The sequence below is a fragment of the Bradyrhizobium sp. CSA112 genome, assembly GCF_029051645.1.
Taxonomy (GTDB): Bacteria; Pseudomonadota; Alphaproteobacteria; order Rhizobiales; family Xanthobacteraceae; genus Bradyrhizobium.
Map to the genome: position 1 here is coordinate 228,644 of NZ_JAACFS010000003.1, position 57,671 is coordinate 286,314.

A 57,671-nucleotide genomic window follows, 5' to 3' on the forward strand; every position below is an offset into this window, starting at 1 on the left:
CGCGTGAATACCCTTTCGCCTTCACCAATGGTATTCAGGCCTCGTGGCTGGAGGTCGATATCGATACGGGTTTTGTGAAGCTGCTGAAGCATTGGGTGGTCGAGGACTGCGGCACCATCATCAATCCCCAACTGGTCGATGAGCAGATCAGGGGTGGCGTGGTGCAGGGCCTTGGTGCGGCGCTGTTTGAGAAATGCGTGTATGACGAACGCGGCCAGCTCACGAACGCCAATATGGCCGATTATCTGGTTCCGATGTCCGGTGAGATGCCGGATATCGATGTCGGGCATGTGGTCTCACCGACAATGGAATCCGAGCTGGGTGCGAAGGGCGCGGGCGAGGCCGGGACGGCAGGTGCGGCGGCGGCCGTAACCAATGCGGTCAATGACGCACTCAGGCCGTTCGGAACAATTATCACAGAGATTCCTCTGACGCCTCAGGTTGTCCTGACCGCCTTGGGACGAATCTAGCACGAAGTTCGAAGGGCGTTGACCGTCGCCGTTCGCGCTATTCGGCCGCCGCATTTTCGATCGCGCCCGCCTTCCGGTTAGTGACGACCACCTTGATCGCATCGTCGATGCGCTCGCGGGCATATCGTAGCGCAGTCGGCAGGTCGGCCAGCGGAAATGTGTGGGTATGGATTTTCGTGGCGTCGAAACGCTTTTCCGCCATCAGCGCCATGGCGCGGCGGGTGGCGCTGCGGCCTTCGCCACGAATGCCGTAGGCATAGATGTTGTTCTTCACGAGATGCGCGAGATCCATCGTGACTGGATCGTGCGGGAACGCGGCGAGGCATATCTTCCCGCCGCGATTGGTCATGTGAATGGCCTGGTTGATCGTCGCCTCGTTGCCGGCGCACTCGACTACATAGTCTGCACCGATGCCACCGGTGAGTTGTTTGACCACCTCAACCGCGTCCTCGTCGTTGATATTGATGACACGGTCGGCGCCGAGCTCCTGGCCGATCGCCAGCCTCTTGTTGCGCGTTCCCGTCAGGATGACCGGGCTTGCGCCGAGCGCCTTGGCGACAGCGACCGCGAGGAGTCCGATCGGCCCCGGACCAATCACCACGACGCTCTCGCTGGCCACCAGGCCTCCCAACTCCGTCAGCCCATACATCGACGTACCCGCGGTAACGACGAGCGTTGCCTCTGCGTCGCTCATGGTGTCGGGCACGCGCGCCAGCGTATTGATATGATTGACCGCGTATTCGGCAAAGCCGCCGTCCGTCGTGAAGCCGTTTGCGCGATGGCCCTTTTCCGGTTTCCCATAATTCAAGCATGACGTGTACATGCCCTGGCGGCAGCGTTTGCACTGGCCGCATCCGGCGTGGATCTCCACGCTGACGCGCTCACCGATCTCGAACTCGTCGACGTCAGGCCCGAGCGCGGCGACTGTGCCCATATATTCGTGGCCGGGCGTGAAATTCTTGTTGAAGGGCAGGCCGCCTCCAATGCTGGCCGGTGAGCCCCGATGAATGATTTCGATATCGGTGGCGCAGATCGCAACCGCATCGATCCGGATCAGAACTTCGGCGCGCGAAGGAACGGGTACCGGCTTTTCCCGCAGCAGGAGCTGATCCGGATCGCCGAGTACCCAGGCCCTCATCCGGTCAGGAATCGGAGAATCGGACGACGTCTTAACGCCTGGAGGTTGGTACATGGGCCTCTCCTCTCGCGCTGGATGCTAGCGGAAATCGCCGGCCTGCGAAATTGCCGGATGCCGCCGGCGTTGCAGCTTGCTGCATAGCAACACGGCTTGTCGCAAAACGTTCATACGCGGTCTATACTTGCACACCAGCTGATACTGAAATCGCAAACTGCGATGCTAATCTGGAGTGACTCATGAAGACCGCCCGCTTTGTTCTTGCTCTGTTGGCGCTGTTGCTGATCGCGCCCTGGCAATCCGCCAAAGCGGCCGACGTCATCTGCTACAATTGCCCGCCAGAATGGGCGGACTGGGCTTCCATGCTCAAGGCCATTAAAGCCGATCTCAACTACGATATCCCGCACGACAACAAGAATTCCGGCCAGGCGTTGGCTCAGATCCTGGCCGAGAAGAGCAACCCGGTCGGCGATATCGGCTATTTCGGTGTCACCTTCGGCATGAAGGCCAAGGCGCAGGATGCGCTCGAGCCTTACAAGCCAGCGAAATGGGATCAGGTTCCTGCCGGCCTGAAGGATGCCGACGGCCACTGGACCACGATTCATTCCGGCACGCTCGGCTTATTCGTGAACAAGGACGCTCTCGGCGGCAAGCCGGTGCCGGCCTGCTGGAAGGATCTCCTGAAGCCCGATTATAAGGGCATGGTCGGCTATCTCGATCCGTCCTCGGCCGCCGTCGGTTACGTCGGCGCGGTCGCCATCAATCTGGCGCTCGGTGGCTCCGAAGCAAACTTCGATCCTGCTATTAACTTCTTCAAGGACTTGCGGAAGAACGATCCGATCGTTCCCAAGCAGACTTCCTACGCCCGCGTTGTTTCCGGCGAGATGCCGATCCTGTTCGACTATGATTTCAACGCCTATCGCGCGAAATATTCAGAGAAGGGAAATTTTGAATTCGTAATCCCCTGCGAGGGATCGGTGGTGTTTCCCTACGTCGTCGGCCTCGTCAAGAACGCGCCTGACAAGGACAAGGCCAGGAAGGTGCTGGATTATCTCTTGTCCGACAAGGGGCAGGCGATCTGGACGAACGCCTACCTTCGCCCGGCGCGGCCGATCGATCTGCCCGAAGCGGTCAAGAAGAAATTCCTGCCCGACAGCGAATATGCGCGCGCGAAGAACGTCGACTGGGGCCAGATGGAAAACATGCAAAAAGGCTTTGTCGACCGCTATCTCGCCGAGGTCCGCTGAGGCAATATGGTGCCTCTCGCCGGGGCGCCAGCTTCCGATGTCACATAGGTCTTTTGTCTGGTTATGCCTGCTGCCGCTTGCGGTAGTGACAGCGGCATTTTTCCTGTTGCCGATGGCGCGGCTCGTTGTAACCGGGGCAGGGGGACCGCAGGGGCTCGCGGGATATCTCGCCATCCTGACCGAGCCGCGTTACCGCGCGACCCTAATCAACACGGTGCTGCTCGCTGCCGCGACCACCATCGTGACCCTGATCGTGGCGACGATCGCCGGGATGTTCCTGCAACGGCATCGTTTCCCCGGCCGCGCCGTTCTGATTGCGATGCTGACCTTTCCGCTGGCTTTTCCCGGCGTGGTGGTCGGCTTCATGATCATTCTTCTCGCCGGGCGACAGGGCCTGATCGGCGATTTCTCCAACCGCCTGTTTGGCGAAAAGCTGGTCTTCGCCTATTCGATCTACGGGCTGTTTCTCGGATATCTCTATTTTTCCATTCCGCGTGTCATTCTCACTATCATGGCCGCGGTGCAGAAGCTTGATGCCGGTCTGGAAGAAGCCGCGCGTTCGCTTGGCGCGGGGCCGTGGGCGGTGCAGCGCGATGTCGTTCTGCCGGCGCTGGCGCCGGCCTTCGTCGCTTCCGGCGCAATTGCCTTTGCGACTGCGATGGGAGCATTCGGGACAGCGTTTACGCTGGCGACGAACATCGATGTACTGCCGATGCTGATCTATACCGAGTTCACGCTGGCCGCGAATTTGTCGACCTCGGCCGCGCTGTCGGTCGGTCTTGGCATCATCACCTGGTTCATTCTTGCGCTTGCTCGTTCCTTCAGCGGAAGCGCCGTTGCGGCCGCCGGATGAGACCATGCGCGATCGCCTGATCTTCACCTCCCAACTCATTTTTACCCTGCTGGTCGCCTCCTTCCTGGTAGTGCCCGCGATCCTGTCGATTTCCGCCGGCGTGACCGTGAATTATTTCCGCGGCATCCAGTCCGGCGTGACCCTGCAATGGGTCGGGCAGGTGTGGGAGCTCTATGCCGGCACTATCCTGCTCTCATTCGTGATCTCATTCGCAACTCTTGCATTGACGCTCGCCGTGGGCGTTCCAGCCGCCTATGCGTTGCACATCAGGGGAGGGCGCATGTCGCGTGTCGTCGAGGAGATCATCACATTGCCGTTGGCGATCCCTGGCCTCGCCATCGCACTGGCGCTGCTCTTGACCTACGGCGGCTTCGGCGACTTCCGCCGTTCCTGGCTGTTCGTTCTCGTGGGCCACGTCATCTTCACCATGCCGTTCATGGTGCGGTCGGTGATGGCCGTATTCGCGACCATCGACATCAAGACATTGGACGAAGGCGCAGCGTCGCTCGGCGCATCGCCGTGGCGACGATTCCGCGACGTGATCGTGCCCAACGCTTTGCCGGGTATATTGGCCGGCAGCCTGATGGTGGTGACACTGTCGCTCGGCGAATTCAACCTGACCTGGATGCTGCATACGCCGCTGACCAAGACGTTGCCGATCGGACTTGCCGACAGCTACGCCTCGATGCGGCTGGAGGTGGCTTCTGCCTACACGCTGATCTTCTTCGTGATGATCATTCCGCTGCTGGTCGCCATGCAATTGTTTGCCGAGAAGGAACCGAAGAGATGAGTGCGCAGGCCGGACACGGCGCCGCGGTGCGTATCGATGCCTGCGGCAAGACCTTTGCCGACGGAACGCGCGCGCTCGAACCCGCAACGCTCGACATCGCCCGCGGCGAAACGCTGGTGCTGCTCGGCCCCTCCGGTTGCGGCAAGACCACCATGCTGCGCATTATCGCTGGCCTCGAGCTGCCCGATGCCGGTGGCAGGGTGCTGTTCGACGGCAAGGACATGACGCCGGTGCCGATCGAGCGGCGCAATGTCGGCATGGTGTTCCAATCCTACGCGCTTTTCCCCAACATGACGGTATCGGATAATATCGGCTATGGCCTGAAGATCCGCGGGGTGCCCAGCAAGGAGCGCGCCGAACGCGTCGCTGAACTGGTGGCGCTCACCAATATTTCCGGGCTTGAGAACCGTCGCATCAACCAGCTTTCCGGCGGGCAACGTCAGCGCGTCGCGCTGGCGCGCGCGGTTGCGATCCGGCCGGGCATCCTGTTGCTCGACGAGCCGCTGACGGCGCTCGATGCTGCATTGCGCGACCGGTTGCGTGGCGAATTGAACCGCCTGCTGCGCGCGCTGGGTATCACCACGATTTACGTGACGCACGATCAGTCCGAGGCCATGGAGCTCGGCGATCGTGTCGTCGTCATGCAAAAGGGAGCGATTGCCCAGATCGGCACGCCGCGCGAGATCTACTTCACGCCGCGAAGTCGCTTTGTCGCCGAATTCATTGGCGCCGCGAATATTGTCGAAGCGACCATCGAGGACCGTCATCTCGTGTTGCCGGGCGGACGGCAGCCGATTCACTGCGATGTGGACATGCCGGCGGTGGTCGCGATGATCCGCCCCGAAACCATTCGCGTGACGTCAACCGGAAGTGCGTCGCTTTCGGGCACGATCGACAGCATCAGCTTCATCGGGGACAGGCAACGCCTGGTCGTCAGTGGGGCATCCAACAGGTTGCTCACTGTCGACGCGCCGAATACGCTTCGAACAAGGCCAGGCGAACGGATCGGATTATCGATTTCGCCGGACGCTGTCCGCCTGCTGCCTCCCGAGAGCTGAGAGGGTCGATGTCGCCAAAACCGGTTCATATTGCCCAGATTTCCGATCTGCATATCAAGCCGCCGGGATCGCTTGCCTATGGCAGGGTCGATACCGCAAAGGCGCTCGAACGTTGCATTGCGGCACTGAACGAATTCAACCCTGCACCCGATTTTGTGGTGATCTCCGGCGATCTCGCGGACACGCCGACGGCCGAGGAATATCAATACCTCACGCGGCTGTTGGCGCCGCTCAAGCTTCCGTTCGCCGGTATTCCCGGCAATCACGACTCGCGCGAGCTGATGCGTGCCGCGTTTCCTACCGCTGCGTACGCCTTCGTATCCGGGGCGCTCAATCAGAAGATCGAGGTCGCCGGGCTCGATCTGCTGTTGCTGGATTCAAGCGTGCACCGAAGGCCGCACGGCGAGCTCGAGGGAGCTACGTTGCAATGGTTGGATGAGATGCTGGCTTCGTCGCCCGACCGGCCGGCGCTGCTGTTTCTGCACCATCCCCCGTTCCAGGCGGGCATTTGGCACATGGACCGCCAGAATCTCCTCAACGCAAGCGAACTCGCGCCTATCGTGCGCCGTCACTCGCGCGTGCAGTTGATCGCAACGGGGCATGTCCATCGCGCGACACTGGCCATGTTTGCGGGCGTTCCGACCACGATCTGTCCCGCTCCCAACCATGCTGTCGATCTCGATCTGGCCGAGCTGCGCGAACCCTCCTTCAAGGTCGAGCCACCAGCCTTCCACCTCCATACATGGTTTCCGGGAGAGGGGTTCGGTGCTATCGTTACTCATCAAGTCCCTATAGGCACCTTCGATGGCCCGCATCCGTTTTTTGGACCGGACGGAAAGCTGCTGTAATCACCACGCGTCCTCCTGGCCGGCCAAGCGAATTGTTCGTTACCGGGACAGTCCTTCCTGACCGATTGCAAAGCTGAGAGTTCGAGCGCAATCTTTCCCACAAGGAATGACGGCTGCTGTCATGCAGTCCGCCGCACATAAATTGGGGGAAGTAGATGCGCCTGATCCATTTGCTGCTTCCAGCGTTTGCAGTGTTCTCAAGCCACCAGGCGATCGCCCAAGCGAGCTATCCGGACCGGCCCATCAAGATGATCGTGCCTCTTGCCGCGGCAAGTGCGGTCGATGTTGCAGCGCGGATCGTGACCCAGAAGATGGCCGACAACATGGGCCAGCAATTCGTGATCCTGAATCAACCAGGTGCGTCGGGACTGATCGGGGCTGAGGCCGTCGCCCGAGCCGAACCGGACGGCTACACGATTGGTGGGTTCAACGACAGCATCATGACGATGGTGCCGAACCTGCAGTCCAAGATGCGCTGGGACATCCTGAAGGACTTCGAGCCGGTGTCGCTGGTTGCGACGGTGGAGTGGGGATTGGTTACCAACAACAAGGCCAGCTTCAGGAGCGCAGCAGACTTGATCGCAGCCGCGAAGGCGGCGCCCGGCAAGATCGATTATGGTTCAGGCGGGCCGGGAAGCCCGCAGCATTTGGCGATGGCGATGTTCGCGTCGGCTGCCGGCATATCGCTGACGCACGTGCCCTATAAGGGGGCCACCCAAGCCGCAACCGACATTGCCGCCGGGCAAATCCCGGTCGGCTTCCAGGGCCTGGGCACCGTGGCAACGCTGGTTCGTGGTGGCCAACTCAAGCTGATCGGGTTGACCACCGAGAAAAGACTGTCGCAATTCCCTGATGTCCCGACCGTCTCGGAGTCCGGTTTGCCAGGTTTCTACTTCAACTCATGGTTCGCCATTCTTGCTCCCACCGGCACGCCGAAGGACATCATTGCCCGTCTGAATGTCGAGGTGCTGAAGGCGGTCGGCGATCCTGATGTGCGCCGTAAACTCGAAGAACTGGGTTTTGCTGTACGCGGCAGTTCAGCCGAGGAGTTGCGCGCCATGACACGCGATCAACTCGCCAAGTACGAGCGCGTGATCAAGGAAATGGGAATCGCGAGGGAATAGCCACCGGCATGGCGCCACGGGCGCCAGCGGCCGGTCAGCTTGTCTCGCATCAATAGCGGGCGTGACGGCGGCCACCGCGGCCTGCGTAGTAGTTGGCGCCCATCGCACAGGGACCCGTATCGGTCGTGCTGCTTCTGCCCATCAAGGATGGGGCCGGGCCACCGCGCCGTTGCTGGTGAGCCTGTTGAGGGCTGCTATCGTGTTGATTGGAGGGTGGTTGTTGCTGCAACAGCCTGCCGCGCAGCTTGATTGGCTGTACTATCTGGTTGCCGGTTCCACGGTTATCGGTGCGTTGACGCTGGGCGCCTGCTTCATTTTTCGGCCGCTAAATCGACCCAGTGGCGCGCTTTCCGGTTGAAAAGCCAGCCCGCGTTGATTACGGAAGGGGTGCATCCCTGCAGTTTGGTCTGGAGTTTGACTGGCGTGCCTCAACAAAGGACGGGTGAAGCTCACGGATTTCCGAGTAGCAAACTGTCGATTTTGCGAAAGCATCCGTATTTTGCCGATCTCGAGGCCGAGGCGTTCGAGCAGCTTTGCCGTTACGCCAAACATTCCACGCTGAAGAGGGGAGCTACGATCTTCTCTAAGGGCGATCCGGGTGTCAGCCTGTTCGCGGTGATTTCAGGCACAGTGAAGATCAGCATTTCCTCGCCGGACGGTCGCAGTGCAATCCTGAACTTGATCGGGGCCGGTGAGATCTTCGGCGAGATCGCGTTGCTTGATGGTTCGGTGCGTTCGGCAGACGCTACGGCAAACAGCAATTGCGAGCTCTTCACCATCGACCGGCGCGAATTCATACCCTTTGTGCGCAGCCAGCCGGGGCTGGCGATGAAGTTTATCGAACTGTTGTGCGCGCGGATTCGTTGGACCAGCGATCAGGTCGAGCAGATCATCCTGCAGAATCTGCCCGGACGGCTGGCCAGTGCGCTGCTTCGCCTCTCCGAAAAACACAAATCTGCACCGCAAGGCCGAACCATCGCGATCACGCAGCAGGAGATCAGCGAGATGGTCGGCATGACCCGGGAAAGCATCAACAAGCAGTTGCGCGCCTGGGCGGCCCGCGATTGGGTACGCCTGGAGCACGGCGCTATCGTTGTGCTGAATGCCGAGATGCTTCGTGAGATGGCAGAAGCGGGTTCGGGAAATGAAGGTGAATAGGCCGGGGACTTGCGGCGACCGCAGGCTGTAACCTTACGCTTGCACCTTGGCATCATATGCGCTGGCCCGAGAATGAAGGGTTGGGGCGGATCGGCCTGATGCCGCCGTTGGTGATGTTCACATGTCAAACACTGCAACGGCGCGGATCGGCGAAGCTGTCCCGCCGCGCCACTTCATCGGCAGGCCGATGAAGGTGAACCGGCCGCGGCCCAGCAGCGCTTCGAGATTGCACAGGCTCTCGATATGGGTGATGTCGAGGTCGAGGCAGGCCTTGTGGACGAGGGCATTCACCTTGCCCTCCGGTCCCGGCCGCATCGAATCGATACCGAAATGCACGATGCCCTGCTGCGCCAGCCATTCGGTGGCGGCGACGTTCACGCCGGAATTGTCGCTCGAATATTCCTTGCGGGGGAATGTACGTTCGTGGTGACCGGTACAGAGCAGGACGGTGCCGCCCTTCGGCACCGGAACGCCGGCCTTCGCCACTGCCGCTTCGAGATCGGCCGGCGTAATCTCGGCGCGAGGTGCGATGTGGCGTAGGTCGATGCAGATGCCCGGCACGATGCATTTCTCCAGCGGGTACTCGTCGATGGGTATGCCGCTCCTGCCGAAATGTCGGGGCGCGTCGATGTGGGTGCCGGCGTGGTCCACCATGGAGATGAACATCGACGCCAGTCCGTGGACGTTTCCCGACTCGGCGAAGGATTCTTCATGGGTCTTCCACACGCCGTGCATGACCGGTGGATGGCCGGGATAGCTTGGCGTGCGATGATAGAGCTCCCGGCTGAGGTCGACGATCTTCACGCGCAGTCTCCCCGCCGCGAACTGCGGCGCCTGAATTAGAATCCGAACATCCTTGGCAGTGCCAGCGACAGCCAGGGTACGTAGGTTACGATCATCAGCACCGTAAACATCACATAGTAGAATGGCCAGATGCCGCGCATCACCTCATCGACCGAAACCTTGCCGATAGCGCACCCGACGAACAGCGTCGTTCCAACCGGCGGTGTCAGCAGTCCGATGCCAAGATTGAGTAGCATGACGATGCCGAAATGGACGGGATCGATGCCGAAGCTCTTCACGACCGGCAACAGGATCGGAGTGCAGATCAGCAGCAAGGGCGCGAGATCGAGCGCCGTTCCAAGCACCAGCAGCATGATGTTCAACCACATCAGCAGCACGTATTTGTTGGCGGATATGGCAACGAAGAATTCGGTCATTTTCGCCGGCATCTGCATCAGGGCGGCGACATAGCCGAAGCACGATGCCGTCGCCACCAGCGTCAGTACCATTGCCACGGTTTGCAATGTCTTGTAGACCAGCAGCGGCAGCTCGGACCATTTGTAGTCGCGGTAAATGAACATCGTGACCAAGAACGCCCAGACGCAGGCGACCGCACCGGCCTCGATCGGCGTGAAGACGCCGGTGAGGATGCCGCCCAAAACGATGACCAGCGTCACGATTCCCCATACGGCGTCACCAAGCATTCTGACCGCCTGTCGGATCGGCACAGGCTCGCCCTTGGGATGCTTGTCGCGATAGGCGTAGAACAGGCAGAGCACCATCAGCGAAAAGCCGAGCAGCAGGCCGGGGAGCACGCCGGCCAGGAACAGGCTGGTAATCGACACCACGCCGCCGGTCGCCAGCGAGTAGATCACCGAGTTATGGCTCGGCGGAATGATGATGGCCTGCAGCGAAGCGCTGATGGTGACATTGGTTGCGAACACCCGCGGATAGCCTTTGGCGGCCATCTGGGGGATCATCACCGAACCGATCGCGGACGTGTCGGCAACCGACGATCCCGAGATGCCACTCATGATCGTGGTCGCGAGAATGTTGACCTGTGAGAGGCCGCCTCGCATGCGCGTGAACCCGACGACCACGGCCGCAAAGTCGACCAGCCGTTTGGCCATGCCGCCCTCGGCCATGATAGCGCCCGCCAGCACGAAGAACGGGATGGTCAGCATCGAGACCTTCCCAACGCCGCTGGCAAATTGCTGCATGACGGCGCCGACCGGCAAGTCGATCCAGAGCGCGCCGACCAGCGACGACAGCGCCAGCGCATACGCGATCGGCATCCCGATCGCAAAGAAGAAGCACATGCTGAGAAGCAGAACCGCGATATCCATGGCAATTACTCGACCGGTACGTGAGCGTCGCTGCCGTCGCGCGGCGGCGGCCCGATGGTCAGGCGCTCGACGACGAACAGCAGCATCATGGCGCCGCTGACCACGATCGGCAGATAGGTGATGCCGACCGAAAGCCACGGAAATTCGTCCACCGAGTTATCCCAGGTGGTATGAACGAGCCGCAATCCCCAAACGACCATGAAGATCGCAATCACGCCCATCAATATCTCGCTGAGGAACAGCGAAGCGCGTCGCAGCAGCGGCGGCAGCAAATCGGTACCCACCGTCATGTTCATATGGATGCGCTGGCGATAGCAGTTGGCCGAGCCGATGAACGTGATGCCGACAGTGAGCAGCACGGCCATCGGCTCGGGCCATGACGAGGCGCTGTTGAGGATATAGCGGGTATAGACGGCCCATGGAATGACCGCGGAGACCAGCACGAGCGCCACGCAGGCGATCACGGATCCGGTCCAGTAAACCGCATCGTTCACACGCCGAAAAATTCCGGCCGTAGAATTGGACATTTTGACCTCGAGAATAACGGCGAGTCAAATCGCTTCGGCAGCTCGGAAGGGTGGCCGGAACGAACGTGTCCGGCCACTCGCCAACCGCCAGCCTGGCGCTAGTTCACCGCTTCGATACGCTTGACCATGGTCGCGTATTTCGCGCCATACTTGTCCCAAACCGGTTTGACGGCCTCCTGGAACGGCTTCTTGTCGATGTCGGTGATGATCTCGGTGCCGGCCGCCTTCATCTTTTCGATGGCCGCGTTCTCCGCTTCATACCAGAGCACGCGCTGCTCGGCCTGCGCTTCCTTGGAAAGTTTCTTGATCAGCGCTTGATCTTCCGGCGACAGCTTTTGCCAGGAGATGCGTGAGAACACCAAAAGCTCTGGAATGATCAGGTGCTCGGTCATCGTAAAATACTTGGCCACCTGATAGTGGTTCTGCGCAATGAAAGATGGCGGATTGTTCTCCGCGCCGTCGACCACGCCTGTCTGCATTGAACTGAAAACCTGATCGAAGCCCAGGGCGACACCGTTGCCGCCCAGCGCGTTCATGGTATCGACGAAGAGCGGATTGCCCATCATGCGCACCTTGAGGCCCTTGAGGTCGGCCATGGTCCGGATCGGCCGCTTGTTGTTGTAGACGTTGCGCGAGCCGGCGTTCATCCAGCACAGCGCGATCAGGCCGGTCTTTTCGTTCGCGGAGATCTTCGCCAGCAATTCGTCGCCGATTTCGCCGTCGATGACTTTCTCCATATGTTTGGAGTTACGGAAGACGAAGGGCATGTTGAAAACGTTGACGTCGTCCACGACGGGGCCGACGGCGCCGACCGAAATACGGGCGATCTGCAGCGCGCCGAGCTGGGCCTGCTCGATCATTTCCTTTTCGCCGCCGAGCTGCATCGAGGGGAACATCTGGATTGTCAGCCGGCCATTGGTGGCGGTTTCCAGCTTCTTACCCATTCGGACGACGGCTTCGACCGTTGGATAGCCCAGTGGATGAACGTCCGATGCTTTCAGCACCATTTTCGTTTGCGCAAATGCGGATGACAGCGGCGTCGTGGTCGCCATTGTGGCCCCGAGCCCTGCGCTTAGCTTGATGAAGTCGCGGCGTTTCATGTTGTTCCTCCTGATGTTGTTTTATCGTTTTGTGGGCTTTTTCGAACTCTAGGGTCGCTCGTCGAAGTACTCCGGATTGATATGTTGAGTAGCCGAGATGTTCTCGAGAAGGCTCTCGAGGTGGATTTCCATCGCCCGCCTTGCGCCCTCCGCGTCATGCGCCTCGATCGCGGTCAGCACGGCCTCGTGTTCGACGATCACCTTTGCGATCCGCCCGCGCTGGGGCAGGGTTAGCCGGCGATAGCGATCGACGTGAACCTTCACCTGCTGGATATATTTCCAGATTCCGGGATACCCGGCGACATCGGCGACTGTAGCATGAAACATTTCATCGGCCTGATGGAATGTGTCGCTGTCTCCGGCAGCGCTGGCCTCGCGCTGTCGTTCCAGGATCGACCGCAGCGCCAGTATCTGGCTCGACGTCGCGCGTTCCGCGGCGAGCCGCGCGGTAGTCTCCTCCAGCGCCTTGCGGATGATGATGGCTTCGGGAAGTGCTGCGACGGGAATGCGCGAAACGAAGATGCCGGACTGGGGATAGACCTCCAGCAGGCCTTCATCCGATAATTTGAGTATGGCCTCGCGAACGGGGGTGCGGCTCACCCCGTAGGAGCGCGCGATCTGCGCCTCCGAGATGGCTTCGCCGGGGCGGCGCTGCAGGGACACCAGCTCGATCCGAAGATCGGAATAGATCCTGGACGCTGCCGTCGCCGCACGCGGTCTGCCGCTGCGGCGAGTGCCGGCGGCTATTCGGCGAACCGTTGAATCCGTCTTTTTCGATGCGCGGGCGGGCATGGCTGCTTTCTCGATTAATATATTAGTATATGAATTGGCTTTGACAAACCAAAAAGTTGTGCCGCGCACTGGTTTGGGGCTGCGTGCGACCGCAGGACTCGCCCACGAGTTGGACGATGCGCTGGCGCCTAGCCTTGTCCGCTGATGAATCCGGCGCGTTGGCGCTGCTCATGTTGTCCGGCGCCGATCAACAAGTCGATCAGGTCCTGGGCTTGTTGGGGGTGGGCGGCGGCGGTCGTGATGCCCGCCGTATACATGGTTGCGAGTTCGCAACCCGGCGGCAGTGAACCGGACAAGGTCACGCCCTTGGTGCTGATGATCTCGGTCGATTGCGTGCATCCGATTGGCCGTCGCGCCTCGGACGCCGCCAACTCGCGCATCGCCGTTGCGCCATTCGGGAAAATCCTGAGGCGGGCGGCAACCTCATCGGCGATGCCGAGCTGCTGAAGCACATTTGCGACGTGAATTCCGGCCGTCGAGGCCGTGGTATCCGGCACGAAGATCGCATCGGAGGCCAGCAAGACCTCGCGCAAATCAGCGGCGCTCCTGACGGCGGCCTGGGGATCGCCGGTACGAAAGGCGAGGGCAGTTTCGACCAGGCCGACATCGGCGATCGAAGTGGCGGCAACCAGCTTCTCCTGTGCCAGTCTAGCGAGAAGCGCCGCGGTCAAGATGACGATGTCAGCCGGCGTGCCCTTGCGCAATTTGTCGGCCATGGCGCCGACCGCGCCAAACTCGCCTGCGATATCGAATCCGGTGTGGGCCTTGAAGGCCGGCGTCAGGCTTCCGACCAGGCCCTGTGCCGCGCCGCCGCTCAGGATGTTCAGGCGGCTCATGAAGTCAATTCCATCGCAGCGATGATGCTGTCGCGCGTGATCGGAAGATGACGCACCCGCACGCCGAGCGCATCGAAAACCGCGCTGGCGATGGCCGCAGTAACCGGTCCGTGGGCAGCTTCGCCGGCGCCGACCGGGTCCATATCCGGCCGCTGGATGATCTCAACCTCGACATCGGGCACTTCACTAAAGCGCAGGATCGGATATTCGGTCCAATTCGTACTGGTGACGCGTTGATGGTCGAAGCGGACGCGTTCCTTCAACACCCAGCTTGTGGCCTGGATGGCGCCGCCCTCGATCTGGTTGATGACGCCGTCCGGATTGATGGCCTCGCCAACATCGACCGCGAGCGTGAGCTTCCTGACGCTGATATCCTCGGCGCTCTCGATCTCGGCGATCGCGGCGCAATAGGCGCCGGTGTTCTTGTAGCGGGCAAAGCCGATGCCATGCCCGATGCCGGGCTGTTTCTCGAGCTTCCATCGGGCGCGCGTGGCCGCGGCACGGATGACATCCTTGGCCCGCTCATCCCGCAGGTGACGCAGCCGGAACGCGACCGGATCTTCGCCACGCTCGGCGGCAAGTTCGTCGATGAAGGATTCGATCGCAAACACGTTGCCCTGCGCACCCAGCGTCCGCAGCGCCGAGGTGCGGATAGGCATCGTCGTCAGACGATGGCTTTCAATCTGCCAGGACGGAAAATCATAGAGCGGGATTGAATTTCGGTCGCCGCCGCCGCCATTGGCCTGCGGCGGATTGGTCGAGATCATGCGCGGAAAAGGATTTGCCAGTTCGAAGCCCGCCAGCAAGGCGGGCTGTGACGCGCGCCCCGGCCGCGCCGCATGGCCGTTGCTCCAGATCTCGTGCCGCCAGCCGACGATTTCTCCCTGCGCATCCAGGTCCGCCTCAATCTCGATCGCCATCGCCGCCCCAAAGGGAGCATCCGACATCTCGCCTTGCCGCGACCACTGCGCCCGCACCGGCCGGCCGCCGGCCGCCCTGGCGAGCAAGACGGCATCGAGCGCAACATCATCGGCGGCATTATGCCCGTAGCAGCCGGCACCTTCCATATGCTCAACGGTGATGTTCTCGACCGGCAGTTTGAGAACCAGCGCCAGATCGGCGCGCAGGAGATAGACGCCCTGGCTGTGGGTCCAGACATGAACGCGGTCACCGTCCCATTGCGCCATGGCACAGGACGGTGCGATCGACGCGTGGGCAATATAGGGGCGGGTATATTGCCGTCTGATGGTTCGCGCCGCAGCGCCAGGTGAAATTGCCGTTTTCTTGTCGATGATCGTCGATTCCGCCGGCTGGGCTTTCAGGAATGAAGCCAGGTCGCCCTCGTCGGGGAGGGGATCGCCATCAGACCAGGTCGCGCCCTTACGCAAGGCTTGAACGGCCTGCTCCGCACCATGTTCGGTCTCGCTGACGACGCCCGTGAAACTGCCATCACGCACGATGGCGACGAGGTCGGCCACCTCACGGGCACCGTCCTCTCTCAATTGCAAAAGCTTCGCCCGTGCATTCTCTGGACGCAGCACGCGGCCGTGCAGCATGCCCGGTAACGCCTGATCATGGATGAATCGCGCCCGGCCAAATACCTTGTCGGGAATGTCGACCCGCTGGACCGAATGGCCGGCCACCGTCCGGCTCGTTACGATTTTTGGCGTTACACCCGGCGCGGCGTCGCGATTGAGTGAGACCTCATCGGCAAGCTCCCAATAGCTGGTCCTGACATTGCCGGGGCCGGAAATAGTGCCGTCCTCGACATCGAGTGTGTCGATGCCGACGCCTAGCCGTTCTGCCGCCTGCTGAAGAAAGATCCGGCGAACTTCGGCGCAGGCATGGCGCAGCGCGCGTCCCGACTGCTGGATGGAAAGGCTGCCCGAAGTTACGCCCTCGTTGGGGCTGGCGGTGGTCGATGCGCGGACCATCTGCACGCGCGACAGATCGATATCGAGCTCGTCGGCGGCGATCTGCGCCAGCGCCGTCACAATGCCTTGCCCGATTTCCACCTTGCCCGGCGAGACCGTCACCTGTCCGTCGCTTGAGAATTTCAGCCATGACGACAGCCTCGGGTTGGCCGCAAGACTGACGGGCAATTTGGGCGGCGAAGGATCGGGCGCCTGCTGGTTCATCCTGCCGCCATTTCTTCCGCTGCGCGCAGCACCGCCCGCACTATGCGGTTATGCGATCCGCAGCGGCAGAGGTTGCGGTCGAGCGCCTCCTTCACCTCCCGGCTTGTCGGCGACGGATTTCGCTTCAACAATGCCGCTGCGCTCATCAGGATGCCCGAGACGCAATAGCCGCATTGCAACGCCTGCTCGGTGATGAAGGCGCGCTGCAGCGGATGCGGCCGTTCGATCGTTCCGAGCCCTTCGATGGTCGTGACGTCCTTGCCCGCCACGGACCACAGCGGCGTATCGCAGGCGGGCACCGCATGATCGCCAATGATGACGTTGCAGGCGCCGCACTCGCCGGCGCCGCAGCCGAAATGCGGTCCGGTCATGCCGATCTGACCGCGCAAAATATCCAGCAATGACCGGTCGGGATCGGCGTCAATCTCGGTCTCGGCGCCGTTGAGGCGAAATCGAACGGTCGGCATCGAGGGCGAACCTTTCAAGGCTTCTTATTGTGGCGGCTTGTCGAATTTCTTAACCACTTCGGCCCATTTCACAATATCGCCGCGCAGGAATTTGTCGAATTCCTGCGGCGTCATCGACATAGGAACGGCGCCTTGCTGAGTCCAGAGCTTGACGACATCGGCCGTTTCACAACTGCGTTCACGGCCGCATTGAGTTTGTCGATAATCGGCTTTGGCGTGCCAGCGGGCGCCATCAAGCCAAGCCAGATCGTGGCCTCATAGCCGGGAATACCGGCCTCGATCGCTGTCGGCGCATTGGGCAGCACGGTTGAGCGCGTCTTGCCGGTTGTAGCCAGTGCGCGCACCTGATTTTCGGCGACGTTGGGAGCCATCGCCGGGACCGCATCGATCATCATCTGCACCTGACCGCCAATCACGCCACTGCGCGCTTCGCCGCTGTTGCGGTAGGGTACGTGGATGACGTCGATGCCGGCCATGGCTTTGAACAGCTCGCCCGCCATGTGGTACGGCGTACCCTGGCCTGACGACGCATAGTTCAATTTCCCGGGCTGCGATTTGGCCAGCGCGATGAATTCCTGCAGCGTCTTTGCCTGCACGGAGGGATGAACCACGATGACGAGGTCGGAATAGTTGACCGGCGCGATCGGCGCGAGGTCGCGCATCAGTTCGTATTTGCGCTGCGGGACCAGCGATTCATTCGCGGTCTGGGTGTTCGACATCATCAACAGCGTATAGCCGTCTGGCGGCGACTTGACGGCTTCCTGCGTGCCGATCACGCCGCCGGCACCGGTGCGGTTTTCGATCACGAAGGGCTGGCCGAAACTCTCCTGCAGGATGGTGCCGATCTGGCGGGCGGTGACGTCGGCAGGCCCTCCGGCGCCAAAGGGAACAATCACCTTTACCGGCCGCGACGGATAATCCTGCGCCAGGCCGGGCGTAGCCAGAAGAGGTGGCGCCGCAACAATTGCTGCCAGCGCGAGCGCCGTTCTCAAGCGCATCATATCGACCTCCCCAACTTGGTCTTTTTCTGCAAGGGCCCGTTTACCGGCCTCGTGCCAAGTCTAGCTATCCGCGCACCGACCGCTAGTCCCCAGAATCAGATATTCGTCAGCGTTCGGCCTATACAATTTCAGGGCGACAAGGAACGCGACATGAGAACTGCCCCCAGCCTGACCGTCGCTGCAATCATGCTTTGGGGCGGGACCGTCGCCAGTGCCCAGACCCTTCCTGCCTATATGGCGCCCATCGCCGGCAAAGCCGCCGCAACACCTTCCGACACCGCAACCAAGGATATGCTGGCGCTCAACACCGGTATGTTCGAGCTCTACGGCGATGCAGCGAAGATTTTCCAGAAGAACATTCTGAGCAAGCATCCGGTGATCCTTGGCCTGTTCTCGGGCGCCGGCGGGCGAATGATCCTCTACCGGCCGGGAATGGCGCCGCTGGACGCGCCGCAGGTACCGATCGTGTATCAATTGCTCAAGTCGGTCGGTCACAGCACGATGGCGCTGGTGCAGGTCGTTGGTCCCTATGTCGATAACCCCGATAACAAGTCCTGGCGCGGTTCAATGCTTGCCTACCGCAGCCGCATGCAATCGGCGCTCGACGGTCTTGATGCAACGCCGATGGAGCCGGGCTGGCGCGACAACAATCGCACTATCCTGCAGAACAATATCGCTTTCATGGACGAATGTATTTCCAAGGGCGTCATTGCCTTCAGCACGCTCGAAGCGTTCGGCAAGAAACAGGCGCCGTATCTGGCGAAGAACGTCGCATGGGCGGCCCAGACGCAGGTCGCGCACTGGATGACGGTACTGGCCGAGTGGAAGGCGCAGCTCGGCGCCGACTGGGACAAGACGTATGCGGCCAGCAACACGATCTACGTCGCGCGTCAGAACAACGTGCTGTTCAGCGTGCTGGCGCAGTTCTTCGGTCCCGACGCGATCAATATCCGCTTGCTGTTGATCGAGACGATTTCCTTCACGACGACGCCGGCGGACATGCTGGAATCGCTGACCCGCATCATCGCCGATCGTTCGGTCGGTGCGCTGTTCTTCGGCAACTACCACCTGATGGATTATGAGCTGATGGGTGGCGATGCGCGCGCCGCGATCGTTGCCGAGAGCGCCAAGCGTGGCATGACGCCGTTCCTGCCGCCCGCCGTTCCCTTCGGCTCGAAGCAATGGCCGACACTGGTCACGCCGGGGCAGGGGCCAGCGACCATCGCTGATTTGAAGTAGTTCCGACAAAGGGCAAAGGCATGCGGCCTTCGCGGCGCGAGTTTTTGACCTGGGTGTCGGCGAGCGGCATTGCGCTCAGCCTTTCGCGTCTAGACTCGGCGGAGGCCGCCGGCTTGCCCCCGCGTGCGTCGCTTCCGGGGCGTGCGAACTGGAATCCGGCCGCCAATGGCGCGGGCCGGGTCGATGGCGTCGCCAAGGTTATCGGCGCGAAGCTTTACGCATCCGACTTCCGTGCGGCCGACCTTCCGGGCTGGCCGGCGAGTACATCGCACGCAATGCTCATCCGCGCACCGGATGCCACGCATGTCTATGTGGGAATGGACCTCGGCCGGCTCAGCGGTGCGTTGAAGCCATCCGTGGTGGTGACCGCGGCCGATCTCGCGAAGATCGGCACGCGCGTTCCCGAATTCTACACCGGCGATCTGTTCTGCCCGCTGGGCAAGACGCCGCTCTATCTGGGGCAACCGGTCGCACTGTTGATCTTCGAGACGTTCGATGCCTTCGATCAGGCGCGTCTTGCATTGCGCGATGGAAAGTTCGTGAGGTTCGGCGAGGAGACCGGCCCCGTCGCGATGCCGGCTTACGGCGCGTATCGGTTTACGCGCGTCGCCGGTGCGACGCCGGACGCGCCCGACGTCTATTCGCCGATCCAGGCCGGCTGGGTCCGCCCCGGGCGCTCGCAGAACTCGCCGCTGCCGATATGGTCGCCGGCCGCAAAGGACACCGAAGCTTCCTATGCCAAGGCGGCGATCCATGGCGAACGGATCCGCGCTGAGCTCGCGGCCAAAAATTCGAACCTTCTGGTGCTGGATCGCGAGTTCGAGACGCAATCGGTCGATCCGATGTTCCTCGAGCCGGAATCCGGTCTCGCCTGGTACAGCAGCAACAACGAAAGCCTCGAACTGGTTCTTGGCGTGCAGTCTCCTTACGAAGCGGCGGAGTCGATCGCGCATCTGCTTGGTGAGGCCCGCGCTCCTTTCAAGCCGGCGCGGATCAATACCCAGTTCACCCATATGGGCGGCGGCTTCGGCGGACGCGATCATACACCATTCGTGCTGTACGTGGCGCTGGCGGCGATGTTCTTTGCTGGGCATCCGGTCCGGCTGGCGCACGATCGCTATCAGCAGTTTCAGGGTGGCATCAAGCGCCACGCCTTCAAGATGCGGTCGCGGATCGGGGTCGATCGGTCGACCGGAAAAATTCAGGCCTTCGCCGCGGATCATGTTCTCGATGGCGGCGGGCTGGCCAATTTCTCGGTCAATGTGGCGACCGTCGGCGCGACCGCCGCGATCGGCATCTATGATGTGCCGAAGGTCGACGTGACCACGGTTGCCGTTCATTCGCGCGGAGTGACCGCGGGATCGATGCGCGGTTACGGCACGCTGCAAACGATGACGGCGCTCGAAGTACTGATTGATGAGGTAGCGGCCGCCTTACCGCTCGACCCGATCGAGTTCCGCCGGCGCAATGCGCTCGCGTCCAAGGGCCGGACCTTGACCGGTAATCCCTACGGCGTTTCGATCCGCACCACTGAAATCCTCGACAAGCTCGAAAAGCATCCGATCTGGCAGCAGCGCGCGCAGCAGAAATCGGGCGCGGCGCAGGGCAGGCTCGTCGGTACCGGTGTTGCGTGTGTAACCAAGGACTATGGCACCGGGGCCGATTGTTCGCTTGGTCGTGTCGAACTGTCCCCCGACGGCAAGATCACGATCTATTGCGATCATACCGAGATGGGCAACGGCATCGGCACCGCGCTTGCCAATAGGGTCGCGATCCATCTCGGTGCGGTCGCTGACGAAGTCTCGGTGGCGCGTGTCGACACGTATGATGCCCTCGGATTGGTTACATCGGGTGATCCCTACACGACGGACCAGAAGACACAGGATGCTGCGGAGAAGAATCCGCGCTGGGTGCCGGCGATCAGCTCGGCGACCAGTGCCTCGATCGGCGCACATGTCGGCACCCACTCGGCCGCCGAAGCCGCGCGCGTCATCTTCCGTTTCGGCCTGTGGCCAGCCGCATTGGAATTGTGGCGCATTGCTGCGAACGATCCGCGCGTAAAGGATTGGGCGAAGGCGCAATGGATGGATGGGCAACTCGTCATGTCCGGTCTCACGCCATTGCCGCTGCCGGCGTTGGCCGCGAAGGCGCATGCGCGCAATTTCGTGACCGGGGCAGTGGCTCACAGCTTCTCCCGCTGGGAATGGTCGCGCGCCCGCTTTCCGCTTTTTGGCGAACAGTATCGCGCGGAGATCGACGCGCTGGCCTTGCGCAGGGGCAACGGCAAGTTCGAACGCATCAACCGCGTCAGCGTCAAATTCCCGCCGACCGACAACAACCGGATCGGCACCACCTATACCTCGATGTGCGGCACGCTGGTCCGCATCGAGATCGAGCGCGCCACCGGCGCGCTGCGCATTGCCAAGGCCTACAGCGTATTCGAATGCGGACGGGCGCTGGTACCCGAGGTAGTAATGGGTCAGGCGCAGGGCGGCTTCGCAATGGGAGTAGGCTATGCATTGCTTGAGACGCTGCCGCCCTTTGAAGGCGGCCCGGGCAACGGCCAGTGGAATCTCGGGCAATATCTCGTCGCGCGTGGATCGGATCTGCCGCTGCACGACCTCGAAATCGAGATGCTGCCGCCCCTGACGCCGGATGAGCCGCCGAAAGGCATGGCGGAAGTCGTCATGGTTCCGGTCGTGCCCGCCATCCTGAATGCGATCTTCGACGCTACCGGCCGCCGCTTCCAATCCCTGCCAGTGACGGCAAGTCTGCTCAAGGGAGTTCTGGCGTGACCAAATTGAGCCTCACGATCAACGGCCGGGCGTACGGCCCGGTCGATGTGCGCGACGAACTCTCGATGAACGATTTCCTGCGCGAATATCTCGGCATGACCGGCACCAAGTTCGGTTGCGGCGCGGCGCAGTGCCTGAGCTGCGCTGTCATCATCGATGATCCCGATGGCACAAGCTACACCAGCCCGACCTGCATCGCCTCGGCGGTAAGCTTTGACGGCAAGACCATTCGCACGGTCGAGGGTCATGCGAAGGAAGGTGAACTCACCGCATTGCAGAAGGCCTTTATCCGGCACTTTGCCTTCCAGTGCGGCTACTGCACTGCAGGTTTTCTCAACGAGGGGCAGGTCCTGCTGGAACGTCTGGCAAAGGCTCCGGTGAGGCGCGCCGATCTCGAAAACACCATCGCCGAAGCGCTCGACGGCCATATCTGCCGCTGCACTGGCTACATCAAATACCATGAGGCCGTGCGCGACGTGATTCTGGCCGACTCCGGGCGCTATCTCGTGGCGAACCAGTGACCGGGCAGGGGAACGCGCCATGAAATCGGAATTGCGGTTTCAGATCGTGGTCGCTCTCGTTGCGGTCGCGACCAGCATGTTTACCGGTTACGCAGCATCCCAAACTGCATCGCATTCGCTTGCCAGCCCCGACAGCTTTGGTTCGATTGCCGATACCGATGCGCGCTCGGCGGCCATGTTCACCGAACTTGGCAAGGTGTTGACGCATCCTCGCTGCACGAATTGCCATCCCGCAACCGACCGGCCGCGGCAGGGCGACGAGGGGCGGCTACACCAGCCGCCGGTCACGCGCGGCGCGGATGGCCATGGCCTTGCCGCGATGCGCTGCTCGATCTGCCACAAGCATGCGAACTTCGAACCCGGTCGCATGCCGGGCCATCCGGAATGGCACCTCGCACCGCGCGAAATGGCGTGGGAGGGCAAGACGGTTGCTGAAATCTGCACGCAGCTTAAGGACCCCGCACGCAACGGCGGGCGCAAGCTCGAGGAACTCATCCATCATATCGGCGAGGATACGCTGGTTGGTTGGGCCTGGGCTCCGGGCACCGGCCGCAGCCCCGTGCCCGGCACGCAAAAGCAGGCCGGTGCGCTGGTCGAGGCGTGGGTGAAAACCGGCGCGGCCTGTCCTGCGCAGTAGCATTTGGGCGTAGCTGGCGACGGCCAGGCGCATCAGCCATGGACAGCGCTCAATCCATAGGAATAATGCCCGGGCTCGAGGGTACTTAACTTCGCCAACAAGCGCGGGGAACGAGAACATGAAACACCCAGGGATTTCACGCCGTCACGTGCTGGCTGGCACAGGGGCTGTTCTCGCAGGCGCAGCATTTTCCACGCGCGTGATGGCCGCAGCGCCGCCACCCGAAGCGGTGACGCCGGCGCTGATCGAAGCGGCCAAGAAGGAAGGCAAGGTCATCTATTACACCTCGACCGATTTGCCGGTCGCGGAGAAGCTGGCCAAGGCGTTCGAGGCGAAATATCCAGGCATCGCGGTGCGCGTTGAACGCACCGGTGCGGAGCGCCTGTTCCAACGCATCGGCCAGGAGTATTCCAGCAACATCCATGCGGTTGATGTCGTGAACTCGTCCGATGCCGCCCATTTCATCGTCTGGAAGCGCGACGGCATCCTGGCGCCTTACGTGCCGGAGGATGTCGCAAAGTTCTATCCGGCCGAGCACAAGGATCCGGACGGCCAGTTTGCGAGCTTCCGCGTCTGGCTCAGCATCATCGCTTACAACACCAATCTGGTGAAGGCGGAGGACGCGCCGAAGAGTTTTGCCGATCTGCTCGATCCCAAATGGAAGGGCAAGATCGTCAAGGCGCATCCGGGCTACAGCGGCACCATCATGACCGCGACCTATCAGATGCAGCGCGATCTCGGCTGGAGCTTCTTCGAGAAACTCGCCAGGCAGAACATCATGCAGGTGCAGTCGTCGGCCGATCCGCCGAAGAAGCTCGATCTCGGCGAGCGCGCGGTGATGGCCGACGGCAATGAATACAACATCTTCCAGATGAAGGAGGCGGGCCGTCCGGTCGCGCCGGTTTACGCCACGGAAGGGTCGCCGCTGATCATCGGACCGAACGGCGTCTTCAAGGATGCACCCAATCCCAATGCGGCAAGGCTGTTCCAGTCGTTCAGCCTCAGCCGTGAGGCCCAGCAACTGATCGTCGATGTCGGCGGCCTCCGCTCGGTGCATTCGCAAACGGTCGAGAAGGCGGGACGCACGCTGCTCAAGGACATCAAGACCATGAAGGATGACGCGGCGGCGGTGGAGAAGGAAAGCGAGGCCATCAAGGCGCGCTACACAAAAATCTTCCGCGTTTGATCAGCATGGCCTCGGGACTGCCCAGGATTTCGGTCGCTGAAACGCTGGCCGAAAAGATCGTCGCACTCAGGCCTGGCGCATTGCCGGAAGCGACCGCGCGCAAATGTGAGGACCTGCTGATCGATGTGGTCGGCCTGTGCGTCACCGCGCGCCATCAGGACTACGTCAAAAGCGCGTTGGCTGGTTGCGACGATGACGGTCCCTGCACGACGATTGGGCACAGGCGCACGCTGAATGCAGCGGGCGCCGCCTTCGTCAACGGCACTGCCGCGCATGGCGAGGATTTCGATGACACTTTCGAGGGCGGCCCGGTGCATGCAGGCGCCGTGATCGTGCCAGCGGTGCTCGCCGCGGGCGAGCGGCATAATCCGGATGGCCGGATGGCGCTGATCGGCATCGCGGTCGGCGCCGAAGTGCTCTGCCGTTTAAGTCTCGTGGTGCCGAAGGCCGCTCACAAGGCCGGTTTCCACCCGACGGCGATCTTCGGCACGATGGGCGCCGCCGCCGGTGTCGGCGCAGCGCTCGGCCTCAACGCCAGGCAGATCGTCGATGCGCTTGGAATCGCCGGCAGCATGGCCGGCGGCATCATCGAATATCTCGCGGAAGGCGCCTGGACCAAACGGCTGCATGCCGGATGGGCGGCGCAATCGGGCATCCGCGCCGCGCTATTGGCGCGGGCAGGGTTCGTCGGACCACGCACAGTGTTCGAGGGCGTGCACGGGCTGTTCCATGGCTTTGCACACACCGCCCAGGGCGACTACGCCGCACTGACCGGTGATTTCGGCACGCGCTGGGTGACGGACACGCTGGCGTTCAAGCCTTATCCATGCGGAACGATGGCGCAGCCCTACATCGATTGCGCGCGCCGCCTGGCCGCGCGGGGCATCAAGCCGGAAGACGTCGCTGAGATCGTCTGTGAGGTAGCGGAGGGCACGGTGCACCGGCTATGGGAGCCGCTCCCCGACAAACAGCGTCCGCCCAACGGCTATGCCGCCAAGTTTGCCGTGCCATATCTGTTGGCCACCGGATTCGTTCATGGCGGCGTCGGGCTCGGGACGTTCACGCAAAGTGCGATTCGCGATGCGCGCGTGCTGGCGCTCGCCGCCAAGGTGAAATTCGTGATCGACCCGGACAATCCCTATCCCAACAATTATACCGGCCACATCCGCATCACCCTCAAGAATGGCAGGGTGGTGGAAGAGCGGCAGCCATATCTGCGGGGAGGCGGGCATGAACCGCTGACGCGGCAGGATGTGATCGACAAATTTCGGCTCAACGCCGAGCACGGCGGCTGGAGCGCCGCACAAAGCGATGCGGCGTTGAAACTGATGGCGGGGCTGTATAACGGCCGTGTCGATTTGGGCTTGCTGCGCAACTGATTATCGTGATGGCCGGGCTCGTCCCGGCCATCCACGTCTTCTGATGCAAGAAGGAAGACGTGGATGCCCGGCACAAGGCCGGGCATGACGTGGAGAGAGAGCAGATGACCAAAGAACTGATAGGCAAAGTCGCTATCGTCACCGGTGCAGGCCGCAATATCGGCCGCGCGATCGCGTTGACTCTGGCGGAGGGCGGTGCGTCGATCGTGGTCAATGCCCGCAGCAATCGTGCCGAGGCGGATGCGGTTGCGCGCGAGATCGAAGCCGCGGGCGGCAAGGCGCTGGTTCATATCGGCGACGTCGCCGACGCTACGGCGGTGCAGGCCATGGCGGATGCTGCCGTTCAGCAATTCGGCCGTATCGATATCCTCGTCAACAACGCGGCGCTGCGTCGCGAAAAGCCGTTCGCCGAGATGGACTACGCCACGTGGCGCGAAATCCTCGATGTGATCCTCGATGGAACGTTTCATTGCGTGAAGGCCTGCCTGCCGGCGCTGCGAAAGTCGGGCGGTGGCACCATTGTCAATATCGGCGGCCTCAGCGCGCATACGGGGGCCAAGAATCGCGCGCATGTGGTGACGGCGAAGGCCGGGATCATCGGCCTGACCCGGGCGCTGGCCCATGACCTTGCCGATGACGGCATCACCGTGAACTGCGTAGTTCCCGGCCTGATCGGCACGCCACGGCCCAAGGACAAACCGGAGCCGGCGCATCATTTGATTCATCAGACCATCGCCGGCAATCGGGGCCTGCCGGAGGATGTCGCTGCAACCGTGCGTTTTCTGTGCGGGCCCGCCGCGCGCTACATCAACGGGCAGGCGATCCACACCAATGGCGGCGCCTATTTGGGCGCCTGATGCATGGCTCAAGGCCGTTTTTGCAGGTGCACTGCCGGACAAACCCCCTCGGCGACCGCGGCGTTTGATGTTACCTAAGGCGCATGAACCAGCATGCCAAGGTCGATATCCGCCATTCCACCTGTCCGCACGATTGTCCGTCGGCCTGCGCGCTCGATGTCGAGGTCATCGACGGTCGCTCGATCGGCCGGGTCCGCGGCTCCAAGCTGCAGACCTATACGGCGGGCGTCGTGTGCGCGAAAGTCGCGCGCTACGCCGAGCGCATTCATCATCCCGACCGGCTACTCTATCCGATGCGCCGCACCGGACCAAAGGGTTCGGGCCAGTTCGCGCGGATTTCCTGGGATGAAGCTCTCGATGAAATCGCAGCACGGTTCGATCAGGCCGAGCGCGAATTCGGCGCTGAATCGGTCTGGCCCTATTACTACGCCGGCACCATGGGGCTGGTCATGCGCGACGGCATCAACCGCCTTTCGCATGTGAAGAAGTATTCGCGCTACTATTCGACCATCTGCGCCAACATTGCGCGCGTCGGCTTTGCCATCGGCACCGGCAAGATCGCCGGCGTCGATCCGCGCGAGATGGGCGTCTCCGATCTCGTTGTGATCTGGGGCACCAATCCGGTGAATACCCAGGTCAACGTGATGACGCATGCCTCGCGCGCCCGCAAGGAGCGCGGTGCCAAGATTGCAGCTATCGACATCTACAACAACGACACCATGAAGCAGGCGGATATCAAGATCCTGCTTCGCCCCGGCACCGACGGCGCCTTCGCCTGCGGCGTCATGCACGTGCTGTTCCGCGAGGGTTACGCGGACCGCGCCTATATGGAACGCTACACCGATTGCCCTGACGAACTGGAATCGCATCTGGCGACGCGTACGCCGGAATGGGCGTCGAAAATCTCAGGTGTGCCGGTCGAGGAGATCGAAGCATTCGCGCGCCTTGTCGGCCAGACCCAGCGGTCGTTCTTCCGCCTTGGTTACGGCTTTACCCGCAGCCGCAACGGTGCGGCGCAGATGCATGCGGCGCTGTGTATTCCGGCGGTGACAGGCGCTTGGCAATATGAAGGTGGCGGCGCTTTCTTCAACAACGCGGCGATATGGAACTTCAACGAATCCATCATCGAGGGCCATGACGCGATCGACCGTACGACGCGTTGGCTCGACCAGTCCAAAATCGGGCGCATCCTGACTGGTGACACGAACGCCCTGAAGGGCGGCGGCCCCGTCAAGGCGATGCTGATACAAAACACCAATCCTGTTACGGTCGCGCCTGAGCAGGCGCTGGTGTGTCAGGGCTTTGCGCGCGAAGATCTGTTCGTCGCGGTGCACGAGCAGTTCGTGACCGAGACGGCTGCCATGGCCGACGTCGTGCTTCCGGCCACGATGTTCATGGAACATGACGATCTCTATTATGGCGGTGGCCACCAGCATATTTCGGTCGGCGCCAAGCTGATCGATCCGCCCGGCGAGTGCCGTTCCAACCACGAGGTGCTGCAGGGCCTCGGCCGCCGCCTCAACGTCGTGCATCCCGGCTTTGACATGTCGCCGCGCGAACTGATCGATGCGACGCTGAAGCAGAGCGGTCACGGTGACATCGAGACGCTGGAAGCGGATCTGTGGCGCGACATTCAGCCGGATTTTCGCACCTCCCATTATCTCGACGGTTTTGCGCACACCGACAAGAAGTTTCACTTCAAGGCCGACTGGGCCAATCCTCCCTTCGGCAATCCGGGCCTCGGTCCCTGGACGCAGATGCCGTCGCTGCCCGATCACTGGACGGTCATCGAGGAGGCGGATGAGAAGCATCCGTTCCGTCTCGCCACCTCGCCGTCACGCAGCTATCTCAATACCAGTTTCAATGAGACGCCGGGATCGCAAGCTCGCGAAGGCGCACCGACGGTGATGATGCACCCGGAAGACGCCGCAAGCCTTTCGATTGTCGATGGCGACGCCGTGACGCTCGGCAACATGCGGGGCGAAACTACGCTGACCGTAAGGGTGTTCGACGGCCTGCGCCGCGGCGTGCTGATTGCCGAGTCCATCCATCCGAACAAGGCCCATATCGGCGGCCGCGGCATCAACATGCTGACCGGAGCCGAAGCGGTTGCGCCGGTCGGCGGTGCGGCATTCCATGACAACAAGGTCTGGGTCAGGAAGGCCGCGCCGGCAGCCTAATTCCCGCTTGCAGTCCACCGCCGTCCTGCCGCAAATGATTGTCAAGCAATTGCAAACAGGTGAGCGGGACAATGACTGACACGAGCAGCGTGATACGCGAAAAGCGCGGACAGGCGTTCTGGATTACCATCAACCGGCCAGACAAGCGCAACGCCATCAATGCCGATGTGGTCGCCGGCATCGCCAGCGGCTATCGCGAAGCGCATGACGACAAGGATGTCCGCGTCATCGTGCTGACGGGGGCGGGCGACAAGGCGTTTTGTGCCGGTGCCGACCTGCAGCACAGCGGCGCTGCCTTCGCGGCTGATTATTCCAAGCCAAATGTCGACTACGCCGACCTGCTGCGGCTGTCGCAGAACGCCACCAAACCCGCGATCGCGCGGGTAGGGGGCGTCTGCATGGCCGGCGGCATGGGCCTGTTGTGCATGACCGACATGGCGGTCGCTGCCGATCATGTGATTTTCGGTTTGCCCGAGGTGAAGGTCGGCGTGTTCCCGATGCAGGTGTTGAGCCTGCTGCAGTCGATCGCGCCAAAGCGGCTAGTCAGCGAATGGTCTTTGACTGGCGAACCGTTCGATGCGCGCGCGGCGCAGGCTGCCGGGCTCCTGAATTACGTAGTGCCGGCGGCCGAGCTCGACGCCAAAGTCGACTGGCTGGTCAGCCGCATCGTGGACAAGTCCCCGACTGCGATCCGGCGCGGCAAGTATGCGATGCGGGCGATTGCCTCTATGTCGTTCGACGAGAGCATCGCCTATACAGAAAGCCAGATCGCGCTGCTGGCGATGACGGAAGACGCCAAGGAAGGCCTCAAAGCCTTCGGCGAGAAGCGCAAGCCGTCATGGACGGGCAAATAGGTCATTCCGAGAAACGACCAGGGCTGCATTCCTCCGAACGTTCCCTTGTTCTCCACGCCTCGACGGGGCACGCCATCCCGCTTCGATCCCTCGCGCGATCATGAGTCGCTCGCCGGAGGCACTCGCTTTCGGGGCCCGCCGTCATTTCATGCCGGCGTCGCTATCACTGCCCCTCTGCGGGTGCCTTCTTAACCGGTCTCGCGACAGCAGTCGGTCCCGCGTCCCGCCGCTTTCAGCGTCGGCGCTATGCTGACGCTCCTGCGGCTGCCTCTTTCCCCGGCCTGCGCTTCGCTTCGGCGCTATTTCTCCGGTCAAACTGACAGATGGCCCATAAATAGTCCATCTAAGGTAAAATGGTCTATTTGTGAGGCATTACCAATCGAGAATTCGGAGCGCAAAGCAAGAACGTCGATCCGGGTAGTGTCGACGAGTTCACCTATCTGTTGGAATCCGGCTCAGACCGCATCGGCGCACTGGATTTTCAGGCATCCTCCGCGAACTACGTGGCACGAGAAGGAGCTGACGCCTCTCTCCACGACCTCCTGGGCGCCGCAGCGCTGGTTGAAGAGGGCGTTCCACTCCCGGCCGAACTCGATCAGGCCCTTCTCAATGGAAGCTCGATCGGGGGGCTCGCCCCAAGGTGATGATCACGTCGGGCAACAAGAAATTTGTTGCGAAGTTCTCATCGCAGAACGACCTCTACGCCGTCGTCAAAGCCGAGTACATCGCCATGCGTCTCGCCTCCGAAGTCGGCCTGACCGCTGCCCCAGTGAGCCTTGAGCGCGCAGCGGGAAAGGACGTCCTCCTCATCGAACGCTTTGATAAAGTGGAAGGAGGCTGGAGCCGGAAAGCCATGGTTTCTGCCCTCACGCTACTTGAACTAGACGAACTGATGGCCCGCTATGCCAGCTATGAGCAACTCGCGACCATCATTCGTCATCGGTTTCAAGCGCCGAGGGAGACTCTAAAAGAACTCTTTGCCCGAATGCTGTTCAACATTCTCTGTGGAAATACCGATGACCATGCGCGCAATCACGCTGCTTTCTGGAACGGCAACGAACTGTCATTGGGCCCCTGCCTATGATATCTGCCCGCAAAATCGGACAGGCGGAGAGCAACGCCAGCCATGTTGATCATGGGCCAGGAGCGTACAAGCCAAATCGCTCTGTGCCTGAAAGCAGCGCGGCTGTTTCTGATGAGCGATGCCGAGGCAATCCTGCTCGCGACCAACCAGGTCAAAACGATCAAACGCCGCTGGTCCGCCGTATGTGACGAGGCAAATCTCAGCGAGGTCGATCGAAATTTCCTCTGGCGCCGCCAGTTCTTGAACTCATTTGTCTTCCTGGAAGCACCGAAAGCCTAACCAGGTTGATTGACTAGAAATCATCTCAACCGTGCCTCGTATAGTCGATGCTACTCATGTTGGAGAGGGGGAAAGCCCGCGCGAAGAAACCTGCGTCATTTCAGCTGTCGGTTGCGAGTCGTACGTGAGAGAGTGAGAGGGGAATCGGATTCTCGTGACGGGTTGGAGGTCGAGAGAGAGGCTTTCGGCCGCCCGTCGCGGAGAGTCGAACATGACAAGCATCAAACTCAGGCCGTCCGGTGATATTCCCTTCAACAAGGTTGCCTTGGGCCAGCCCAACGTCTGCCGCGTGAAGGCCGGCACTTCGGTGCTCGACCGGAGGGGGGAATGATCATGAAGAGGCATGGTTCCGAGCTGGCATTTCGCTTGGCGCATGAGGCCGAGGCGGTATGCCGTCATTATCTCTCTAACGGCCGGCGCATTGGCAATTATTGGCAAGTCGGCGACGCCAGGAACACAACTGGCCGCTCAATGTTTGTACGATTAATTGACGATGCGTCCGGCAAACGCGTCGCTGGCAAATGGACCGATGCGGCTACAGGTGAGCATGGCGATCTGCTCGACGTGATCCGTGAAAGCTGCGGCTTGGTCGATTTTCACGATGTTACCAAAGAGGCGCGGCGTTTCCTCAAGCTACCGCGACCCAAGGCGGATCCAGCGCGGCGATTGAGCCCTTCGTTCGTATCGAGCGGCTCGCCGGAATCGGCGCGGCGACTATTTGCCATGTCGCAGCCAATTGCCGGTACGATCGTGGAAAGTTATCTGCGGATGCGCGGCATCACGGCCTTACACGATGTAGGCAGTCTTCGGTTTCATCCGCGCTGCTACTACCGCCCCGATCCACAGATGTCGACCGAGACATGGCCGGCGATGATCGCGGCAGTTACCAATCTCGATGGTGAGATTACCGGTGCGCATCGCACTTACCTGGATCCGAGCCGGCTCGATCTCTGCAGCGGCGGTAAAGCGCCGATCGAAACGCCACGGCGTGCGATGGGCCATCTGCTCGGCAATGCCGTTCGGTTCGGCTTCGCTGACGACGTGATAGCTGCAGGCGAGGGAATTGAAACGATGCTGTCCATCCGCAGCGTCTTGCCAGATATGCCGATGGTAGCGGCTCTTTCCGCCGCTCATCTGACCGCCATCCTGTTTGCTGCAACGTTGCGCCGGATCTACATCGTCCGCGATAACGACCCTGCCGGCGATGGCGCGGCAGAGAGCTTGAGCGCACGGGCTCGAATGAGTGGAATCGAGACGATTCCACTGTCGCCGCGTTCCGGGGATTTCAACGAAGATATCTCCAATCTCGGCATCGATGCGGTTCGAGCAGCCTTGCGTGTTCGGCTTGTTCCTGAAGACGTGGCGCGCTTCATGAGTGCCGGAGTTTGAACCGAGACAGGAAAATGATCCGCGCCAACCGGGCTGACGCGCCTTGCCGCTCGCTGGTTTCCCATCATGCCGGAGAGGACCGCACCCCGGCCTTCTGAGAGGGCGACCTTGCGGCAAGCGGTCGGGCCAGGCAATGGAGGGAGCCGGCTATTTTCCGTCGCGCCCTCGCGGGCGCTCTACATCGCGAAGCAAAATAGCCGGCTCCCGCCATCCTCCGCTGCGCTTCGGCCGCTTCGCAGCGCTCCACGGTGCAAGCCCTCGCCGCCCGCCGCCCGTCGTCGCCATGAAGGCCGCGATGGGCGCGGCCAAACCGGCAAAGGGAAGCCTCCATGACGACTGATCGCGACGAACAGACCTACGACCTGCTCACGACATCTCCCACCGATCACGTCCTCACAGAACTCCAGCTCTACGGCTATCACCCCTTCCAGGACGAACCCGACCCCAGACCGCTGCCGGAAGCGCGCACCGTAGCCAACGCCGTCGCCGACATCTTCGATGCCCTGATCGCGACGCTCGGCGAGACCCGCCTCGAACCGGACCTCGACAATCTGCTGTGGTCGACAGTCAATCTCTTCCACCACGCCGCCGAGCGAATCGAACGCGATCTCGATGACAATGAACTGGCGCAAAGACGCGGCCAGAAGGATCAGGATGGCTCGGAGATCCGCTCGGTCGAATTGGAACGCCTCATCGCGGAGGGTATGACTCTTATCGAACGCCGCAATACTATTGAGTTCTTGCGCGACCAGGCGGCCGAGCAGTTCGAACGCCACACCGGATCACCCTGGCGACCCCGCTCCGGATCGTTGGTGAATCACCGCGCACTGACCGCAGCCATGATTGACAGTCGCGACTTTCTTGCAGCAAAGCGTCGCGCAGCCCTTGAGCCGCTTACGCCCGCAGGGACCAAGATCGCTCTCACCGGTGGGCTCGATTGCAACGATCACCGGCTGATCTGGGACACGCTCGACAAAGTCCGTACCAAATATCCCGACATGGTCCTGCTGCATGGCGGATCACAGAAGGGCGCCGAACGAATCGCCTCCCGCTGGGCCGATCACCGCAAAGTACGGCAGATCGCTTTCAAACCGGACTGGACCCGGCACGGCAAGGCGGCCCCCTTCAAGCGCAACGACCAGATACTAGACATTTTGCCGGTTGGGATAATGGTGTTCCCAGGCACCGGTATCCAGGACAATCTCGCCGACAAGGCGCGGAAGCTCGGTATTCCCGTCTGGAAATTCGGTAGCGGCGCTGCGTGAGCGCCGCAGTCACGGAACAGCGCGAACCTCTGGCCTGACGAAAGAGAGACGTCGATAGCAAATTTCCATTCTCTTCAACTCTCGTTCTCGGCTACATTCAACCGTGAGCCGCGGTGGTGGTGGAAGGCGTAACCCCGCAATACTTGTTACGGGACCTGTCACCATGATCGTTATTGGCATTCTTCTCAATATCGCCGGACTTGGCTTCCTCTGTTGGGCATTATTCGTGCTGGCAGTTTATGCGTTGCCGTTTTTCGTTGGCACGACGGCAGGGATCTACACGTATCGAACTGGAATCGGTCCGATCGGCGCCGTCGTCATTGGCTTCGTCGCGGCTGCCTTCGGACTTATGACCGGGCAGTATATTTTCTCCGTCACCCGTTCTCCCGCTGTCCGTCTCGTTATTGCGCTGCTGTTCGCCGCTCCAGCGGCATTTGCCGGCTATAACGTAACCTTCAGCCTCGGCAATATCGGCGCTGTCCCGCAATGGTGGCGCGAGGCCTTCGCGCTGGTCGGCGCGGTAGTCGTTGGATGCATCGCCTGGGCACGCATGGCGATACCGGCAACCCCTGTTCGCGGAGGATGTTGTTCGGGTTCAGCTCAGCCGCCGTTTCAGAGCCAATCTCGGGGTCGGTGACTACGGATTCGTCTTCTCAGTGACGGTTAGCCAGCTTTCCGTACGTTAGGTTTTCTCCTCGATCCCTAGGTAGTGCCAATCCTCGGATTGCAGCGCCATTCTTGACGCTAAAACAAAGCGGAAACCCAGAGCGATGCCGATATCGGTGACTCTGTGCCCCCGCAACCGTCTCAAATTGCGATATCAAATCGCGCAGATCAGCCACCCCCAACTGGGCGGCCTTTTTGCGCCCGCAGGTTAGCGGCCCGAGACATAGGCGAGCGCGATCCAGAGAAGCCCCCACGGCAGCAGATAGGCGAGCCACAAGATAATAATGGGTAGGCCTACTGATCTAAAGCCGGCGAACGCGATTGCCACGGCAAAGAGCCCTGCAATCAGGTTGAGCCAGGACCATTCGGTCGGGGCCGCAGCAATATTGACAGCGGAGAAATATCTACCCGCTCATTCGATGATTCCGACGAAGGCAAGGTGAGGCACTTTGATGCGCCATGGCAACGAGCACGATCAGGCATCCGAAGAAAATGCCAAAAGCAATAAAGCCGATCCCATGAAATAGGCCCATGATCGCCGTGCCCTGGAACGCCGCAAGGAAGGTGCCTGCGAGCGCCGGCAGGATCTCGCTCTTCATCAACCGCGGAGATGTGAGATAGAACGCCCCAAATCCTGTGCACAAAATTGAAATGAACAGCGTGACGAATGTCACCCGGATGATTGCAAAGGTCCCGGCGGCCATCTTTCGCGGCAGGCTCGGGTACGAATTCGTCGGTCAGATCCAGTATCCGAAGGCTGCAGACAGCAGCAGCGGGAAATAGATCGGTGTCCAGGGTGCGACTTGCGGAATGGGCTGGTCAAAATCGATGCCCCCTAGGACCTTCGGTTCTGTCGCGTAGCCCAGGATCGTGCTCTTGAGGAAGTAGACGAAAAAAAGCGCGAACAGGAGCGAGGCGATTCTTTCGACCCTGGAATCGCGGCATGTCGGAACTCGGCTGCAAGCAGCGCGATCGCGCAGATGGATACCAGTGCTTCGATCGAAGCCGGTTGAGGTACGTAAGCAGGCAATTCCAGACAGCAAAATCCAGGCAGAAGCGGACGGCGTTGAGCCTTGCACCACACTGAGGTGACCTAGGGCAGGAAAACACGGTCTGCCTTCTGGATTGCACGTGGATCAGCCATGGCCTGCCGTACGTTGACAATTTTCATTGTACCCACGCACACTATCAAGCCAGAAATACATAGGATACTGGCCTGGGTCTTAACAACTTCCGTCTGATATACTTGACCCCATGTACAAACTAGGGCGCTACCATGGACGTTGGCAGCTGGCTGCGAAACCTAGGATTGGGACGATACGAGACAGCATTCGTCGCAAACGCGATCGACAGCGACGTACTGACAGAACTGACAGAGGTCGATCTCGAAAGGATGGGGATCCCGCTAGGCGACAGGAAGCGCCTTATGAGAGCCATCAGCGTGCTGGTCGCCGGCCCTCCGCGCGCAGTCACCGGGACGGGTATTGGGCAGAATGGGCAAAACGGCCAAGTCGCTGAACGCCGTCACCTCACCGTGATGATCTGCGATCTAGTCGGTTCGACAGCTCTAACTGCTCGACTTGATCCGGAAGACATGGGTGCGGTGATCGATGCCTACCATGCTGCCTGTGCCCGTATCACGCTGTCCTATGATGGTTTCCTTGCCGATTTCCGCGGAGACGGAATACTGGCCTATTTTGGCTATCCCCGCGCGCACGAGGACGATGCCGAGCGAACCGTACGAGCAGGGCTCGATATTATTGCCGCTGTTGCGCGGCTCGAAACGCGTGCTGGCGAACCTCTCTCGGTCCGCATTGGCATCGCCACCGGGATAGTGGTGGTCGGCGACCGTGGTGGCGAGGGCAAGCTGCGGGAGCATGCTGTGGTCGGGGACGCCCCGAACCTTGCAGCTCGCCTGCAGACGTTGGTCGAGCCAAATACGGTCGTGGTCGCCGAGTCCACGCGCCGGCTGCTTGGGGATCATTTCCTTCTGCGCGATCTCGGCCAGCACGAGCTCAAAGGTATTACCGAACGAGTCAGGGCGTGGGCGGTCGAGGGCTTGCTAGCCTCCGAGAGCCGCTTCAAGGCGGTCCGCCCAACCGGTTTGGCTGATCTCATCGGTCGTGAGGCCGAGATGGATTTCCTGCTCGAACGTCAACGCTTGGCCTGGAAGGGTGATGGACAAATCATTTTGATTTCGGGTGAGGCGGGAATCGGCAAGTCCCGTCTTGCAGCAGCTCTCGCCGAGTGCATCACCAGGCAACCGCACACGCAGTTTCGTTACCAATGCTCACCGTACCATGCCAACAGCGCGCTTCATCCAGTGATTAACCAGTTGGAACGAGCGGCGGGGTTCAAAGCAGACGATACGCCCGAGTTACGACTAGACAAGCTGGAAGCGCTGCTCACGTTAGGTACGACAGAGGTTCAGGCCGTCGCGCCGCTTTTTGCCGCACTGCTATCGATCCCGTCGGGCGGCCGGTATCCCCAACTGGTGTTTAGCCCGGCGCAGCAGCGGCGGCGGACGCTTGCGGCGCTGCTCGATCAGTTCGAGGGTCATGCTCGGCAGCAACCAATCCTATTGCTGATAGAAGACGCGCAATGGGCCGACGATACCTCCTTGGAGCTACTCGATCTCATAGTCGAGCGGGTACGCCAACTCCCGATCCTTGCACTGGTTACCTTTCGACCTGAGTTCGAACCGCCCTGGGCTGGTCTCGCCAATGTCGGCACATTGACGCTCGGCGGGCTCGACCGGGAGAACGTTGAAAGTATAGTTACGCAGGTGGCCGGCGGACGCGCGCTGCCCACCGAGGTGATGAAGCGGATCGTCGACAAGACTGATGGAAATCCGCTGTTCGTGGAGGAACTCACCAAGACCGTTCTGGAAGCGGGTATCCTAGTCAAGCAGACCGACGGCTATCGGCTCAATGGGCCCCTTCCGCCCCTGGCTATCCCGGAGACCCTTCAAGACTCTTTGATGGCGCGGCTTGACAGACTGTACTCCGTAAAGGAGATCGCCCAGGTTGGCGCCGCCATCGGGCGTGAATTCTCTTATTCGTTGATCCGTGCAGTGGTCGCGCGCGACGAGACCGCATTGAAGCATGCACTCATCGAACTTGAGCAGGCAGAACTCGTGTACCGCCAAGGCGAGCCGCCGGAAGCCGTCTACAGTTTCAAACACGCGCTAGTGCGAGATGCGGCCTATGAGACACTGCTCAAGAGCCGGCGGCACCAACTGCACGGTCAAATTGCGCGCACATTAGAGGAGAGCTTTCCCGATGTGGTAACGGGCGAGCCGGAAATCTTGGCGCACCATTTCACTGAAGCCGGCATCATTGACCTCGCCACCAACTACTGGCTCAAGGCTGGGAATCGCGCACTCAGCCGCTCAGCAAACGCTGAAGCCGTCAAACATCTTAGACGGGGGATAGAGCTTACGAAGGAATTATCACAGTCGCCCGAACGCGTTCGCAAAGAATTGGATCTTTACCTGGCCCTCGGACCGGCAGTGGCGGCGACCGAAGGCGATGCCGCTCACGAAACGTCAAGGGTATTTTCACACGCTCGCGACCTGCTGGGCGATGGTGGCACTCTGAAGGAACAGATGACGATCCTCTGGGGTACCTACTTGGCTCACATCATGCGGGCGGAGTATACCGCGGCGCTCGAAGATGCTCGGCAATGCCTGGCCTTAGCGGCAAATCATAAGCATCCCGGAGTATCGGCGCTTGCAAACCGGTTTATGGGCCAGACGTTGCATTTTATGGGCGCTTTCGTTGATGCGCGTGCTCATCTGGAGCGGACGCTGGCACTGTGCGCGACCAATCCAGAGACGATTGCGACTTATCGCCGTTTCGGCGTCGACGATCAAGTTCATGCCCTGTCGTTCCTCGCATCAATACTTTTGCTTCTCGGCTATCCGGAGCAGTCCGCCGCTGCAGCGGAAAAAGCCGAGAATCGTGCCCGAGCGATAGGACTCGCTTTCACGACCGCCTTAGCTTTAAGCAACATGGCTGTCCTCGGCACGATAGGTGGTGATCAACGGCGGGCCCTAACCAACGCTGATGAAGCGATAGCCATCAGCGTCGATAACGAATTTGCAAGTACCACTCAACGAGCGCGTTTCTTTCGAGGCGCTTTGTTGGCCCTGGTCGGTGATCCCCAACTTGGGATCGAACTGATGCGAAGTGCTCTGGTGGCAGCCGAAGGCAACTTTGAACGGAACCGTCGGACCCTTTATCTTGGCCATATCGCTTTTGCTCATGCGAGCCTCGGTCAGCCTGAAGTTGGCCTTGGTTTGCTCGATGAAGCTATCCAACTTGCCGAAGCAACAAGCGAAAAGTTTTTCGAAGCTGAACTGTATCGTCGGAGGGGCAAGATTCTCCTGAGCTTGGGCAAGAAAGGCGAGGCGGAAGCTGAACTGCAGCGCGCATTGACGATTGCGCGGCAACAGCAGGCCCGTTGGTGGGAGTTGCGCGCCGCCGCCGATCTCGCGAGGCATTGGCACGACGAAGGCAGATACGTTGAGGCTATTTCACTTCTGCAGCCAATTTACAGCTGGTTCGTCGAGGGTTTCGACACGCCAGATCTGAAAGATGCCAAAGCCCTCTTGGACAAGCTAGCGGACCTGGCAGGCACGCAAATTCAAAACGACCAGGGGTAACGCCTATGAATGGCGCCAGTGTCATTCGCGCATAGGCTTGACCTAAGAGCCAAAGTCCCTGGTCGAAGATTTTGGACCGCGCACGATGGTTGCGCGGTCAGGACGATCAACGCTTGCCTTTCGCGGATTTCTTGCGCTTCCGCTTAAGCTTGTTGAGGGCTGCCTCGACGTCGCCAAGCGCTTTCTTAAGGTCACCTTTTCGCGTCGTAAGAATTGCCCGCAGTTCGGACTTCTGCCTGGAGGTCAACTCGCAGTCTTCGATCAACTTCATAATATTGGTGAAAGCCATTGTTTTACACCTCTGGTCGCGGGAGCTGAACAATCGAAAAATTAACAAATCTATCGTCTATTATCAGGAGATTGTAGTCAAACGCCTTTCAGTAAGTTGCTCTTAGTAGGTCATCGGGAACAGGAGCTGGGTTAGGTCAGATCATTGTTGGTTGGCCTTTTCGCGAACCGGGCATGGGGTTGATCCGCAGCAATCGTTTCTTGGCTTTTGCGCGATCGGCGTTCGACATCATTGCTCAACGATCCGTCAACACGCCAAGTGATATCTCAGGGTTTGCGACGGCTTTGGCCAAGATCGCCTTGTATTCCGCGATCCAGTTCTGGAGAGTGTTCGCCTCGAACAGGCCGACCTTGTAGGTGCAAGAGCCAGTAAGGCCTGACGGTTTCTCCTTGAGACTCAACGTAAGCCAAGTGCGATCGATAGGCAGGGCCGGCTGCCCTTCCGTGTGAGCGCTTCCGAATGATTGGGCCACCACGTCGGGCAGCTCAAGTGGCCGGCGAATCGCGTTCTGAAGAACGAAAAACACTTGAATAAGCGATGCTGGATCCGCATCGTCTTCTTCCGCCAGCCGCGCGGCAAGGATCTCGAAGGGAAACTCCTGCCTCGCGTAGGCCTCCAGGACAGAATCGCGCACGCGACTGAGCGCTTCGCGAAATGACAGATCCGAATCCATTTGGGTTCGGATCAACGTGGTGTTTTCCATCGGCCCGATAACGCGCTCTGTCCACTGCTGAGTGCGGTTGGCCATTGCAGTGGCGACGCAAATGTCACCGCGTCCCGTCCGAGCCAACAGCATAGCTTTGAAACCGGCCAGCAAGGTCATGAAAAGGGTCCCTCCTTGGCTACGGCTCAGGGCGCTCAGACGAACAAGCAAATCACTCGACAGATGAAACAGTTCGTGGGCAATGCGCGAGGTCAGCAGCGCGCCTGCGGCGCCAACATCTGTGGTGAAAACAGGTGAAGCCTCGCGCAAGTGATCCTTCCAATAGGCGAGCTGCCGGGTCGCTGATTCGGTAGTACACCACCGACGCTGCCAGTCAGCGAAGTCGGAAAACTGAAACGCTTGCGGCGGCAACTGCACTTGTCGACCGGCCGCAAACGCGGAATAGGCCTCCGCGACCTCCTCAAAGAAGATCCCGATGGACCAGCCGTCGACGATGATATGATGTAGGATCAGTAGCAAGACGTGGTCGTCGGGACCGAGCCGCAATAGGTGCGTCCGGAATAACGGCGCGCGCGTCATGTCGAAGGGTTTCCAGGCTTCTTGCGCTGCTCGCAGCTCCGCTTTTTTGAGCAGGAGTGCCCTGACTCGGTTGTTTCCGGCAGATGTCCCTATAGCAAGGTCTTCGATGCCGAGGGGTGAAACGAGGTCAGAGGCTGGCATGACGAAGGGGACGGGCCGCTCGCCCACCCAGCTAAAGCCCGTGCGCAACGAATCGTGCCGACGAACGACCTCAACCAGGCTCCGTTCAAGCGCCGGGACGTTTAGCGGTCCCTGCAACCGATAGGCGAAAGGTAAGTTGAACTGGGGCAGGCCCGGCAATTCTCGCTCGATCCTAAGCACATGCTCCTGCAGGATGGAGATCGCCGGGCGACCATCTCTCTCAACGCGCGCAATTTCGGGCCGTGACTCGGTTGATTGTGTCGCGCGTGCCTCGTCTATCCGCCGGGCCAGCGCCTCGATTGTAGTTGCCTCAAAGAGCGCCCGAATAGGCAACGAAACGCGGAAGACATTTGCGACCCGCGCCAGGACCCGTCCGGCCAGGAGCGAATGGCCGCCCAAATCGAAGAAGTCGCTAAAAATGCCGACTTCCTCGACCTCAAGCAAATCTGCCCATATGCCGGCCAGGACCTCCTCGGTAGAGTTTCGTGGCGCTACGAACTCGCCCTCTGTTAGAGTCAGCCGGCCGCGGATCGCTAACAACGCGGCACGATCGAGCTTGCCATGGGGCGTCAACGGCATGTGATCCAGGAAGCAGTAGCCCGCGGGGATCATGTGGGCCGAAAATCGCGTCTTGAGGAAATCGGTAAGCTCGTTGGCCTTCGGTTGCCCGTCGGCAGCTCCGACAATGTAGGCAACCAGTCGCACCTCACTCTCGACTTCCCGCGCCACTACGGCGGCGGATTGGACCTTTGAGTGCTCCAAGAGAATATGCTCGATCTCCTCGAGTTCGACCCTGCGGCCACGGATCTTGACCTGATGGTCGATGCGCCCGAGGCATTCCAGGGTACCGTCGGCCCGCCAGCGCGCCAGATCCCCAGTCCGGAACAGGCGCGCGCCGGGGCGTTTCGAAAACGGATCGCGCAAGAATCTGTGTCGGGTCTGTTCTAGGTCATTGAGGTAACCGCGACCCACGCCGACGCCGGCCACATACAGCTCACCCGCAACGCCGATTGGCACCGGCTGCAAGTGGGAATCCAACACATAGAGGCGCGTGTTTGCTATGGCGCGACCTATCGGCACGTTTGCGGTTGAAGTCGGCGGCCCCGTGAGGCGATGCGTTGCCACGTCGTCAGAAGCTTCGGTCGCCCCGTACGCGTTGATGATGGGCACGGCTGGAAAATGCCGGAACCAATCACGACAGAGATCCGGCGCGAGGCTTTGGCCTGTGGATATCAGCGCTCGAAGTCGGCTCAGCGTATGAAAGGCGGGCTCGTTGGCTACCCTCCGGAGGATTTCACGCAACAGCGCCGGCACAATTTGCAGAAGGGTTATCCCCTCGCGAGAGATCTCGTTCATGAGCAAAGCCGGATCCCGCACCACCTCGTCGGCGCAGACGTGGACGCGCGCGCCTACGAGAGGGGCAGCGAGAAACTGCCAGACGGAGATGACGAAGCTCTGGGGCGATGTTTGAGCGACCACGTCTGAGGCTGACAATCCGAAGTTGGCGATCGTGGAAAGTAGGTGGTTGAACATGCCCCGCCGCTCAATCATGACTCCTTTCGGAGCGCCCGTCGAGCCAGAGGTGTAGATTAAGTAGGCCAAACTTGAGGGCGTCCTGCCGACCGCAGGCATCGAGTCATGAGAGATTGCCGTATTAAGCTTTTCGAGAATCAGTATTCGAGGGCGCTCTCTGCGACGCAACCCGGATAGCGTCATTTGCAGCGCCGCCGCACAGTCTTGCGTGGTCAGTACGACGCGTGCGCAGCTGTGCTGGATGATCTGTGCCAGCCTCGCGGCGGGCATCGTTGGGTCCAGAGAAAGAAATGCACCGCCCGCCCGCTGCACCGCGATCATTGCAGCCAGCAAGTCAATACCGCGTTCAGCGAACAAGACAACCACTTCATCACGGCAGATGTCCTCACGACAGAGCCGACCGGCAATGGCAGAGGCCCGGCTTGCGAGCTCAATATAACCGAGCCGAACCCGCCCGACGGAAACCGCCACGGCGTCTGGAGTGCTCTCGACCTGCCTGTCGAAGCGTTCGGAGAAAGTGCTGAGGCGGGGCAGCCTGGTCTCGGTCTGATTCCAATCCACAACGACTTGCTTCCGTTCGGCTACCGGCAAAAGCGGCAGACGAGAGATCCGTTGATCGGGATTTGCGACAATTGACTCCAGCAGCGTGCGGAAATGTGCCGCCATTCGCTTAATCGTACCAGCCTCAAAGAGTTCGGTGCTGTACTCGAGCCAGCCGTTCAGACGCCCATCCTCGTCAATGAGTTCGAGCAACAGATCGGACCGCGCAATACCAGGGTCAGCGTCAATAGAGCGGGCGGATAGTCCATGGAGGGCCAGGCGTGTCAAAGATGCCTTTTGCAGAATGAACATCACCCGAAACAAAGGATTGCGATCCAGGCTGCGGGGCACACGGAGTGCCTGCAGAATTTCTTCGATCGGCAGTTCCTGGTTTCGATAAGCATCCAACGTCACCTGCCGAACACGCCGCAGCACCTCACTGAATGAGGGGTCGCCGGATAGATCGGTACGAAGAACGACCGCATTGGCAAACATCCCGATAAGTCGCTCAGTTTCGATCTGATTGCGGTTGGCAATGAGCGACCCAACCGCGATGTCCTCGTGCTGTGTGTACCGGCAGAGAAGGCACTGAAACGCGGCGAGGAGTGTCATGAACAAGGTGGCATTGTGGGTTCGGCTCAACGACTTGATGCCGCCGGACAAGGTCTGAGACAACGTCAGCGGCAGCCTAGCGCCGCGCCCTGTCCACGTATTCGGACGGGGCCAGTCCGTTCGCAGCGGGAGTTCAGTCAACCCTTCGAGTCGCCCACGCCAGTAGTTAAGCTGGGCCGCCGCGGCGGACGTTCGTAGCCACGCGCGCTGCCATTCTACGAAATGTCGGTATTGGAATGGGATCTCGGGAAGTTTGGCAGGAATCCCTTTTGATCCGGCGTTATAAAGTACTTCGAGTTCTTCCAGAAATAGCCGCTGCGACCACCCGTCTGTGATCAGATGATGAAGCTTGATCAGCAGGGCATAGTCATATTCGTCAAGTCTCAGTAGCTGCGCCCCTATGGGCGGCTCCCTTTCAATGTCGAAGGGTTGCTGCAGCAACTCCCATGTCCGCGATTGAATCGCGCCGGCTCGCTTGGGCTCGGGCAGCGGTCGGAGGTCAAAGCGCTCCAGGCAAGGCCGAACTGTCGTGACCGTTTGCATCGGTTCCCCTAGACGTTCCATGAAGATCGATCTTAATGCCTCATGGCGCTCACCGATTGTCGCGACGCTCGCCTCAAGAAGGTCAGGATCGAGCGGTCCAGACAGAAGCACGCCGGCCACGACGTGGAACTTGTGTTCGATCCTATCTATCCCGCTAAGGACGTAGATTCTTTGTTGCTGGAGCGACAGCCGGCCGCGGCTATCCGCCGCGATGTCGCGTAAGCCAGGGGGCGCGATGTCGTCCTTCTTCGATGGCTCGATCAGGGCCGCTAGAGACGCAACGGTTGGCGCATCAAAAACATCCCTGAACGAGCAATCGACACCGAAGCGTGCCCGCAGGCGCGAAAGCAGCTGCGCCACCGTGAGGGAATCGGCGCCGAGCGCGAAGACGTCTTCATCGACCCCGACCTCATTGAGTTCCAGGAGATCCGCCCAGAGTTTGGCCAGTTGCCACTCAGTCTCCGAGCGAGGGGCCGCCAAATGGGCGTTGCGCTCTACGCGTGACCTCGGCGTCGCTATCGAAAGCAAGGTGGCGAGTTCACCGCGAACGATCGTGCTGTCGGGGCCTGACGGGATCGCCGGCACAATGCGGATCAGGCCGGGCACCTTGAACCGCGCAAGGTGCTCGCTCGCGAACCGCCGGAGCTGCTGTGAGCTGATCTTGGCCCCCGCCCGCAGAACAACAGCCACAGCGACGTCTTCTCCAAGTCGCGTATGGGTAATGGGAAAAGCTACGGCTTGGGCAACGTTGGGGTGGCTCAAAAATGCCCTTTCCACCTCGGCAGGTGAAACCTTCTGCCCACCACGGTTGATTACATCCGCTTTCTTGATGCGACCGAGCAGAAATAGATATCCCTCGGTGTCCATGTAGCCGAGATCGCCGGTTCGGAACCAACCGCCCTGAAAAGCGGATTCTGTAGCAACCTCGTTGTTGTCATAGCCCCTCGCGACGGTCGGGCCTCTTAGAGCGACCTCTCCACGTTCCCCGGCGGGTAATGGTCGGCCCTCGCTGTCCATGACAGCGATCTCGACCCCGGTGGGCTTGCCAACAGATCCGGGCTTCCGTCGTTCGAGAGGGTTCGCGGCTATCTGGCTCGCAGCTTCCGTCATGCCGTAGGTCTCGACTACGGGAACACCAAAAAGCTCTTCCAGCTCGTCAAGCACGTCGGTTGGCAAAGATGCAGAAGCGGACCGGATAACTCGCAGGGATGATAGCCGGCTGTCGCGCTTGTGGCGGCGTGCCGCCGATATCAACGCTCGATGGATTGGCGGGACTGCTGTGTACCAAGTGGGTCGAAATTTGGTCAGCCAGCCGAAGAAAGCCAAAGCATCGAAGGCGGGCGGGCATACAACGCTGGACCCAGCGGCCAGCGCAGTCAGCAGTCCCGAGATGAGGCCATGCGCGTGAACCAGCGGCAGAACGTTCAACAATCGGTCTTGGGGTTCAAGCACCAAGGCTGCGCCTGCGTTATACGCCGACCGACAAACGCTGGCCTGGCTCAAAGGGACCAGCTTCGGCTGCGCCGTGCTGCCCGAGGTCAATAGGATAAACGCGTCGTTAGCGTCGGCCGCCAGTTCGCCGACGACGGCAGGTCGCGCCGCCGGACAAACAAGGCTGAAGGCACCGAGCACCTCGCGGGATCGGTGCGACAGATCGATGACAGGTATGCCGAGGCTATATGCGACACCGCGGCTCGCCGAATCCACGTCGGGGTGCGTCAAGAGCGCTGCTACCCGGAGATCGCCGAAATAGCGTCGCCATTCGTTTGCGGCAAAGCCAGGGTGAAGTGGCACACAAACCGCGCCAGCGGCGACCGCTATTGTTGCCACCGCAGCATCCGCTCCGCCAGGCAACACAACCGCTACGCGGTCACTTCTACCGATACCCAGGTCGCGCAACTCACGAACAATTTCGTTCGTTCGGGCCCAGAGCGCGCCATATGTCAGCGATTCGCGCCCGGGCGCTAGAATGGCAGGGTGGTTAGGCGATATTCGTCCATAGTGGGCAAGAAGATCTCCGAGGCAGGCAAAGACGTGTTGCCCGGCCTCGCCCGCGTCCTGGCGCGGCAACGCTTTTGTAACCTTTGGCAACGCAGTCCCTCTCTCAATTTCACTTGGCGCGCTGGCGCCGTTTCACTCGTGTTTTTGTTCCTTTGAGCAGTCTCCGGGCGATCGCGCGCTTCGCACGGACGCGTTGCCGGGAGATAGTGGCGGCAGGTTCATCGGTTGAATTTCGCGACTGGAGTGCGCCGCGAAACGCGGCGAGCATGGCTGGGCCGAGCTGATCGATCACTTTGTCGGAACTGAGTGCTTCGGTGCCGAGATGGCTGACCCATGCGTACGCACTTTCAAGCGTTTCCAATTCAGGCGCCGCATAGGTGAGAAGATCTTGATAATATGCGGCGGAATCCTCCCGAAACAGGTCCCGCGCCAAACCGTTCACCAGTCGGCGCACCCCATACTTTATTCCAGTAATAGCCGCTCCCGTTAAACCTAGACTAGGCATAGCTCCGAAGCTGAAATTGTGCAGTCGACCGAGGAAAGGAGCGCTTCCGGGCTGCCGCTCCATGAATTCAAATGCTGCGCCAAGATAAGGGTAGCGTGCGAGCAGATCACTTTCCTCACCGGGCGGAGGCGTGAATCGGTCGCGCCAAAGGGCAATTTGGTGAAGGATCGGCGCAAGCTCTGAGCGGGCCGAAAGGTCTGTCTCAACGCCCGTAGCAAAGATGATGAAGTCAAATGCGAAGGTGCCAGCGCTGGTTTCGACTGTCGCGACGTCTGCTTCGTCACGAACCGATTTCCATGCGCAATCGGCATGCCACGCGAAATTTTCAAATCTGCGGCAGCGCCAAAATGTATCTTGAGTGGGTGGTACCGGAAGCTCCTCCAGAATGTGGCGCATGAAGCGCCAGCGTTCCAGGTCTGACAATTCTCCAAAATGGCCGAACATGCCCGCGAAGTTCATCCAGATGAGGGGGTTGACCCGGGGAATGGCTGAGCGACGGAAGCAAAGGTCCACCCGAGCGGCGCCGGCTTCAAGCGCGCTAGCCGCGTTGTCGAAGGCGGAAGCCCCCACGCCGAGTACGCCAACGCGCTTTCCCGTAAGTTTACGGAAGTCTATGTCATCAGCCGAATGGGCATAACGCTCCGCCGGGAGATCAGCGACAAGAGCCCGAGGAGCCCGCCAACTTCCGCTACCATCGAAACCAGTTGCGAGGACGATCTTTCGCGTGTGGACGCGTTCGATCCGGTCCGGGCGGCGGAGATGAGCCAAGAGGAAATCGCCGTCAGGCTCGATCGACGTGAGCTCAACCTCGTTTTCGACGATTATGTCGAGAACATCGCGGTACCAGTCGAGATACGAGCGCCATATCTCCTGAGATATTTTGTCGATGCGCTCCCATGCCCGGCGGCCGAATTTCGCCTCATACCACGCGCGGGCCGTGAGACTTGGGATGCCGAAATCGATGCCAGTCACTTCCTTTGGAGTCCGTAACTCCTTCATGCGGGCAAATCGGCGCCAGGGCCCTTCGAGCCCACGCGGACTCCGGTCGATAACTCTGATATTTGTGATCCGCTCAAGCCTCAGACCTAACGCGGTCGCAAGTCCGCTTTGGCCACCGCCGACAATCAGCACATCCAGGACCGGAACACCGTCCTTAGAGTGTGGCAAAGTCCACTCTCGAGGGGGATAGCTTAGATACGTCAGCTCGCGCCGCACCCGATCCGAGAGCTGGGTAACGTTCATGTATTTGCCCCCGCTACAAGGCCGCAAATGGCGGCCATGCTTGATCAGCTAACGCGGTGTCAGTTGCTGTCGAGTCGTTTCAAATTCCGTGGTGCATTGTCTTCTTAAATCAGTCGTGCGCAGGCCTCAGCCGATCGCCGCATCCCGACAATCCCGATGCATTCCCGGCACGGAGTATGAAATGCATCAGAATAATCCGCTGGATGCAAGGGCCTTGCCGACGTGGTCGAGCTCGTGATCGTGCCCCGGGCTAATGGCGAGCAGTGAGGCCGCCTGCGTCTCGGTTCACGATGCCAACCGACTTGGCTCGAACTCACTCCTCGATATCATCGTGTTCGGACGCGGCGGCGCTGCGGGCGACGGAGCGCCTGCGCCGAGGGGAAGGCCATCCGACGCTCCGGGACGAGGCGAGCGATCGCGCCGTTGCAAGGCTCGACCGCATCAAATGGTCGAAGGGCAAGAGTGGAGCCGGCGCGATCAGGCTGGCGATGCAGCGGACCATGCAGCGACATTGTGCGGTGTTCCGCACTGGCTCGTTGCTGGAAGAAGGCGCGGACACGCTTGCGGACGTCATCGCGATGATGCGGGATGACCTGGGCGTCGCCGACCGGTCCATGATGCTTAGTACGGATCTCATCGAGGCGCTCGAGCTCGACAACATGTTGGCGCAGGCAAGCGTCAGTCTGCGTTCGGCGATCGGCCGCACCGAGAGCCCGGGGCGCTCATGCACGCGAGGACTTCGCAAAACGGGACGACGAGAAGTGGCTCAAGCACACGCTGTCATGGCTCGACCTGGATGGGCGGGTGCGCCCCGGCTACCGGCGGACCCTCCTGCAACGGCACCGTTGGCCTTGATAGGCACCTTACGGCTTGCTGCACTCGGATAGGCCATTGAAATCGCAACAAAAGCGACCGTACTCCGAGCGCACCACAACCCACGTCCAGCGCTGAAATCGCGTTGGGTTGCGGCTTCCACGATAGTGGATTTCGCGCTGCACGAAATCCTGACTCGAGACACTGCAGTCTGATCGTCCCTCGGCGATCGAGACTGTCATTCCGACAAGGGAAAACCCACTGCAAATTCAATGCAGGTTGGACGACACATTTGTCGGAATAGACATTGATTTTCCAACAAGATCATACGCCTCTTAATCAACGGCTCTGTCGGAACTGCATCCTCCACTTAGGCAAGCACTGACCCAATGCTTGTGGAGCGACTGTCTTTGAGACGAGCACCGATCCGATCGAAAGACCACACAGCCCAGTCTGGCAATCTTGAGCATCGTATCCATGCTTGGGTTCCGCGAAAGCATGCGGTGAAAGAAAGAAGTGGTCTGGATTTGCCGCGGACTCCGTTGCGCAGACCTCGTCTCTGCGAGCAGTCCGGTTTTAGCCTCTCCGGCGGCGCTCCCGACTCTGTGCCAGCATCAGTGCCGTCCTGGGCGCGTGAACGTCGCATGTCTCTCTCGTGAATCGCACGGTTCTGGTCTTCAGGCCAAACTCTGTGCAATCACTGCGAGCGAGGTGTCAGGGCGCCCGCACCTTGATGCCGCCGAGGGCGTTAGCGGCTTTGGCGAAATCCTGGTCAAAGCTGACGAAGGCCTCACAGCCTTCCGCCTTGGCCAGATGCAGGCCATCCGCAAAGTCCACGCCCTGCCGCATCCAGCCCAATGCCTTCGCCGCGGCGGTAGCATCTTCCAGACTCGTGCGCGGCAGCCCCGCGAAATCGGAGAGGGCCTTGGCGCATTGGGCAGCGGAAAACCCATAGACGCTCCTCAGCACCCACTCCGTCTCTAGCAGGACTGTGGTGCAGACGAAGACGTCATTGTTGTCGATTAGTCGGCGTGCCCGGGCAGCCTGTCCGGGATCGTCGCCCACCAGATAGCGGACGATGAGATTAGTATCGATTGCGAGCATGCCGCCGTTTCGCCTCGGCGGCGATCCCTGCCTCCATATCCGCGATCGACTTTGCTGGCCCCTTGTAGGATAGGGAGCCGAATACGTCTTTCGGCCGGGTGGACGCAAAAGCGGGCTTCGCCTTCAGCAATACGCCCTCGGGGGTATCCTCCACCATCAGTTCCGTTCCGGCAGGCCAGTGCCGCTGTTCTCGGATCGCCTTGGGCAATATCACTTGGCCCTTGGTCGAGACGGTGGTGGTCATCTTCTGCTTGGCGGACATGGCGGCTTCATCCGGTAAGATAAAAGTAAGATAGTCGGGCCTGGGCCGGATGGCAAGGTCTATCCATGTCACTCGATCACGATAGCCGACTGGCGCTGTTCGCTCACTGCGTTGTCCTGACCGTCAATGCAGTTAGATTGCCGTGGGACCGTAGGCCCCGGGCGATTGCGACCGCGGATCGTCTGGCGGAAGCCGTCTCGCTCGACATGAACGGGCATTGGCCGCCGCCCGCGCAGAGCTATCTCGAACGCGTCACCAAGGCACGCATTCTGGAAGCCGTGCAGGGAGGCGTGAGCTACGAGGCGGATATGAAGAAGTTCGACATGGCGGAAGCGGCCGAGCAATTGCTGGCCCCGATGGATTGGCTGCCTGCCTAGCTAAGGACGGCTAAGCCTGCCGCGGAACAGGCCGATATGCCGACAGTAGAACGCAGCGATACCTACTCGCAGGCTGCAGAGTGAATTCCAGCGGGGGCGGCGTTAGCGGCCCCGGCTGACTGCCAAGAAATTCGGCCGCGCGCCTGTCCGGCGCGCGCCGATCCAACGGGCGGCAAGGCTGCACTTCGCTTAAGCCCTCCCGGTGAAGCAGGCGCAATCCCTCGCAGATGCACCGTTTGTCGCTGGCATTGGTGTGATCACCGTGTTGCCGACCTCTGATCGGCGAGGCGAGGTTTTCGCAAATGCTCCATTGTCGGACGATTACGAGCCCTTGGATTGTCTTTCGGCGGGATTTGCCTCGGGTCGCCTTCGATCCCCTGCGACAGAATGCGAAAGCGCTTGCTCGCGTTTGCCCCGACGCGCCGTCATGGCCGATCACGCGCATCAGTCAGCATGTACTCGACCGGTCAAGCTGCGTCCTTGTGCTGAGGCGCTACCGGCAGCCATGGTAGTCTCCGTCAGTTCGTTCATGGCTTGCGACCAACGCAACCTCGAATGGGCTGATCAGGCCCGAGGGCCGGCCAAAGGCCTCGATCGCCTTCCCGCAACGGCTCCGCCTGCTTTTTTCCCCTGCCGCGAAGCGGCATTCCTCGCGGGAAGTAAAAAAAAGCAGGCTTACGCCGTTCTCCGCTTACGCTGCGAGCCCAAGGGCTGCGGGCCGATCGCTCCCCGGGCCAAGGATCGCCATCGAGGCCGCGATGGGCGCAGCCCGAGCAACAAACGGAGACTACCATGGCTACCATCGGCACCTTCACCGCGTCGGACAACGGCTTCATCGGTTCGATCAAAACGCTGACGCTGAACATCAAGGCAAGGTTCGCCCCGTCCGAGAAGGACAACGACAAGGCGCCCGACTATCGCATCTTCGCCGGCGTCACCGAATTCGGCGCCGCCTGGAAGAGGACTGCCCGCGACAGCGATCGCGAGTATCTCTCGGTCAAGCTCGACGATCCGACCTTTCCGGCACCGATCTACGCCTCGCTGGTAAAGATCGAGGGCGACGAAGGCTTCACCCTGATCTGGTCCCGCCGTAGCGGCGACTGATCCCTACGGGGTCACTAGCCCCGCCTCTCAGGAGGCGGGGCTTCTTTGTGTCTCTGGTCTGCTTTGCGTGGAAGCAAGAGGGAGCATTTCTTATTTGAAGGGCGACTAAGGGCTCCGCCCTCGCGCGGGCAAGGGTGAAGCACGCCATGCGTGCCGGCCGGACGGGTTTCCCCGGTCTTCCGCGCCGCAAAGGATCTTCATGGATGATGTGGTTATCAGGCGCGTGCAGACGCGCGCGTGGTCGCGCGCCCTTGTCAGGCGGGTGATCCCCCTCCGCGTCCAGCCGCCCTTGCCCTTGCTACCCCAGGTCTCGCCGACGGGCAGGGTTGCAGCGCAGCGCTGCGCTTCAACCTCAGCCCAAAGGAGAAAGACCATGAACATGATGACCCTGTCTCAAAGTGAGCAGCCTGTTTCCGGTGGCTTCCGCGTGGACGTATCGCGTGGCCAGCGCATTGGCCGTGTTTCCTCGGAATGGTTTGCGCGCCCCGATGACGAACGCTTTCTGAACCTTTCCGATCTGTATGAAGCCGTGCGGGGCAGGGCGGAACGCGCGCAGGCGCGGACGGTGGAAAGCCGGACCATTCGGGTGGAAGCGAGCCGGGATAGTTCAGAACGGCTTGCCTTGATGGTGCCGGGACGTGACGAACAGGTCATGCCAACGCATTGGAGTTTCGGCCAGTTGTGTACGCTGGTCGGCGCGCCAACCTCCTATTTGCGGCAGCTTCCCGCGGCCTTGTCGGCCATCAACCTGCAACACGGCTTGCTCTCCCATCGCGCCGAACTCGTGAAAACCCTGGAATCCGATAACGGACGTGTCGAACTTCGCGCCGTGACCGGGCCGGATTACGGCCGCATCTGGGATCATGAACTGGTCGCCGCCGTTATGAAAATCGCAGGCAATGGCAATGGCGACACAAGGTGGAAGGTGCCGGGCGTGATGGATTGGAGCACCATGACCCACAACCCCTTTGTGGACGTGACCAAGGACACAACCACGCTTTACGCCAGCGACCGCGACGTGTTTCTGTTTCTGGTCGACGACACCAATCCGATCGAGGCGGGGCGCTTATCGGACGGCTCACCGGATTTGTATTTTCGGGGATTTTACTGCTGGAACAGCGAAGTCGGCAGCAAGACGCTCGGAATTGCCAGTTTTTACCTTCGCGCCGTCTGCATGAATCGCAATCTATGGGGCGTCGAGAATTTCGAACAAATCACCATCCGTCATTCCAAGTTCGCGGCCCAACGCTTCGCACACGAGGCGGCACCGGCCTTGACCAGCTTTGCCAATTCTTCGCCCGCGCCATTCGTTGCCGGTATCAAGGCCGCTCGGGGGCGGATCGTTGCCCGAACGGATGAGGACCGGGACAGCGTCTTGCGCAAAGGCGGGTTTTCCAAATCGGAGACCGCGAGGATTATCGAAACTGTCCTCGGAGAAGAAAACCGGAAACCCGAAAGCGTCTTTGACTTCGTGCAAGGCATCACCGCCTTGGCCCGGACCAAATCCCATCAGGATGCGCGGCTGGAACTCGAAGGTAAGGCAAAGCGCTTGATGGAACGCGCAATCTAGAAAGCGGGCCGCGCAATTGAATGCAATTGCGCGGCCACTTTTCCATTTCGTGCACAGGCGCCCCAAGTGCGCCGCCGCCGATCCCGCAAGCGGATCGGCGGCGGCGACGCGTATCTGCACCGGCGCTCGCCGGACCTTTGGCCCGGCTCGCGGAAACGACTGGCCCGACTATTGCTGTGTTTTGCATTCAATCGTTAGCTGGACTGCGACCCTTCTTCGCCGCTGTTGGCGCTGGTCGTTTGAGAAGGTCACTAACCTCGACATTGAGGACGCGCGCAATCCTATCCAGGACATCGATACTCGCCGCGTAAACGCTTCGCTCAAGCGAGCTGATATAGGTGCGGTCGATTCCAGCACGATGCGCGAGTTCTTCTTGCGAGATGCCTCTCGCCGCCCGAAGCTTCCTCAAGTTGAGCGCCAATATCTCTCGGATATCCATGCCCGAGAGCGCAACGACTTGAAGAGTATTTAATCACGGAGTATTTTCTACAAAGCGCACAACGACGAGAGATGCCGTCCGGGAATTGCTGCCTTCGCAAAGCTTGGCTGCGAACTGCCTTGAATAGGACTAAACTGGGGCTATGAGCTGGCAGGCGCAGCCCCGTAGCTCTCAAAGGAATCTTATGCCGTCACCCCCGCTGGACCCAGAGGTTGCGGACCTGGCACCGGATAGCCCCGTGTTGACGGCCTATGACGAGCAACATGTCGTCACCTATCTCCGGCTGCTGGATGCAGACGCTGAAAATGCCGACTGGCGGGAGGTGGCGCGCATCGTCCTCCACATCGATCCGGACCAGCATCCGGAGCGCGCGCGGACAGCCTTCGAGAGCCATCTGGCTCGGGCTAGATGGATGACAAGTCGTGGCTACGGCCATTTGCTTCGCGGTGGTTCCGCCAAGGACTGAGACAGGGATCTGTAGACCCGATTGGCGCGGATAATTTCTTTGCCGCGAGATATTTCGCGTAACCAAACGGTTCATTACACATTGCAACCAAAAATGGTTCACAATTTTCGTGCTGCAATGCCGCACCGTATTGCGTGAGGGATCAAGTACAATGCCGGAATTCGATTGGCGCTCGCCCGAGGCCTATTCAAAAATGCAGAACGCCGATCTGACGGGTCTCGCCTGGGAATGCCTTCGCCGTAACCCCGAATACCGAAAACACTATTGCGCGCTTGCCAATCCGCTTGACGCCGCCCCGGCCGAATTCCGGAATAAATGGGGCTTGTCTTTTCGCGGCTGATCCGCAGAAGGCCTGTCACGAGCAGATCGTTTTTTGGGCTCCTGAAGTTCTGCCGACGGTTTTATCGGTAGGAGCTTCGTCGTCGCAAACTTCAGCTCAACCGATCACTCTTGATCTAACCAAACTGTCGCCCACGGAGTTGCGGCAGAACACGGACGGCTGGCACGCCGTGCTGCTGTTCGGTGGTGCCACGCATCGCGTGTGGATGAGGAAACTGCCTGCCGCCGGCGCGCCGCAAGCGTTTGAGTTGCCACTGGACCCGGCGTTTGAACTCCGCGCCCGAGCTGCTCAATCACTTTGGCGTACCATGAGCGGCCGTTCGCCGTGTCCGCCGCTGTCCGACCTTCCCCCGCAACGGCGCCAGCGGTTTGCGCTGGTCTTGCGTGCACTGGACGGGCGCAATGAAAACAAGAGCTACCGCGCGATCGCCGAAGGCCTCTTTGGCAAGAAGCGGATCCCCGAGCGCGCCTGGAAGACCCACGATCTGCGCAATCGTACCATCCGCCTCGTGCAGCGAGGCCTCGCCCTGATGCGCGGCGGCTATCGCGAACTCCTGCGTCCAAGACGCAAGGACAATTAGCCGCTCGCGGGGGTATCGAAAATCCACCCCTTGATCTTCGGCATCCTCCTGCGAGGGGCTGCTCCTCCATGATCACCGCACACACGCTGGCACCGCCAGCATCAGCGCGATTTCTTCATGGAGTTCTCAAATGCCCGATCCCATAGCCGGTCTGCCGCCACGTTTCCTGCGGACGCCCGAGGCCGCCCGATATCTGGGTCTCTCCGGACGTACCTTGGAAAAGCATCGCACCTACGGCACAGGTCCGACCTACCGGAAGATTGGTGGCCGCGTTGTTTACGCGCTCGATGACTTGAAAGCCTGGGCCGATCTCGGTGCCAAGACATCGACGTCCGATCCCGGGAAGGGGACCGTACTGCCAGCCAAGAAGCACCCGGCTCTGCGCCCCTATGCGGGCCAGGAACGTCGTTGAGTGCTGCGAGAGCTTTGGTAGATGCGGCACAAACTACGATCCGAGCGCAGCCAGCTCGAGTTGTTCCGTGCCTTGCCCAGCGACCTCGCGCCGCGCGACGCACAGGACTTGATGGCCTATCCGTTCTTCTCGCTCGCCAAGTCAAAGCGGGTCGTACCGATCGATTTCCGCGCGGGCGCAATCTCCATTCGCGTCGAAGCGGTGCCTGAACACGGCATGGCAACGATCTGGGATGCTGATGTTCTGATCTGGGCAGCCTCGCAAATTGTCGAGGCGCGCGATGCAGGCCTGAAAACCTCGCGCCTGATGGCGGCTACGCCTTACGAAATTCTGACCTTCGTTGGCCGCGGCACCAGCGCGCGCGACTACGATCGCCTCAAGGCGGGCCTCGACCGATTGCAGGCGACCTCGGTGCTGACGTCGATCCGCCAGCCGGCAGAACGGCGGCGTCATCGTTTCTCCTGGATCAACGAATGGAAAGAGACGGCCGATGCCAATGGGCGGCCGTTGGGCCTCGAACTGATCCTGCCGGATTGGTTCTATGCCGGCGTTATCGATGACGCGCTCGTGTTGAGAATCGATCGCGCCTATTTTGGTTTGACCGGCGGACTCGAGCGCTGGCTTTACCGGCTTGTCCGCAAGCACGGTGGTCGCCAGCAGGGCGGCTGGAGTTTTGATTTTCTGCATCTTCACGCCAAATCCGGCAGCCTCTCGCCGCTCAAACACTTTGCCTTTGACGTGCGCGAAATCGTTCGTCGCCAGACCTTGCCTGGCTATGAGCTCGTGATCACGCGCGACCCAAACGGCGTCGAACGTTTGAACTTTGCGCCCTGTTGCACCGATCCGTTCGAGGAGCGGCTTCGCAAGCGCGGGTTCGTGCCTCAAGCTGGAGATAAGCTGTGAATCAACTCGTGCTATCGGGGACCACAACCCTCGTGCTATCGGGGACCGGATCCTCGTGCTATCGGGGACCGGAATCGGTTTTAAGCGGTTGTTATCGGGCGCATTCCAGCAGCCGTAACTCTTCTAACCAGAAATCCGTAGGATTTCTTCTAACGGACCGAGCCGTTTTCCTTACTGTTCATAACCGGCGCGATCTGGGTGCGCGCCTGCAAGCGTTGGACCTCCGGGTCGACGGAGCGGACGCATGAGCGATCTCACGCATGTCGAGCTGCTCTGGCTTGAGAAAAGTATCGAGAACCGAATTCGTTTCGGCCACGTCGCCGAGGAGGGGATTCTCGATCGCAACAGGCGTGTCCTGTCATTCGCACCCGGCAGCATCTTTGCGTTCGTGCGTTGGATGTCGGACGATTTTGGGACGGTCGTTTGCCGCATCGACATCTTGCGTGCGGTCGTAACCGGCCAACGCTGCTCGACTGTCCCTTATGTCAAACCCGGCGGCGAGATTCTCTTGCACCTTTCGGGCTGGCCAAAGGTTGAGCGTGTGTTGCAGTTGATTGATGCCGTCGAGGCCCTCGGCATCGATCCTGCCGACGCCGCGCCCGATTATTGGCATCACGTCCACAACCGTCTGTCCGTCAATGAAACCCCGCGCGCTTACACAAAGTCACGCCATCAGGCCTGGCTCCATCGACGAAGAATCAGCCCGTGACGACTCGAAACCGAATACTCACCATGACGATCGGTGCAGTTGCCATTCTCGTGGGGACGATCGTTGTAGGGCCGTCTCCAATCTACATATGGAACAGTTCCGAGAGTGTCCCTGTCGGCCTCTATCGCTTGCACCCGGCCGGCAACTACTACGTCACCGAACTCGTCGCCGTTCAGCCGCCCGAACCGCTGGCGACCTATCTGGACCGAAATCGTTACCTGCCGCGGGGTGTTCCGATGTTGAAGCGTGTGCTGGCGCTTCCCGGACAAGCTGTCTGCAGAACCGGGAGCACCATTACGGTCGATGGCATCGAGATGGGCGAGGCGCGGGAGCGCGACAGTCGTGGCCGGCCGTTGCCGGCGTGGGAAGGATGCGACATCGTCGAAGACGGAAAGCTCTTCCTCATGAACTGGCAAGCCGCGAACTCTTTCGATGGGCGCTACTTCGGAATGACATCAGCGACGGCTGTCATCGGTCGCGTACGTCCCGTGTGGACTTGGGAGGATTGATCGTGCGTTCCGTGTGCGCCCTGTCTGCCTTTCCTCTGTTCGATCGGGGGCGGCACCATTCCTCCGTCCCGACCAACGCTGTAGCAGCCGCCGCGCGCAGCGGCCGTCCAGGGCGGCCGAACGGCCGGCGCGAAGCAGCTTCACCCTGGATGGTCGCGAGCACGGTGGCATCTTCTGTTGGGATTGCCGCTTGTTGCGCTGTGGCGGCGGTCTTGTCTGCAGTTCTGACGGTTGCGTCCGCTGCCAATGAGCTGAATCGCATTCTGTCCAAGCTCTTCGCATTCTTGCCGGTGCGTGGTTCGGAGCAGGGGCAGACAGACCGCGGACGGCAAGGGAAAAGCGCCGCCTTCGGTCGGGCCCATTTGGTTGGTGGAGTTTAAGTTTTGGGGGACGACTGGAATGGTCATGCCGTCGCTTCACCGGGAAATGTCAAGAAAATCAACGGATCGAGAGCGGCCCTTCTTAGCGCAAGTCGGCGGCTAGCATCATGAGCCACGGCGATAATGACCTTCGCGTTCGCCCCGGCCGCATTCGCGACAGCGGGCGCCGCGTCTTGCGTCCGAAAAGCTTTGTCGGCCAGGTCATGCGAGCAGCGAAGAAGGCCGGACATGTCGGGGACAGTTTTGGACGCGGCAAGGGCGGCGCGAGCCGGTCCCGCTTTGGACGAGGCCGGCGTGCCGCGCTCTCCTTGTCATCGCTACCACCGGCCTCGCGACGAGTCGCAATGAAAGCGCGCGTGGTCCGACACCACGGCACACGCTTTC

At 60.8% G+C, this 57,671-nt stretch carries 50 protein-coding genes and 2 pseudogenes (2 of these 52 running past the window's edge); 34 read left to right on the top strand and 18 right to left on the bottom strand.

The annotated features are described in order from the left end of the window. Positions 1-470: the 3' end of a xanthine dehydrogenase family protein molybdopterin-binding subunit gene (locus GWE18_RS08605; RefSeq protein WP_275185335.1), read on the top strand. The gene continues 1,924 nt to the left of window position 1, outside the view; only the last 470 of its 2,394 coding nucleotides appear in the window; its start codon lies beyond the left edge, outside the window; the stop codon is at positions 468-470. A 37-nt stretch (positions 471-507) separates the two neighbouring features. On the opposite strand, the gene GWE18_RS08610 is transcribed toward GWE18_RS08605, so the two are convergent. Continuing rightward, positions 508-1,662 (bottom strand): zinc-binding dehydrogenase, encoded by a 1,155-nt coding sequence (locus GWE18_RS08610; RefSeq protein WP_275185336.1) that lies wholly within the window; start codon positions 1,660-1,662, stop codon positions 508-510. Between the two features lie 182 nt (positions 1,663-1,844). On the opposite strand from GWE18_RS08610, the gene GWE18_RS08615 reads away from it, so the two are divergent. The 8 genes from GWE18_RS08615 (at position 1,845) to GWE18_RS08650 (ending at position 8,683) form a co-directional block, all read left to right on the top strand. Beyond that, positions 1,845-2,852: an ABC transporter substrate-binding protein gene (locus tag GWE18_RS08615; protein ID WP_275185337.1), complete on the top strand. Its 1,008-nt coding sequence runs from the start codon at positions 1,845-1,847 to the stop codon at positions 2,850-2,852. 37 nt (positions 2,853-2,889) lie between these two features. Continuing rightward, positions 2,890-3,705, top strand: a complete 816-nt coding sequence (locus tag GWE18_RS08620) for an ABC transporter permease (protein WP_275185338.1) — start codon at positions 2,890-2,892, stop codon at positions 3,703-3,705. Positions 3,706-3,709: 4 nt separating this feature from the next. Continuing rightward, positions 3,710-4,495, top strand: coding sequence for an ABC transporter permease subunit (locus tag GWE18_RS08625; RefSeq protein ID WP_275185339.1), 786 nt, complete (start codon positions 3,710-3,712; stop codon positions 4,493-4,495). Next, on the top strand, positions 4,492-5,553 hold the full coding sequence (locus GWE18_RS08630; protein WP_275185340.1) for an ABC transporter ATP-binding protein: 1,062 nt from the start codon (positions 4,492-4,494) through the stop codon (positions 5,551-5,553). The genes GWE18_RS08625 and GWE18_RS08630 overlap by 4 nt, the downstream gene beginning before the upstream one ends. A gap of 8 nt (positions 5,554-5,561) precedes the next feature. Beyond that, positions 5,562-6,401 (top strand): phosphodiesterase, encoded by an 840-nt coding sequence (locus GWE18_RS08635; RefSeq protein ID WP_275185341.1) that lies wholly within the window; start codon positions 5,562-5,564, stop codon positions 6,399-6,401. A 155-nt stretch (positions 6,402-6,556) separates the two neighbouring features. After that, a complete protein-coding gene (locus GWE18_RS08640) occupies positions 6,557-7,525 on the top strand; it encodes a tripartite tricarboxylate transporter substrate-binding protein (protein WP_275185342.1) in 969 nt (322 codons plus the stop codon). A 217-nt stretch (positions 7,526-7,742) separates the two neighbouring features. Continuing rightward, entirely contained in the window at positions 7,743-7,883 is a 141-nt protein-coding gene (locus tag GWE18_RS08645; RefSeq protein WP_275185343.1) for a hypothetical protein, read from the top strand. 56 nt (positions 7,884-7,939) lie between these two features. Next, on the top strand, positions 7,940-8,683 hold the full coding sequence (locus GWE18_RS08650) for a Crp/Fnr family transcriptional regulator (protein WP_275185591.1): 744 nt from the start codon (positions 7,940-7,942) through the stop codon (positions 8,681-8,683). A gap of 117 nt (positions 8,684-8,800) precedes the next feature. Here the strand turns inward: GWE18_RS08650 and GWE18_RS08655 are convergent, their stop codons facing one another. From GWE18_RS08655 to GWE18_RS08695, 9 genes and pseudogenes are all read right to left on the bottom strand, one after another. Then, positions 8,801-9,487 (bottom strand): cyclase family protein, encoded by a 687-nt coding sequence (locus tag GWE18_RS08655; protein ID WP_275185344.1) that lies wholly within the window; start codon positions 9,485-9,487, stop codon positions 8,801-8,803. A gap of 35 nt (positions 9,488-9,522) precedes the next feature. Next, complete coding sequence (locus GWE18_RS08660) at positions 9,523-10,812, bottom strand: TRAP transporter large permease (protein WP_275185345.1); 1,290 nt, start codon at positions 10,810-10,812, stop codon at positions 9,523-9,525. A gap of 5 nt (positions 10,813-10,817) precedes the next feature. Beyond that, positions 10,818-11,339: a TRAP transporter small permease gene (locus GWE18_RS08665; protein ID WP_275185346.1), complete on the bottom strand. Its 522-nt coding sequence runs from the start codon at positions 11,337-11,339 to the stop codon at positions 10,818-10,820. Positions 11,340-11,437: 98 nt separating this feature from the next. Continuing rightward, the gene (gene dctP, locus GWE18_RS08670) at positions 11,438-12,439 is read right to left on the bottom strand and encodes a TRAP transporter substrate-binding protein (protein WP_057852616.1); all 1,002 of its coding nucleotides are present in this window, start codon (positions 12,437-12,439) and stop codon (positions 11,438-11,440) included. Positions 12,440-12,487: 48 nt separating this feature from the next. Next, complete coding sequence (locus GWE18_RS08675) at positions 12,488-13,231, bottom strand: GntR family transcriptional regulator (protein WP_275185347.1); 744 nt, start codon at positions 13,229-13,231, stop codon at positions 12,488-12,490. A 128-nt stretch (positions 13,232-13,359) separates the two neighbouring features. Continuing rightward, positions 13,360-14,067 (bottom strand): substrate-binding domain-containing protein, encoded by a 708-nt coding sequence (locus tag GWE18_RS08680; protein ID WP_275185348.1) that lies wholly within the window; start codon positions 14,065-14,067, stop codon positions 13,360-13,362. Next, positions 14,064-16,205 (bottom strand): molybdopterin cofactor-binding domain-containing protein, encoded by a 2,142-nt coding sequence (locus GWE18_RS08685; protein ID WP_275185349.1) that lies wholly within the window; start codon positions 16,203-16,205, stop codon positions 14,064-14,066. Before GWE18_RS08685 ends, GWE18_RS08680 begins: the two co-directional genes overlap by 4 nt. Next, the gene (locus tag GWE18_RS08690) at positions 16,202-16,672 is read right to left on the bottom strand and encodes a (2Fe-2S)-binding protein (RefSeq protein ID WP_275185350.1); all 471 of its coding nucleotides are present in this window, start codon (positions 16,670-16,672) and stop codon (positions 16,202-16,204) included. Before GWE18_RS08690 ends, GWE18_RS08685 begins: the two co-directional genes overlap by 4 nt. A 24-nt stretch (positions 16,673-16,696) precedes the next feature. Continuing rightward, positions 16,697-17,670, bottom strand: a pseudogene (locus tag GWE18_RS08695) (tripartite tricarboxylate transporter substrate binding protein). A 153-nt stretch (positions 17,671-17,823) separates the two neighbouring features. Here GWE18_RS08695 and GWE18_RS08700 point away from each other — a divergent pair. The 13 genes and pseudogenes from GWE18_RS08700 (at position 17,824) to GWE18_RS08760 (ending at position 33,975) form a co-directional block, all read left to right on the top strand. Beyond that, positions 17,824-18,912, top strand: a complete 1,089-nt coding sequence (locus GWE18_RS08700) for a hypothetical protein (protein ID WP_275185351.1) — start codon at positions 17,824-17,826, stop codon at positions 18,910-18,912. A gap of 20 nt (positions 18,913-18,932) precedes the next feature. Further along, positions 18,933-21,707 carry a molybdopterin cofactor-binding domain-containing protein gene (locus tag GWE18_RS08705; protein ID WP_275185352.1) on the top strand — a complete coding sequence of 925 codons (2,775 nt, stop codon included), beginning with the start codon at positions 18,933-18,935 and terminating at the stop codon, positions 21,705-21,707. Continuing rightward, complete coding sequence (locus GWE18_RS08710; protein WP_275185353.1) at positions 21,704-22,228, top strand: 2Fe-2S iron-sulfur cluster-binding protein; 525 nt, start codon at positions 21,704-21,706, stop codon at positions 22,226-22,228. The genes GWE18_RS08705 and GWE18_RS08710 overlap by 4 nt, the downstream gene beginning before the upstream one ends. Positions 22,229-22,247: 19 nt before the next feature. Then, positions 22,248-22,865: an Isoquinoline 1-oxidoreductase subunit gene (locus GWE18_RS08715; RefSeq protein ID WP_275185354.1), complete on the top strand. Its 618-nt coding sequence runs from the start codon at positions 22,248-22,250 to the stop codon at positions 22,863-22,865. Between the two features lie 118 nt (positions 22,866-22,983). Beyond that, a complete protein-coding gene (locus GWE18_RS08720) occupies positions 22,984-24,051 on the top strand; it encodes an extracellular solute-binding protein (RefSeq protein ID WP_275185355.1) in 1,068 nt (355 codons plus the stop codon). Positions 24,052-24,056: 5 nt separating this feature from the next. Then, complete coding sequence (locus GWE18_RS08725; RefSeq protein ID WP_275185356.1) at positions 24,057-25,430, top strand: MmgE/PrpD family protein; 1,374 nt, start codon at positions 24,057-24,059, stop codon at positions 25,428-25,430. A 104-nt stretch (positions 25,431-25,534) separates the two neighbouring features. Beyond that, the gene (locus tag GWE18_RS08730) at positions 25,535-26,287 is read left to right on the top strand and encodes a 3-oxoacyl-ACP reductase family protein (protein WP_275185357.1); all 753 of its coding nucleotides are present in this window, start codon (positions 25,535-25,537) and stop codon (positions 26,285-26,287) included. Positions 26,288-26,370: 83 nt separating this feature from the next. Next, a complete protein-coding gene (locus GWE18_RS08735) occupies positions 26,371-28,467 on the top strand; it encodes a molybdopterin oxidoreductase family protein (protein ID WP_275185358.1) in 2,097 nt (698 codons plus the stop codon). 71 nt (positions 28,468-28,538) lie between these two features. Next, complete coding sequence (locus tag GWE18_RS08740; RefSeq protein ID WP_275185359.1) at positions 28,539-29,321, top strand: enoyl-CoA hydratase/isomerase family protein; 783 nt, start codon at positions 28,539-28,541, stop codon at positions 29,319-29,321. A 422-nt stretch (positions 29,322-29,743) separates the two neighbouring features. Beyond that, positions 29,744-30,684: pseudogene (locus GWE18_RS08745) on the top strand (HipA domain-containing protein); the annotation flags it as partial. A 333-nt stretch (positions 30,685-31,017) separates the two neighbouring features. Continuing rightward, positions 31,018-32,073 (top strand): toprim domain-containing protein, encoded by a 1,056-nt coding sequence (locus GWE18_RS08750; protein WP_275185592.1) that lies wholly within the window; start codon positions 31,018-31,020, stop codon positions 32,071-32,073. A 329-nt stretch (positions 32,074-32,402) separates the two neighbouring features. Beyond that, a complete protein-coding gene (locus GWE18_RS08755; protein ID WP_275185360.1) occupies positions 32,403-33,338 on the top strand; it encodes a DUF2493 domain-containing protein in 936 nt (311 codons plus the stop codon). A gap of 163 nt (positions 33,339-33,501) precedes the next feature. Further along, a complete protein-coding gene (locus GWE18_RS08760; RefSeq protein ID WP_275185361.1) occupies positions 33,502-33,975 on the top strand; it encodes a hypothetical protein in 474 nt (157 codons plus the stop codon). 433 nt (positions 33,976-34,408) lie between these two features. Here GWE18_RS08760 and GWE18_RS08765 read toward each other — a convergent pair whose 3' ends face one another. Both GWE18_RS08765 and GWE18_RS08770 read right to left on the bottom strand, forming a co-directional pair. Further along, entirely contained in the window at positions 34,409-34,708 is a 300-nt protein-coding gene (locus tag GWE18_RS08765) for a hypothetical protein (RefSeq protein ID WP_275185362.1), read from the bottom strand. A 33-nt stretch (positions 34,709-34,741) separates the two neighbouring features. After that, positions 34,742-35,086 carry a hypothetical protein gene (locus GWE18_RS08770; protein ID WP_275185363.1) on the bottom strand — a complete coding sequence of 115 codons (345 nt, stop codon included), beginning with the start codon at positions 35,084-35,086 and terminating at the stop codon, positions 34,742-34,744. Positions 35,087-35,280: 194 nt separating this feature from the next. Between GWE18_RS08770 and GWE18_RS08775 the strand changes: the two genes are divergently transcribed. Continuing rightward, positions 35,281-38,670, top strand: a complete 3,390-nt coding sequence (locus GWE18_RS08775) for an adenylate/guanylate cyclase domain-containing protein (protein ID WP_275185364.1) — start codon at positions 35,281-35,283, stop codon at positions 38,668-38,670. 106 nt (positions 38,671-38,776) lie between these two features. On the opposite strand, the gene GWE18_RS08780 is transcribed toward GWE18_RS08775, so the two are convergent. The 5 genes from GWE18_RS08780 to GWE18_RS08800 form a co-directional block, all read right to left on the bottom strand. Beyond that, a complete protein-coding gene (locus GWE18_RS08780) occupies positions 38,777-38,959 on the bottom strand; it encodes a hypothetical protein (protein WP_275185365.1) in 183 nt (60 codons plus the stop codon). Positions 38,960-39,194: 235 nt separating this feature from the next. After that, the gene (locus tag GWE18_RS08785; RefSeq protein WP_275185366.1) at positions 39,195-45,662 is read right to left on the bottom strand and encodes a non-ribosomal peptide synthetase; all 6,468 of its coding nucleotides are present in this window, start codon (positions 45,660-45,662) and stop codon (positions 39,195-39,197) included. A 19-nt stretch (positions 45,663-45,681) separates the two neighbouring features. Further along, positions 45,682-47,319, bottom strand: coding sequence for an NAD(P)/FAD-dependent oxidoreductase (locus GWE18_RS08790; protein ID WP_275185367.1), 1,638 nt, complete (start codon positions 47,317-47,319; stop codon positions 45,682-45,684). A 1,527-nt stretch (positions 47,320-48,846) separates the two neighbouring features. After that, positions 48,847-49,236 carry a type II toxin-antitoxin system VapC family toxin gene (locus GWE18_RS08795; RefSeq protein WP_275185368.1) on the bottom strand — a complete coding sequence of 130 codons (390 nt, stop codon included), beginning with the start codon at positions 49,234-49,236 and terminating at the stop codon, positions 48,847-48,849. Beyond that, entirely contained in the window at positions 49,217-49,498 is a 282-nt protein-coding gene (locus GWE18_RS08800; RefSeq protein WP_057852821.1) for an AbrB/MazE/SpoVT family DNA-binding domain-containing protein, read from the bottom strand. Before GWE18_RS08800 ends, GWE18_RS08795 begins: the two co-directional genes overlap by 20 nt. A 65-nt stretch (positions 49,499-49,563) precedes the next feature. On the opposite strand from GWE18_RS08800, the gene GWE18_RS08805 reads away from it, so the two are divergent. The 3 genes from GWE18_RS08805 (at position 49,564) to GWE18_RS08815 (ending at position 52,549) form a co-directional block, all read left to right on the top strand. After that, the gene (locus tag GWE18_RS08805; protein WP_342804239.1) at positions 49,564-49,875 is read left to right on the top strand and encodes a hypothetical protein; all 312 of its coding nucleotides are present in this window, start codon (positions 49,564-49,566) and stop codon (positions 49,873-49,875) included. Between the two features lie 792 nt (positions 49,876-50,667). After that, the gene (locus tag GWE18_RS08810) at positions 50,668-50,979 is read left to right on the top strand and encodes a DUF736 domain-containing protein (RefSeq protein WP_275185369.1); all 312 of its coding nucleotides are present in this window, start codon (positions 50,668-50,670) and stop codon (positions 50,977-50,979) included. Between the two features lie 379 nt (positions 50,980-51,358). Further along, a complete protein-coding gene (locus tag GWE18_RS08815) occupies positions 51,359-52,549 on the top strand; it encodes a DUF932 domain-containing protein (RefSeq protein ID WP_275185593.1) in 1,191 nt (396 codons plus the stop codon). A 187-nt stretch (positions 52,550-52,736) separates the two neighbouring features. On the opposite strand, the gene GWE18_RS08820 is transcribed toward GWE18_RS08815, so the two are convergent. Further along, positions 52,737-52,988, bottom strand: a complete 252-nt coding sequence (locus tag GWE18_RS08820) for a helix-turn-helix transcriptional regulator (protein WP_275185370.1) — start codon at positions 52,986-52,988, stop codon at positions 52,737-52,739. Positions 52,989-53,172: 184 nt separating this feature from the next. Between GWE18_RS08820 and GWE18_RS08825 the strand changes: the two genes are divergently transcribed. The 8 genes from GWE18_RS08825 to GWE18_RS08860 all read left to right on the top strand — a co-directional run. After that, a complete protein-coding gene (locus GWE18_RS08825; RefSeq protein WP_275185371.1) occupies positions 53,173-53,454 on the top strand; it encodes a DUF2285 domain-containing protein in 282 nt (93 codons plus the stop codon). A gap of 193 nt (positions 53,455-53,647) precedes the next feature. Further along, positions 53,648-53,794, top strand: coding sequence for a DUF6499 domain-containing protein (locus GWE18_RS08830; RefSeq protein WP_275185594.1), 147 nt, complete (start codon positions 53,648-53,650; stop codon positions 53,792-53,794). Next, on the top strand, positions 53,739-54,374 hold the full coding sequence (locus GWE18_RS08835; RefSeq protein WP_342804240.1) for a DUF2285 domain-containing protein: 636 nt from the start codon (positions 53,739-53,741) through the stop codon (positions 54,372-54,374). Before GWE18_RS08830 ends, GWE18_RS08835 begins: the two co-directional genes overlap by 56 nt. Positions 54,375-54,504: 130 nt before the next feature. Next, complete coding sequence (locus tag GWE18_RS08840) at positions 54,505-54,786, top strand: helix-turn-helix domain-containing protein (RefSeq protein WP_275185372.1); 282 nt, start codon at positions 54,505-54,507, stop codon at positions 54,784-54,786. Between the two features lie 21 nt (positions 54,787-54,807). Further along, on the top strand, positions 54,808-55,689 hold the full coding sequence (locus GWE18_RS08845) for a replication initiator protein A (RefSeq protein ID WP_275185373.1): 882 nt from the start codon (positions 54,808-54,810) through the stop codon (positions 55,687-55,689). Between the two features lie 244 nt (positions 55,690-55,933). Continuing rightward, positions 55,934-56,398, top strand: a complete 465-nt coding sequence (locus GWE18_RS08850; RefSeq protein WP_275185374.1) for a DUF2840 domain-containing protein — start codon at positions 55,934-55,936, stop codon at positions 56,396-56,398. A gap of 23 nt (positions 56,399-56,421) precedes the next feature. Then, the gene (locus GWE18_RS08855; RefSeq protein ID WP_275185375.1) at positions 56,422-56,907 is read left to right on the top strand and encodes a S26 family signal peptidase; all 486 of its coding nucleotides are present in this window, start codon (positions 56,422-56,424) and stop codon (positions 56,905-56,907) included. A 487-nt stretch (positions 56,908-57,394) separates the two neighbouring features. Then, positions 57,395-57,671: the beginning of a DUF3363 domain-containing protein gene (locus GWE18_RS08860; protein ID WP_275185376.1), read on the top strand. It continues 1,481 nt past the right edge of the window; only the first 277 of its 1,758 coding nucleotides appear in the window; its start codon is at positions 57,395-57,397; its stop codon lies beyond the right edge, outside the window.

Excerpts from the sequence above, each read along its gene's own strand:
- GWE18_RS08720 (WP_275185355.1), top strand. The coding sequence starts at position 22,984 with ATGAAACACCCAGGGATTTCACGCCGTCACGTGCTGGCTGGCACAGGG.
- GWE18_RS08630 (WP_275185340.1), top strand. The coding sequence starts at position 4,492 with ATGAGTGCGCAGGCCGGACACGGCGCCGCGGTGCGTATCGATGCCTGC.
- GWE18_RS08730 (WP_275185357.1), top strand. The coding sequence starts at position 25,535 with ATGACCAAAGAACTGATAGGCAAAGTCGCTATCGTCACCGGTGCAGGC.
- GWE18_RS08740 (WP_275185359.1), top strand. The coding sequence starts at position 28,539 with ATGACTGACACGAGCAGCGTGATACGCGAAAAGCGCGGACAGGCGTTC.
- GWE18_RS08620 (WP_275185338.1), top strand. The coding sequence starts at position 2,890 with ATGTCACATAGGTCTTTTGTCTGGTTATGCCTGCTGCCGCTTGCGGTA.
- GWE18_RS08640 (WP_275185342.1), top strand. The coding sequence starts at position 6,557 with ATGCGCCTGATCCATTTGCTGCTTCCAGCGTTTGCAGTGTTCTCAAGC.
- GWE18_RS08840 (WP_275185372.1), top strand. The coding sequence starts at position 54,505 with ATGCCCGATCCCATAGCCGGTCTGCCGCCACGTTTCCTGCGGACGCCC.
- GWE18_RS08750 (WP_275185592.1), top strand. The coding sequence starts at position 31,018 with ATGAAGAGGCATGGTTCCGAGCTGGCATTTCGCTTGGCGCATGAGGCC.
- GWE18_RS08705 (WP_275185352.1), top strand. The coding sequence starts at position 18,933 with ATGCGGCCTTCGCGGCGCGAGTTTTTGACCTGGGTGTCGGCGAGCGGC.
- GWE18_RS08775 (WP_275185364.1), top strand. The coding sequence starts at position 35,281 with ATGGACGTTGGCAGCTGGCTGCGAAACCTAGGATTGGGACGATACGAG.
- GWE18_RS08690 (WP_275185350.1), bottom strand. The coding sequence starts at position 16,672 with ATGCCGACCGTTCGATTTCGCCTCAACGGCGCCGAGACCGAGATTGAC.
- GWE18_RS08715 (WP_275185354.1), top strand. The coding sequence starts at position 22,248 with ATGAAATCGGAATTGCGGTTTCAGATCGTGGTCGCTCTCGTTGCGGTC.
- GWE18_RS08815 (WP_275185593.1), top strand. The coding sequence starts at position 51,359 with ATGATGACCCTGTCTCAAAGTGAGCAGCCTGTTTCCGGTGGCTTCCGC.
- GWE18_RS08800 (WP_057852821.1), bottom strand. The coding sequence starts at position 49,498 with ATGTCCGCCAAGCAGAAGATGACCACCACCGTCTCGACCAAGGGCCAA.
- GWE18_RS08680 (WP_275185348.1), bottom strand. The coding sequence starts at position 14,067 with ATGAGCCGCCTGAACATCCTGAGCGGCGGCGCGGCACAGGGCCTGGTC.
- GWE18_RS08625 (WP_275185339.1), top strand. The coding sequence starts at position 3,710 with ATGCGCGATCGCCTGATCTTCACCTCCCAACTCATTTTTACCCTGCTG.
- GWE18_RS08660 (WP_275185345.1), bottom strand. The coding sequence starts at position 10,812 with ATGGATATCGCGGTTCTGCTTCTCAGCATGTGCTTCTTCTTTGCGATC.
- GWE18_RS08635 (WP_275185341.1), top strand. The coding sequence starts at position 5,562 with ATGTCGCCAAAACCGGTTCATATTGCCCAGATTTCCGATCTGCATATC.
- GWE18_RS08780 (WP_275185365.1), bottom strand. The coding sequence starts at position 38,959 with ATGGCTTTCACCAATATTATGAAGTTGATCGAAGACTGCGAGTTGACC.
- GWE18_RS08685 (WP_275185349.1), bottom strand. The coding sequence starts at position 16,205 with ATGAACCAGCAGGCGCCCGATCCTTCGCCGCCCAAATTGCCCGTCAGT.
- GWE18_RS08735 (WP_275185358.1), top strand. The coding sequence starts at position 26,371 with ATGAACCAGCATGCCAAGGTCGATATCCGCCATTCCACCTGTCCGCAC.
- GWE18_RS08830 (WP_275185594.1), top strand. The coding sequence starts at position 53,648 with ATGCAGAACGCCGATCTGACGGGTCTCGCCTGGGAATGCCTTCGCCGT.
- GWE18_RS08810 (WP_275185369.1), top strand. The coding sequence starts at position 50,668 with ATGGCTACCATCGGCACCTTCACCGCGTCGGACAACGGCTTCATCGGT.
- GWE18_RS08615 (WP_275185337.1), top strand. The coding sequence starts at position 1,845 with ATGAAGACCGCCCGCTTTGTTCTTGCTCTGTTGGCGCTGTTGCTGATC.
- GWE18_RS08820 (WP_275185370.1), bottom strand. The coding sequence starts at position 52,988 with ATGGATATCCGAGAGATATTGGCGCTCAACTTGAGGAAGCTTCGGGCG.
- GWE18_RS08825 (WP_275185371.1), top strand. The coding sequence starts at position 53,173 with ATGCCGTCACCCCCGCTGGACCCAGAGGTTGCGGACCTGGCACCGGAT.
- GWE18_RS08850 (WP_275185374.1), top strand. The coding sequence starts at position 55,934 with ATGAGCGATCTCACGCATGTCGAGCTGCTCTGGCTTGAGAAAAGTATC.
- GWE18_RS08755 (WP_275185360.1), top strand. The coding sequence starts at position 32,403 with ATGACGACTGATCGCGACGAACAGACCTACGACCTGCTCACGACATCT.
- GWE18_RS08675 (WP_275185347.1), bottom strand. The coding sequence starts at position 13,231 with ATGCCCGCCCGCGCATCGAAAAAGACGGATTCAACGGTTCGCCGAATA.
- GWE18_RS08760 (WP_275185361.1), top strand. The coding sequence starts at position 33,502 with ATGATCGTTATTGGCATTCTTCTCAATATCGCCGGACTTGGCTTCCTC.
- GWE18_RS08845 (WP_275185373.1), top strand. The coding sequence starts at position 54,808 with ATGCGGCACAAACTACGATCCGAGCGCAGCCAGCTCGAGTTGTTCCGT.
- GWE18_RS08610 (WP_275185336.1), bottom strand. The coding sequence starts at position 1,662 with ATGTACCAACCTCCAGGCGTTAAGACGTCGTCCGATTCTCCGATTCCT.
- GWE18_RS08805 (WP_342804239.1), top strand. The coding sequence starts at position 49,564 with ATGTCACTCGATCACGATAGCCGACTGGCGCTGTTCGCTCACTGCGTT.
- dctP (WP_057852616.1), bottom strand. The coding sequence starts at position 12,439 with ATGAAACGCCGCGACTTCATCAAGCTAAGCGCAGGGCTCGGGGCCACA.
- GWE18_RS08665 (WP_275185346.1), bottom strand. The coding sequence starts at position 11,339 with ATGTCCAATTCTACGGCCGGAATTTTTCGGCGTGTGAACGATGCGGTT.
- GWE18_RS08700 (WP_275185351.1), top strand. The coding sequence starts at position 17,824 with ATGAGAACTGCCCCCAGCCTGACCGTCGCTGCAATCATGCTTTGGGGC.
- GWE18_RS08855 (WP_275185375.1), top strand. The coding sequence starts at position 56,422 with ATGACGATCGGTGCAGTTGCCATTCTCGTGGGGACGATCGTTGTAGGG.
- GWE18_RS08795 (WP_275185368.1), bottom strand. The coding sequence starts at position 49,236 with ATGCTCGCAATCGATACTAATCTCATCGTCCGCTATCTGGTGGGCGAC.
- GWE18_RS08725 (WP_275185356.1), top strand. The coding sequence starts at position 24,057 with ATGGCCTCGGGACTGCCCAGGATTTCGGTCGCTGAAACGCTGGCCGAA.
- GWE18_RS08765 (WP_275185362.1), bottom strand. The coding sequence starts at position 34,708 with ATGGCCGCCGGGACCTTTGCAATCATCCGGGTGACATTCGTCACGCTG.
- GWE18_RS08790 (WP_275185367.1), bottom strand. The coding sequence starts at position 47,319 with ATGAACGTTACCCAGCTCTCGGATCGGGTGCGGCGCGAGCTGACGTAT.